This window comes from Pseudomonas fluorescens, from assembly GCF_001648775.1.
Classification (GTDB): Bacteria; Pseudomonadota; Gammaproteobacteria; order Pseudomonadales; family Pseudomonadaceae; genus Aquipseudomonas; species Aquipseudomonas fluorescens_M.
Map to the genome: position 1 here is coordinate 232,746 of NZ_LVEJ01000018.1, position 57,671 is coordinate 290,416.

Sequence of the window (57,671 nt, forward strand, 5' to 3'; positions counted from 1 at the left end):
GGATTTGTTTGAGCCGCAGAACGCTCCTGCGATCAACCTGACTTGCGATTTCGAGAGTCTGGAGTTTGTCGCTGCACTGATGTCGCCGGTGCCATCGGAAATCGTGGCGAGCGGCCAGGAGGTCGAGCTCTACGTGCCACTCATGGATAGATACACAAACCTTGGAAAAAATGAATGGGTGAACTGGACGGTTGAAGGGGGGCAGGAAGGCGAAAGCGCACTGATCCGCCCAAGTCGAGCGCTGACCAATCAGGAAGGGCTGGCGCGGACTTTTGTTTCCAGCGTGACGGGCGGCGAATTCACATTCATCGTGACCTGGGAGAGTACAAGTACCGATAAAAGTCTGTTGTTCGATGCCATTACGTTCAAGGGAAGTGGGACGCCGCAAAGGAACATCCCCTGACCAGCGTTTATTCCGCAATTTTTCCAAGGAGCACGGATCATGGCACTGAATGACATTGGCGGTCTGCTGGAAAAGCGGCGCACCGCATTGCTTGAATACTGCATCGGACAAACCAGTCAGACCCATTACGGCTTTGTGAAGACGCCGGCAGACTTGTTCGAACTGCTGCGTATGGATCCTCTGGACAGCTTCGCGGTGCAAAGCTCCAAGGTGGCCGAAGCGAGCAGTTGTGCGCAGCAATTCATCCACGCGGTGTACCGCAGGCTTGAGCCTGATTTTGCAAATCACCAATTCCCCGCCAGCGATCTCGCGCAATGGGAACTCTACAATAACTATCCCGATTGGGCGGCGGTGCAACTGATCCGGCTCTACCCGGAAAACTACATCAATCCGTTCGTACGCCAGCGCAAGAGCAGCCTCTTCAGGGACCTTGAAAACGACCTCAATCAGGCTCGCCTGAGCACTGACTCGGTGCAGACGGCATTGCAGAACTATCTGCAAGCGTTCGAGCAGACCTGTGATCTCGATGTCATCAGTTGCTACATGGACGGCATCTCACCAGAGCGAGCCGATTATTATTTTGTCGGCCGGCAACGCGTGCAGCCATTCCAGTATTTCTGGCGCAAGGCCGAGATTGAACTCACCCCCACCTGTACGGCGGTCAATCCGGCTGCCTGGAGTGAATGGCAGGCCGTGGATATTCAGCCCGCCAGCCGGGTGCTTGATATGCGCCCGGTGTTCTGGAACGGACGGTTGTGTCTGGTCTGGGCGGAGTGGAGTGACAGGGTAACCGGCAAAACACAGGATGATTTCATCCCTGACAAACTCAGTGTCAACCTGGCCTTCATGAAGCAAAACGGTCAATGGTCGGCGCCGCTGAGTGTGTATGGCGCGGAGGCAGATATCGCTCATGCCGAGAATTTTCGGCTGATTGCAACGGTGTGGACGGACGCTTTTTCTCCCAAAGGCAAGTTGGGGGTGTTGATCTCGGGCGGTAAAAACGAAGGGCCGACCAGACAAGCACTGCTAAAGGAGTACAGAGTTTATGACGTGCTGATGCGTCTGGATCCGACGGATGCCGGTGGCTGGCTGGACACCGCACGCAGTCGATTCGCCACGCCAGAAACAGTGCAGCACGCCTTCGGCACCCAAGTGACGATGACCGCCGAAGGTATTCCGAAGGGTCTCATGTCGGACTATCTGGATCTGCGAGCTTCGGCCCAGCGAGTAGGTAAGGACGATGTCCTGACCGTCAATGGTTTGTGCAGGCCCACGGGGTTGCCCGATGACCGTTCAATTCTTTATACCTTGACGCTGGTGCAATCCAGTGGGAGTGACCCAACTCCCGAAGCTGAACCCCGTTCGCAGGCGGGTGATTGGGTCACTAAATCCTATTCGTTCAGGCGTGCCGAGGGATCATGGCCGGCCCCCGCAACGTTTACTTTACTGACGTCATCTGCCGAACATGGCGGTAAAACATTCAAACTGACGATCAAGAATCTAGCGGATTTCACCCCGCCCACACTGGTGAAAAACAGCGTCGATGCGGCGCAGTTTCTGTCTTTCGAATTGCCGGGGACGTACCTCAAGTACACCCGCCTGAACTCATTGTTCGGTCCCGAACTGGTTCAGCGCTCCAATATTTCCGTCGATGCGGTACTGGACTGGGACACTCAGTTTATTGCCGAGCCACCGCCAACCCTGCAGGCCTTCGATGAGCCTAACGGGGCGTTCGATGGCGCCAACGGTCTGTTTTTCTGGGAGCTGTTTTTCCATTTGCCACATCTGGTCTTCACGCGTTTGCGTGATGAAGAGCGTTTCGCTGATGCTCAGAAATGGGCGCATTACGTCTTCGATCCGCAAGCCATTGCCGACCCTGCCAGCGCTGCACCTCAAGTGGCCTATTGGCGCTGCCGACCGTTGGCCCACGATGCTGGCAATGCCGGTTGCGAAGCACTGGCACCGGCAGACCCGGATGCCATCGGTTACGCGGCGCCCAAGCACTTCAGGATTCTGATGTTCTGCGATTACGTGAAAAATCTGATGGGCTGGGGCGACTGGTATTACCGTCAGTTGACGCGTGACAGCCTGGTAGCGGCCAAGCTGTGTTACGTGCAAGCCGGGTTTCTGATGGGCAAGGCGCCGCTGGCGCGCACGGTCAGCGGTTGGCAAGCCGACACCGTGGAAAACCTGCTGAAACTGAGCTCTACGCGTCCTGCACTGGAACAATTCGAGCAAACGCTGGACTTCAGCCTGGCGGACATCGCTGCCGGTTCCGAAACCACGGCAACCCTCGGCTTGTTGGCCAACGAGCCTTTCAAAGCGCCGATCAACCAGCCACTGCTTGACTTGTTTGCCGGGCCGGAACAACGCCTGTACACCCTGCGCCACAACATGACCCTTGATGGCAAGCCGCTGGATATCAGCTTGTTCAGTCCGCCGACGGATCCCAATCAGCTGTTACGCGATCTGGCCTCGGGTGGTGTCGGTGGGCCAAGGCCGATGGGCGGGCGGCTGGTGGTTAACGCGTTTCGCTGGCGTGTCACCTTCGAAGTTGCCTTGCGTGCGGTGCAGGCATTACAGGATTACGGCAGCCAAGTACTCAATTTGCTCGAACGCCGAGATCGCGCCGAGCAGGAGGAGTTGCAGCAAACTCACCTGCTGGAGTTGGGCACTTATGCCCAGACCCTGCAGGAGCAATCGATCGCTCAGCTGGAAGCGAACGTCACGGCGCTGCAGATGAGCCGGGTAGTGGCGCAGCAGCGGGCGGATGCCTACGCACAGCGCTACGACGAGAATATTTCGGCGGTTGAATATGAGGTCATGGCGAGCCTGAAACTGTCGAAGTATTTCGCTCTGAACGCAAAAGTCCTCAAACCCACCGGCGCGCTGATTGCGGCGCTGCCGAAAATCTATGGCACCGCCAATGGCGGCATGAAACCTGAAAATGCCATTGATGCGGTGGTTTTCGGTCTGGAAATAGCCTCGTCCATGGCGCAATCGGAAGCCGACAGTCAGGCCACGACCGAAGGCTATCGTCGACGCCGTGGTGAATGGGGTCTGCAACGTGATCAGGCGTTGGCCGAAGTTGACGCGATCAATGCGCAGATCGAGGCGCAAGGCCATGCGGTCACAGCGGCTCGCACAAACCTTGCACAAACCCTGCGGGCCAATGCTCAGGCGTTGACGGTTTATAACTTCCTGAAAAAACGCGCGAGCAATGCCGAGCTGTTCGGCTGGATGCTGGGGCAACTCAAGGCCTTGCACTATCAGGCTTATGATGCGGCGGTCAGTCTGTGCCTCAGCGCGCAGTCGTCGATGAATGCCGAAACCGGCGATTACGAAGCGCAGATCCCCTTGCCACAGGCATGGCTCGATCAACGTCATGGTTTGACCGCTGGCGAGCATTTGCGTGGGCATTTGCTGCGTATGGAACGCGAATACCTGCAGCGCTACGAGCGGCGGCAGGAGTTGGTGAAAACCGTTTCCCTGCGCAAGTTGTTCGACGACCAGGTTGAGCGCCAGATCGGTATCAGCAGTTGGGCTGCTGCACTTAAACAACTGCAAGACACCGGCACCCTGGAATTCCAGCTGACCCAGTTGCTGTTCGACCGTGATCATCCGGGGCACTACTGCCGGCAAATCAGTTCATTGGAAGGCGACCTGCCGTTGTTAGCCGGGCCATTCGAGAACGTGCGGGCTACTTTGCGGCAGATCGAAAGTAAAACGGCGACCCGTGCAACCACACAGTCGGTGCAGTACCTGCACAACCCGGTAGGCCAGGCGCCAGGCGATGTGTTGATCAACTTGCGCAGTGGCCAGCAAATTGTCCTGTCGGCAGGGATTGCCGACAACGGTTTGACCGCGATGAAGCCCGACGAAGGTTTGCTCAACAGCTTTGAAAACACAGGGGCGGTTTCCAAGTGGCAATTGAACTTCCCGTGGCCGTTGAAAGAGCCCCAGGCGGGTATGTTGCGATCAATGACTGACTTCATCTTACACATCCGCTTTACGGCCAAAGTGGGTGAGTCGACCTTTACCCGTAACGTCGAAGATCTGGTGACCAAGGCTGAAAAAAACGTACCCGCCGTCAAGCGCAAGGGAGTGGGCAATCATGAGTGAACCCGTCATTCAAGCGAACAAGAATCTGGTTCGCAACGGCGACTTCAGCCAGGCATTGAAGGAATGGACACGTAACGGCGTCGGCACGAGCGCGGTTACTCAGGAGGATTTCGACGGTGAACGCGTCAGGATTCTGGACCTCAGTAACGCGGGGGGCGTCAGCCAGGATATTGCGATCCCCAAGACGCCTGACGCCAGTGCACGTTACACGCTGAGTTTTCTCTGCCAGACCCTGCATGTCGAATCCGGTTGGCTGCGCATCTTCAAGGACGAACAAGCGTTGTGTGCGATTGAGCTCAAACCCGATCCCACGCGTCATCTGCAAGACGACCTGGCGCGATTGGCGGCCGGGCAACCGCTGGCCTTTGAACCGACGCCATACGAGCTGAATCTGGATGTGTTGGTGGTGGCCGAGGACACACTTCGCTTCGAAATCATCAGCCCGAAGAACGAGCCCGCCGATTATTACTCCAAAGTGCGTATCACCCGGCTCAACGTCCAGTTGCATCTGGACCCGTTGACGTTACAAACCGTGCAGCTCGATGAGCAATCCCTGTCGGCGGACAGCACGGTGTACCTCTGTCTGGGGGCAACGGACTCCCAGGCGCACAAGTTGATCTTCATGCCGCCGCCGGACAATGCCTGGGACGGCACGCAAGCGTCTTTGACGCTGGATGGCAATCCGCAGGAAGCGATCATTATTACCCCGAGTGAAGATATCGAACAGTTGCTGACAGAACACTGGATGCTCGATTGCCCGGTGTTGGGGGATGAGGATCGTTATTCGCTCACGCTGAACCTGCTTAACCGCTACGCCTCTGCCCCCTACAAGATTCCCGTGTCGCTGGGGCATCACCGTCTCAGGTTTCGCCAGACGCTCGAAGCCGCGTATTACCCGATACTGGAATATGAACAGCGCGTTCAATTGGGCGTACGCGTGGCGTCTTACTACACCGGGCAGGTACTGGCAGGGCTGACGGTCAACTGGTTGGTGCCGGGGCAAGGGGTAACAAGCGCTTCTGTTACCGATGACGAAGGCTGGGCCTATTACGACTTTTTACCAAAGGAGCCGGGGGAGATTGCCATCGAGGCGTCAGTCGAAAGCCGCTATTACAGCACCGGTGTGACCACTGAACAGTTCACGGTGCGGGTACTGGCCACCGATCCATGGCGGGACCTGCGGGCTGTCGTTGACGATGGCGAGACCGCCTGGGATGCGCAAGGCTATCCGAACCGGGGCAGCGATTATGAGCTGAAGGTACGCCTGCCGGCTGATAGTCCTTTGCTGGAAACCGAGTTGTCCTTGTACTGGACTGGCGACAGCCATGCGCAGTTGGAAGTCGAAGTCTTCCCGGAGCTTGAAAGTCCGGTGCCCGTCGACACTGTGCAAGTCGTCTGGACGCTGAGCAGTGAGGATACACTCGACGGCCGATTCGAGCTGTCGTTGGTCTGCTCGAAACTGCTGCGACCTTCGCCGGGTAAACCGATGTCGCTGGCGCGTAATCGGGTGAAAGTGGGTGAAGTACGCGAGGCCAACAAGTCTCCGGTGGTCGATGAGCACGAGAGCGTGTTACTGCGGTTGCAGGTGCTGCACGACACGACAGGCACTGAAAATGTGCCGGTCAGCAATGCGCTGGTCGACTGGCAAACGCGCGAGGGCCCGATGGCTGCCCGGTCCGGCGCCGATGGCTGGGCGAGTTTGCTCTACACGCCGGAAGCGTTCGGGGATCTGGAGGTCAAGGCCTGGGTCAAGGCGCACCCGGAGGCTGTGCCAGTCGAGCGAGTGTTTAAAGTTCACGCGATCGAAACCAGTCCCTGGAAAGATCAGGTCGAGATTCTGTTGGACGACGAACCTGTCGAGCTCAATACGTTGGGTCTGGTGTGTCAACCTGGGAAGTCATACACCTTATCCGTCAAACCCCGCACCGAAAGCCCGTGGATCAATCGGAACATCAGTCTGCACTGGCGCCAGAATGTGGACCCGAATATCGGGCTAGAGCCTTCCGATCTGGCAATACCGAAGCCATTGGCGACGGAGGGCGTGCAATGGACACTGGCGGTGACTGAGCAGGGCCTCAGCAGTCTGTTTGATCTGGAATTGCGCCTGGGGGGTCTGAGCGTTGTTCGCGCGTTGCCGGGGCGCTTGCTGCCTGCGGATCTGAACAAAGGAGTGAGCCTGTTGCTCGATCAGATCCGGATACAGATGAATGACCAGGCGCTTTATCCCTGTCTGGGCGCCATTCACCGCTTCAATGTCTTGCCCAACGGATTAAGTCCATTGGTGGGGCTGCACGCTGCGCTGATCTGGGAGCAAACCGAAGATCTGGGGGCAGAAGTTTGCCCGCCGCTGGACGCTCCACAAGTTTTGACCGACGGTGGTGCAGTCTGGGAGCTGAACTTTTCCAGGAGCGAACAGCCCGGCCGGTTTGCGTTGACGCTTCATTTGCCTCAACTGAATTTCAGGGCCATCCCCAAACCGATGGTGCTGCACCATAACAAAGTCAGAGTTCATGTCATGCGTGAGCCGGCGGTGGATCCGGTCGTCAATCAAGTACCGGCGCACTTGTGGGTGCAGATCCTCTCCCACTTCACCGGCAGACCGGTGGCAGATGTACCGGTGAAATGGTGGCTTGGCGCAATCGGGGATACCGTGCGCACCGATGACGAAGGCTGGAGCGGTTATGCCTTTGCGCCGGAAAAAGCAGATACGTATACGGTGATCGCGTTGGTAGAAAATTTTTTCGACGACTACGAGGACACTCGTTCGATCGATGTCACTGCGCTTACAGAGGATCCATGGGCCGGCTTGAAGGTCAGTTTTGATAATCAGCCAGAACAGCCGTGGGCTGAACGAACTTTTTTCCCGCGTCGCAAGGCTCAGCACCAGTTAAAGGTCACGGCTGCCGCCAACAGCGCTCTGTTGGGTAAAGGTCTGGCGCTGGGGATGGCGAGTGGGGCGGGGCCAGCGGAACTGGACATCAGTTTTGTTGGAACCTCGCTCGGTGAACCCGAACCTTTCAGCGAGGATGGATTGACCTACACCTTCAAGGTTGGCGACCTGAAGGACGGTGGCTTTGGCTTGTGCTTCGCCTCCGAACGGCTGGCGAGCCTTTCGCCGGTCAACGCAATGTCTGTAGGGGAAGGCGCGCCCGCGATGAAAATCGTCAGTGGCGAACGTGTCATGCAAACCCTGCTCTGGGAGGACGCGGTGTCGGAACAGATCACCGTGATCTCGGTGATCAACGGCAAGCCGATGGCGGGTGTAGCGGTGACGTGGTGGAGCCAGGATCTTGGCGAGGTCACGGCGCTCACCAATTTTTACGGGGTGGCGAAGGTGCGGTTCGTTCCGACCACGCCGGGGGCGTTTGAGCTGACGGCGCGGGTGGGCAATGCGTTGTATTCGGAGACGGTCTCGATGCCGTTATTCTTGCATGAACCACGGGAAATACAGGCGTTGGTCAACGTAGATCCGCCGGGCTACCCAGGTCAGGAAGTTCGTGTGCATGCAACTGTTATTTCCGCTTTGACAGGTGAACCCTTGCCGGATGTATGGGTGAATTGGTCCTTTGAGAGCGCTTCGATTGAGCCGAGCAAGACAAATGCCGAAGGGATTGCCGAGGTCACTCTGGTATTGCCGTTTATCAGGCAAGGGGTGCTGCAAGCCATTGTCGAAGGAGGGATTGCCGGATGGGATATGAAATCTCTGGTCGTTGCTGTAGACGTTCCTGAATTTAAGTCATTGATCGTACCGGGAGGGGACGTGATTCAGGTCGGCCAGCTAACACTCGTGTATGCCAACGTCATTGCTTCGCTCAGTAAAAGGCCTGTTGAAGGACAGGAGGTTGTTTGGGTGAAGAACGACATCGAACAAGCCTGGCGCACGACCACCAACGTACGCGGAGACACCCATGAAAACTTCACCGCAAGTACCGTGGGCAGTATGACCATTGAGGTCCAGATACGTGATCCACAACAAAAGGTTTTCGATCGCAAAGCATTTGTTTTCACCGTCGTTGCGCGGTCATAAATCTGCTGAGCAGGGTTACAGGATCCCTGCTTTTTTCCATTGCAGATAACGAGTCACCAACTCGACCCCCAACTCCCCAGGCCGAACATCCACCACCGGAACCCCATGAGCACTCAAGCGCTCATGGAGTTCTGCGCGCTCATTCAAATAACCCACCGTGCCGCAATAAGTCATCGCCTCGGACAAGGTTTGCACGGGGGTATCGCGCAGCGTGTCGAGCATTTCTTCACGCAGGCTCGCCACCATGACTCGATGTTGCGTGCTCAGGCGTTTAACCGCGTTCAGCAGTTCATCATCGTCTTCATCGCGCAGGTTGGTCACGAGAATGACCAGCGCGCGGCGCTTGTGCCGAAGTAGTAACTGATTGGCGGCGGCCTGATAGTCGGCAGGGCGTTGCGTGCTGTCGAGGTCGTAGACGCTGTTGAGCAAGACGTTGAGCTGGCCACTGCCTTTGACCGGCGCGAGATGGCGCGGGCGGTCGCAGGCGAACGTGCTCAGGCCTACCGCATCACCTTGGCGCAGTGCCACGTAACTGAGCAGCAGGCAGGCATTGAGTGCGTGGTCGAAATGCGAAAGTTCGGCGTCCTGGCTGCGCATGCGTCGGCCGCAGTCGAGCATGAAGATGATGTGCTGATCGCGCTCGTCCTGATACTCGCGGGCAATCGGCGTGCGCTGGCGAGCGGTGGCTTTCCAGTCGATCTGGCGCAGGCTGTCGCCTTCGCGAAATTCGCGCAATTGATGAAACTCCAGACCCTGACCACGGCGTTGGCGCTGACGCACACCGAGCTGGCTGAGCCAGTTGTCCACCGCCAGCAGTTCACCGCCATAGAGTCGGGCAAAATCCGGGTAGACGCGGGTGTGGTCGGGAACGTCGAGCAGGCGTTTGCCCGACCATAATCCCAGCGGACTCGGCAGGCTGATCTCGCAGTGGGCGAAGCTGAAGTGACCGCGCTTCAGCGGGCGCAGGCGATAGTTGATCAGGCTGCGCTGGCCGGGTTGCAGTTCGACCGCCAGCGGCAAGTGCTCGAAGCTCAAACCCTCGGGGACGTGATCGAACAATTCAACCTGCAACGTCTCGGTCAATTCATGCGCGACCTCCAGACGTACCTCGCTCCAGCGGCCGAGGGCCAGGCTGCCGGGGATCTGCCGACTGATGCACGGTGAGGGCAAGCGTTTGAGGCGTATCGCATCGAGCGCTGCCAAGGCCAGCAAGGCCAGCAGCAACCCCCAGTTGATCGCCAACAGGCTCGCCGGGACGTTGATCTCCAGTGCTTGCAAGGTGCCCAGCACGATGCCGATGGCCAGCAGGATCAGCAGCCAGACCAGCAGCAGGCGCGAGGGTTTCACAGGCGCGGCGCCGGGACTTGATCAAGCAATTGCTGCAACACCTGATCGACTTGCAGGCCTTCGATGTCCAGTTCCGGGGCGAGGCGCACACGGTGGCGCAGCACGGCCAGGGCGCAGCCCTTGATGTCATCGGGAATCACGAACTCACCGCCGCGCAACAACGCGCGGGCGCGGGCGCAACGGACCAGCGCAATCGAGGCGCGCGGCCCGGCGCCAAGGATCAGACCCGGCCAGCTGCGGGTGCTGCGCGCGAGCCTGACGGCGTAATCGAGCACCTGATCATCCAGCGGCAAGTCACTGGCGATGCGCTGCAAGGCTTGCACATCCTTGGCCTGCAACACCGTGCGCAGCGGTTGCACATCGAGCATGTCGGCGCGGGTCGAGCGGCTGACCTGACGGACCATGTTCAACTCTTGGTCGGCGTCGGGATAGTCCATGCGCACCTTGAGCATGAAACGGTCGAGTTCGGCTTCCGGCAACGGATAAGTGCCTTCCTGTTCGATCGGATTTTGCGTGGCCAGGACCATGAACGGTTGCGCGATCGGCAGGGCGCGGCCTTCGAGCGTGACCTGACGTTCCTGCATCGCTTCGAGCAATGCTGCCTGGGTTTTCGCCGGGGCGCGGTTGATCTCGTCGGCCAGTAACAGGTTGGTGAACAACGGCCCTTTGCGCAGCTTGAACTGCTCGGTATGCAGGTCGTACACGGCGTGGCCGGTGACGTCGCTGGGCATCAGGTCCGGGGTGAACTGGATGCGCGCGAACTCACCGCCAAAGCAACGCGCCAGTGCTCGCACCAGCAGGGTTTTGCCCAGCCCGGGCACGCCTTCGAGCAGCACGTGGCCACCAGCAATCAGCGCGGTCAGCACGTCGTCGATCACCGGGTTCTGGCCGATCAGGGCTTTCTGCAATTCGCCGCGAACCGCCTGCGCCAACTGGCTGGCACGCTGGCGTTGCTGGGCGGCGTGGCTGGCGCTGCCGGGCTCAATCTGTTCAGTCATTCGTTCTGGATCCTTCCTAACTGTTAAATTTGGTTTATTTTCCATAAATCAGTCACTTACCTAATCTAACTTTTTTTAAGTTTTTTACGTGGAGCATTACGTGGACTTCGCTCTGTCTGATCGCCGTCCACTGGCCTCCCTCACTACATTTTGTCAGAGGTGGAGGTTAGTCTATGAGGGGCAGAGGGCACACGACTTCCGAATCGATTAGGTAGCCAAAAGACCAGTTTTTGTGGGCGAGCTTTCGTTGGATCATTGCAGTAGTTGGATCTGCCGTTTGTTTCGAACATGGCCAGAGTGTTTAAAACCTCAAAAAAGCAAAGCCCTCAATAATGAAGGGCCTGGTTACGATGTGATAGCCATGTAGCCACTGCCGAAGGAGCAACCAGTCTCTCAAGACCAGACTTTAAAAAGTGAGCAGATATGACGGATGAAGAAAAGCGCAGGACCATCTTCATCTCCTATGCATGGGGAGATGGATTCGAGAACAAGGAATGGGTACGCCAGCACATTGTTTCCCATTTGGACTGGAACTATGACGTCTTCTGGGATCGAGACAACATCGGCTATGGTGAGTTGCCAGACGCTGCTATTTCCAAGCAGCTCGCCAAGCGGCCACTTACTGTTTTGTGCCTCTGTGATCAGGATTACCTGCGTTCAGCAAAAAAAGAAAATTCAGGCCTATCTCGCGAGCTGCAGATGCTGGCTCACATTGTTGATCAACCAGGCGTGAGGGTTATCCCGCTAATCCTTGAAGCAGATTGTGCCAAGGAGTTGCCCGCGCCTTTGACCAAACGCATCTACCTCGACCTACGGCCCTTATTGCAGCGGAATATCGATATTTGGGTGACGGTAGCATGCCTGGCTGAAGGTCGCAGTCAAGCAGCAGTGCAATCAGGTATCAATGAGCAGTTGGCCGGATTTGAGTTACGAGAGCGCGCCGAGAACTATTTGGGGCAGTTTCCCCTAATGATCTGGGGCAATGGACGCAATCACGAGGTCACGGTCTATTCTGATGAAGCTGCCCCCTACCTACTGAAGCCTCCTCAGTGGATGTGGGAAAGTGATCGTTGGAACTACATGCTCAATGATGACGGCCCGACCTTTTGCCCCACAAAAGGAGTTTGGCATTGGGAATATTGCGCGATCTCCCTAGACATAAGGCCGTTGAGCACAGCGGTAGTATCGACGTTCTTTCCGCAGCTGGTCAGTAAGGACGAACAGGGGTTACTGAATACAGCAGGCATGCTGCTGGCATCTAAGCTATTCAAGACCTTCAAGATCGATGAGGCGTTCAGGTTCGTTGCTGAGGATCTAATTAATTTCCTGATCACCCACGACGAAGGCTTCCAAGTCCTAAAGCGACTACTGGACGCTGCGGAGGCTCGTGCCACTGTCCCTGCCTGAATCCAATGGTGAGCGGCAGCGGACACCCACTGCCTTCAGTCATTTTTTATCACGGGATTAAAGGTAAATCACTAGGACTGCCGTAGCTGCATAATCGCATCAGTAATCGCCATTGCATTTGCGTCCAATGTTTCCATCGCCACGAGAGCGTTGACTGCAACGTTGCCTGCGCCATTTTCCGAAAGCCATTTGGTGATTTCTTCAATTGCCGCACTTAGTGCGTGCTGATTGTGCAGGAGCAACGTCAGGACATCTGCGGTGGCGATCTTGCAGTTTGAGTTATCAGGCATGGAGATCGTCCTTGAGGAGTGATTCAGGAAGCCTAGTTCATCTCGCCACTGACTAAGATGACAGATATAGCGCATAGCCAACGGGTCAACCCGATGCAATCGACGAGAGCGAATGCAAAGCGGATATTGGAAGGGAACAGTAATGAAGCTTTCGAAGCGCTGTTTTGATTGAAATATGTACCGGTGAGGTCTCGCGCATTCGGGATGTAGCCGTTCGCAGCTACACCTCGAATTTTTACACGCAGCCACGAAACACATCTTAAATGGAACGCTGATTCACCCTTTTGGACAGGTCTTCAGCCGACTCTTTGCGTTCCGAGTAACGGTCTACCAAGTAGTCCTGACGGTCACGCAATAGCAGGGTGAACTTCATCAACTCCTCCATCACGTCGACCAGGCGATCGTAGTAAGACGAAGGCTTCATACGCCCATTCTCGTCAAACTCGGTAAACGCTTTGGGCACTGAAGACTGATTGGGGATCGTCACCATGCGCATCCAGCGGCCCAGTACCCGCAACTGATTCACCACGTTGAAAGACTGAGAGCCGCCGCACACCTGCATAACGGCCAGAGTTTTACCTTGGGTCGGACGCACTGCGCCCATCGCCAATGGCACCCAGTCGATCTGAGCTTTAAAGACGGCGCTCATCGATCCATGACGCTCCGGAGAACACCACACCTGCCCTTCAGACCACTGCATTAGCTCGCGGAGTTCCGCGACTTTGGGGTGGGTATCCGGAGCATCATCAGGCAGTGGTAATCCTGATGGGTTGAAGATTCGTGTTTCCGCACCGAAGTGCTCCAGCAACCGAGCTGCTTCTTGGGTAACCAACCGGCTGAACGAACGCTCGCGGTTCGACCCGTAGATCAGAAGGATGCGCGGTTTATGCGTGGACGGCTCACGAGGAGTGAGTCGTTCCATGCTTGGGACGTCGATGAGATCTGCTTCGATGTTTGGGAAATGGTCTTTCATAGTGACTCCTGGCACCAGCGGGACATGGCCTACAACGTGCCGATGCGGGCTAGCTCAGTTTTAAGGTCGTCTGTGCTCAACGTAGCGATAGGCAACGAAATGAAGGCGTTTACCCGCTCTTGGATTTTGCTCAGGGTTTGCTGGAATGCCGCCTCGATTTGCGCTTCAGATCCCGTAGCTTCGGAGGGATCTGCCAGTCCCCAGTGAGCCTTGAGCGCCGGGCCGAAGAAAATCGGACAGGCTTCGCCGGCAGCCCGATCGCAGACCGTGATTACGATGTCTGGTGGCGACCCTTCAAAGGCGTCGGACGCTTTGCTGCTAAGGCCGTCAATAGGGATACCAGCAGCTTTGAGCGTTTGAATCGCCTGGGTGTTTACCCGGCCACTTGGGAAGCTTCCGGAACTGACGGCTTCCATTCCATCAGGAGCAAGGTGATTGAACACCGCTTCGGACAAAATGCTCCGGCAGCTGTTGTGGGTGCACATGAATAGGACTTTCATCGTGATCTCCTGGAATCAAAAGCTGAGGCGCAAAGCCAAGGCGCTCAGGGTGGCAATGAGGATTGGAAGCGTGAGCACCACACCGGTCTTGAAGTAGTAACCCCAACTGATGGTGATGTCCTTTTTAGCCAGCACGTGTAGCCAGAGCAGTGTGGCTAGGCTGCCGATTGGAGTGATTTTCGGACCAAGATCGCAGCCAATGATGTTCGCGTAGACCATGGTTTGATGAACTACGCCAGTCGCTTCCGTTGCATGGATCGAGAGCGCGCCGATGAGCACTGTTGGCATGTTGTTCATGATCGAAGAAAGCACGGCGGTCAGGAGTCCTGTACCCAGCGATGCCCCCCAAATGCCATATCCAGCGAATACGTTGAGCAATTGAGCAATTGAGCAATGTGGTCAGTCAGTCCGGCGTTCTTCAAGCCATACACCACCAGGTACATGCCCAGCGAGAAGATCACGACTTGCCACGGAGCACCCTTGAGCACCTTACTGGTGTTGATGGCGTGACCTTTGGCGGCGATGACGTAGAGCACCAATGCGCAGGCGGCGGCGATGGCACTGATTGGTATACCCAGTGGCTCGACAACGAAAAAACCGACCAGCAACGCGAGCAACACCCACCCTCCAGCCACAAACGTTGCGCGATCTCGAATCGCATCCTCTGGGGCATGTAGCTGTGCCAGGTCATAAGTCTTGGGTAAGTCTTTTCGGAAAAACCACAGGAGCATTCCCAGCGTTGCAGCGATGCTGACTAGGTTGACCGGCACCATGATTGCCGCGTACTCGCTGAAGCCAATGTTGAAGTAATCGGCCGAGACGATATTCACTAGGTTTGAAACCACCAGCGGCAGACTCGCGGTGTCGGCAATGAATCCTGCGGCCATCACAAACGCCAGAGTCGCTGCGGGTGAAAAGCGCAGGGCTAGCAACATGGCGATCACAATGGGAGTAAGGATCAGCGCCGCGCCGTCATTGGCGAACAGTGCTGACACAGCTGCTCCCAACAAGATGATGAAGGCAAACAACTTGCGGCTGCTGCCACCTCCCCAGCGAGCGACATGCAAGGCAGCCCACTCGAAGAAACCAGCCTCGTCGAGCAGCAGACTGATGATGATCACGGCGATGAACGTCGCCGTGGCGTTCCAAACGATATTCCATACCACTGGGATATCGCCAATGCTGACCACGCCGCTCAACAGAGCAAGGGCGGCACCCAATGAGGCACTCCAGCCGACACCCAGCCCCTTGGGCTGCCAGATGACCAGAACGATGGTGACGATGAAAATAAGTAGAGCGATAAGCATGCGAGCGGCTCGTTTCGAAAGGTTGGATCAGCCGCACACGGCCTGATTGACTGGACGATCGTTCATTTCACAGAGCCGCTTGGTTTCTGTGTCCAACCACTGCTGGTTGGCATCAACGACACCCTTAAGCACTTCGGTGACCCAGGTCGGCAGTTCGGGGTGGAGTCGGTAGTAAACCCATTGGCCCTGCCGGCGGTCCGCCAGTAACCCGGAGGATCTCAGCAGTGCGAGATGTCGAGATATCTTTGGTTGGCTCTGCTCAAGAGCGGCGGTCAGTTCGCATACACAGAGTTCTCCCTCGCGGGCGATGAGTAGCGTTATTTTGGTTCGAGTGTCATCTGCCAGGCTTTTGAACAAAACGGTAGGAGTGATTGGCTCGTTCATGAGGCCTCCAGGTGTTTGGTTTTAACCAATACAAATAATTTGATGCGTTCGTGGATATCGTGAAGGGCGTGTTTGAAGGCGTCCGGGTGAGAGCTGCTCACTGGATCCTCAAAGTCCCAGGCAAGCATTTCACCTGCCTTGGGCATCGCCAGACATTCACGCGCAGACTTGTCGCAGAGGGTAATTACGTAGTCGAAATGCTCGTCACGAAACTCTTCGACGGACTTGCTATGTAGGCCTTGGGCGTTAATTCCGACTTGAGCCAGTTCAGCAATGGTTCGAGGATCAACGTCAGTCGGTTCGGTACCTGCACTGAACGCTTCGAAACGCGCGTCGCTGTGTCTAAGCAGTGCTTCTGCCAGCTGAGATCGAGCGGAGTTAGCAACGCAGATAAAAAGCACTTTGATGGGGGCGCTCATGGACACACCTCACGCATATGGAAAATCGAATATACGATAGTTCGAATATGCGGTAAAGCGAATGTGTCATGAGACGCGCGCGCTACCATTCTGCGATTTTCACGAGAACCGCAGATTGGTTATTTCACTCGGAAACGGAACTGGGGAAGAGTCGTTGAAATCAGGGGAGGCGGCAGCCTTACCGCAGCGTCAGCAGCATTTGCTTGGCAAATACTCGTCACGGCTGAGGTCTTTCAGACCGCAGCGTTGTTCGGTGGCTTTGGCGAAGCGACGAAGCATTTCGATCGCCCCGTCACGTGCTTCTTTCGACAAATCGCAGGCCAGGTTGCGAGCTTCACCCACCAGATCCGACCGAATACTTTCATAAAGGGCCGTGCCTTCTGGCGTCACCGTGATCGCCAGGGCGCGGCCGTCAGTTGCGTCGGTTACACGGCGAACTAGCCCTTGTTTGGCAAGCGAATCGACCAGCCGGCTGGCGTTGCTCTTATCGAGAAAAAGCTCGCTGGCCAACGATTGAACGCGAACCGGCCCTGCCTTAATCACATGCTCAAGTGCGTAGCATTGAGTGACGGATAAGCCCTCGCAGCAGCTGCGATCTCTATCACGAAACTGGTACACGCGAACCAAATGACTCAGCGCTTCATAGAGCTGTTCGGCATCCTGGTCGATCTGATCAATTTTTGGCATAGCACTCGGCTCGCAATTCCGGGGAAAACGCTAATACCACCTTAGCAGTCGTAGCGACACATTTTTTTGGGCATAAGGGCCGACGAAATTGTTCCAAGATATTAGTTGCGGTGCGCAACGTATTTTGCGATTGTGAATTGGAGGTATGGCTTGCGGGCTTTTCAGAGGCGGCTGCGGTAACGCTTGGAGGTACAGGGATGTTGGTAGAAACGCTTAGGACGAAAACAGGCTCCCGGTTACGAAACCTATGGAGCAGTGTTTCCATTCCTCTACCTGTAGCGATGCTACTGGGCGCGATTCTGATCCCACTTCTTGCCGGCAGTAGCAGCGGGGACGTATTCCAGTCGCTGAGCAAAGGCTTCGGAAACAACCTCGGTTATTTCGCCATCGTCATCCTGAGCGCGTTTTTCATTGCCGGGTGGATCTCGGCGCAAGGAAGTGCGTCTTTCGGAAAATTCGGTATCTCTCTTTCACCTCTGCTGGGTGCTGGGATGGTTTGTCCCGATACGGCCTACGCCTCTCTTGCTCCCATTGCGGGGCAACACAGGAAGTACATCGCGATCGGATGCTACTCAGGGTTCAAGCTTCTGATGCCCGCTGGCCCGCTGATCATCGGGATTGGGCTGGGAGCCAACACTCATGACCCAAAGTTTCTGTATCTAGGATTGCTGCTTACCGTCGTCACGTGGATTACCGGGACGATCTGGACTTACTGGACGACCCGCTCGGACTTTTCATCCACCAGTGATCCGACTGATCCAACCGCTTCTCAGGATTCGGTTATCAAAGTAATTCTGCCTCTGGCTGTATTTTTTGCACTCCTGATCGCCGGGTACACCATCACCAAGAACCAGCATTCCGTAATCGAGTTCTTCACGACTCCCGCCGGTGCGCTGATCGCCACATCGTTATTGATCGCGATTAGCTGCAAACCTGGCGAGGTTCAAGATCTGCTGTCCAAAGCAATGCGTAGAACCAGCTCGCTATTGTTCACCATAGGTTGTGCGTCTGCGTTGGGCCAAGCCCTCGGTATGGTGCTTCCCAAGGATCTGATTCAGCAGGCATTCAGCGCGTCGGGCAGCACCACGCATATTTTGGTTGGGGTGTTCCTGCTGGCAGCGGTATTCAAAACACTGAATGGTTCTTCGCTTGCGACCTTTGCTGCCATCCCACCTGTTCTCTCGCCAATCTTGGCGTCGAGCGGAGTGGATTTGATGAGCATCACGTTCGCCGTATGCCTGGGATCCTTCGTCGCCATTCTCCCTAACGACAGCTATTACTGGTTGGTCAAAACCGACGCCTTTCCCGAATACAGCACCGGCAGGTACATGCGCCTAGTAACCGCCGGCTCAGTTCTACAAGCATTAATAGGCTTGGCAGTCCTTCTGCTGATCTCGCTTTAACTTCGAATTCCTACAAAACCATCAGTGACTCCAGTCACCGAATCGTCGTGCCTGAGCTCAAGGAGAAAGAGAATGAAGTACTTGGTCGCCAGTACATTCGAAGGGGGGTATCAACCGCTCAACGCGATATCTGCAACCACAGCTCTACTCGATGCAGATATCGAAGCGCAGTTGATCGATATCTACGTCGAGGGACTTGCCCTGGAGAGATTCAGTGACGCAGATTTGGTCTTCATCTGCGTACCGCTTTTTGACTCTCTGACTGCCGGAACGCAGCTGGCCAAGCAGCTTAAAGAAGCTAAGCCCTCCCAGAAAATTTGCTTCTTCGGTCAATACGCGACCATCAATGCAAAGAGCCTGGCCTCCAAATACGGAGACTATGCGATCGCCGGCGAGTGGGAAAAACCCATTGTCAGCTTGGCTAAACACCTGAGTGGCGAACAGGGACAAGATCTGCGCGGAGTGATCGATCGGACTCGCGGCCTTTCCAGTGAGATTGTTGTGCCTCAGTTGATACGTGACGGGTTCCGCTTGCCGCGCAGGGACCTGGCACCGCCTCTACACAAATATCCCCAACCTCAGCTGGAGAAGTTGCTCGGCGAAAAGAAAGTTGTGGGTGGGGTCGAAGGGTCGCGCGGATGTCACCATAAGTGTTCCTACTGTTCGGTGTATGCGGCCTATGACGGCAAGGTGCTTTTGGTCTCCGATGATCTCGTTGAGCGCGACGTGGCGAACCTCGTCGCACAGGGAATGACTCACCTCACCTTCACGGATGCCGATTTTTTCAATGCCAAGAAGCACGGTTTGAAAATCATCCGGACTCTGCATTCGCAATTCCCCGATCTCACGTACGACTTCACCACTCGCGTGGATCATATTCTGGAGAACAAAGACGCCATAAAGGAAATGGGGCAGCTCGGGCTTGCTTTCATCACCACCGCGTTGGAGTTCCCCAAGCAGGAAGTTCTCGATCAGGTCTTCAAGGAAATGAACGTGCCCATGATCGAGGAGGCGTTGGCGTTTCTGAAGGAGGCCGGCGTCAAGGTTAACCCGACCTTCATCACATTCAACCCTTGGGTGAGCCTTGAAGACATGGCCGAGCTGCACGATTTCATTGCTCGCAACGAGCTGGAGAACATCGTCGACCCCATCCAGTTTGAGACTCGGCTGCATCTCTATAAAGGCTCACCGCTGCTCAACAACGACACGGTGAAGGAGTTGCAGTTGGAGGAGCATGAATTTCACTTCGACTGGCAGCATTCGGACTCTCGCCTGGACAAGCTCTTCATGGACTCGGTCACACCGCCAGAAGAAGGTGTGTTCAAACGTTGCTGCCTGAAATGCTAAGGAGATAACAGATGTCGTCACTTACTTTGTTGCAGGCAGCTCTCAGGCTGGCCAACCAAACTGATGGTCTCCAAGTGCCGGGCCATATTGCTTGGCGTACGCATAATGAGGCGTTGAACAGGTCGCTGAAGGATGGCAAGGACACTCTTTTCATCTGCTCCGCGAGCCGCAATGACGAACTCACAGCCCAGTATGGGCAGGCTCAGGGTGTAGCGTTCAGTCCGAGTGCGGATGAAGCCAATCCCGCTGCGGCTGTGTTCGCGAACATTTACTGGGAAGGGTTCAATGCTGAGCCCGAGTTTGGCCGAATCGCGCAGTCGCTCTATGAGCGACTGCAACGTCATGGTCGCTTGGTATTCCCGGCGATTCTGTCTGACGAGGAAGTCGTATCGCTCCGAGCCTTCACTGTTGAGGGGTTGGAGTGCAATAACGCGCTCACGGAGCCCGCTGTTGCCGAGCAACTCTGCGAGGCGGGTTTCCATGGCATCACCTATGAGCTTGCATCCGAGGTGCCTGTCTCCATTCAGGACGGCATTGAGTTCCGCCTGTTCACCGTGAGCGCATACAAGGGTAAAGCCGGCGTGTGCCTCGACCAGGGACATGCCGTTATCTACAAAGGCCCCTGGAAACATACCGTCGACGACGACGGCCATACCTACCAACGCGGCATCCGTACAGCGGTGTGCGAGAAGACCTTCAATCTGCTGATGTCCGCGCCTTACCAAGGCCAATTCATCCCAGTGCGTTGCTATGTCGAGCCAGCCTTGGACAAGAGCGGCTACTTCGACTGCAACACGCCTTCAGTTCGAGATCCCAAGGTCACCAAAGGGCTTGTACCTATCGTAGGCTCTGCCGAGGAATCGTGCTGCGCTGATGGTACTTCGTGCTGCTAATCCGGAGATGTGAGTAATGACTTCTGCAATTGAAAACACAATCATCGCCGACTACACCGAGGCGTTGGGCAACGGTAACGTTGTCCTTGAATCTCAGCTGACTGAGAGCTGCTGCAGCGACGCTTATGGTGCCCAGTACCTGAAGAACATTCCAAAGCGAATCATCGAGGCCAACTTCGGGTGCGGTAACCCGACCAAGTATGTGCGCGAAGGTGATGTCGTCTTGGACTTGGGCTCAGGGGCCGGTCTGAATTGCTACGTCGCTGCCCAAATCGCCGGCCGGAACGGTGCTGTCTTTGGTATCGACATCAACCCAAGCATGTTGCAGATCGCTCGTGAAGAAGCGAAGGCGTTTCAGAAGGCAACGGATAGCGCACCTTTGCGTTTCTACAAGGCATCCGCGAGCAACCTGAAAGTCGATCAGGAGCTGGCCGAAGAACGCCTGCGTACAGAGCCTTGTGCTGATTGGGCATCATGGAAAAACTTCGAGCAGTTCATCAGCGATAGCTCCCAGTCCAAGCCTCTTATCGAACGCCAGTCTATCGATCTGGTGATTTCGAACTGCGTGATCAATCTGGTTGGTGAGACCGAAAAGCAGAATGTTTTCGCCGAAATTTATCGGGTACTGAAACCAGGTGGCCGTTTTGCAATTTCTGACAACGTCTCAGATATCGCCATTCCTGACGAATTGAAACGAGACACCAAGCTGTGGTCGGCCTGCTACTCAGGCGTGCTTCAGGAGCAGGAGTTCTACAAGCAGCTTCAGGAAGTCGGTCTCACGGGAATAAAGATTGAGGCCCGGAACGACGCCTCAACCAAGCGAATTGGCTCTGTCCGGTTCTACTCCGTCACTGTCACTGGTACCAAGCCTGAAGTTCAGAATGAGAAGTCCGTGACGGTGATCTACCGTGGGCCTGGGCTTGAACTAACCGGCGATAGCGGCAGGGTTTACAAGCGCGGTGTACCCACGGAAGTGGCCTCACAGGATGCCTACCTTTCCACAGACGATGCGCTGTATGTTGTGGAGGGAAGTCAGCCCGTCAAGCCAAAGTCCTGCTGCTCGTAACAGCGTCTGCGGCTACGAGCCAGCTCAGCAGCCGCTACCCCCTAAAATCTCTCCTCATAGAGCCTATCCAATGAGTACTTCACGGAAGATCTTGGCTGAGTTTCTCGGTACAGCAGTTCTGCTGTGCACCGTAGTTGGTTCTGGAATCATGGGTCAGCGCCTGGCGAACGGTAACGATGCGCTAGCGCTTCTTGCCAATGCGCTGGCAACTGGCGCGAGCTTGTATGTACTGATCGTGTGCTTCTCCACTTTTTCCGGTGCGCACTTCAATCCGGTGGTCTCTGTAATCGATTATTTGCGCGGAGGACTGAGCAGTAAGCAACTGGGCCCCTACGTGGCGGCTCAAACAACGGGTGCAATCTTCGGAGTATTCGCTGCGCATTTCATGTTCGAGCTGCCTGTGGTCGAGTTATCCCATCATGTTCGCACCGGGCCGTCGCAGTGGTTCAGTGAGTACCTGGCAACGTCGGGATTGGTGCTGACAATTCTGCTGTGCGATAAATATCACAAAGCAAAAGTGCCTCAGGTGGTTGCCGCGTATGTTGTCGCAGCCTACTGGTTCACGTCCTCTACGAGCTTTGCGAATCCGGCGGTGACGATTGCTCGCGGGTTCACCGACACGTTCTCGGGGATACGGATATCAGACGTAGCGCCGTTCATCATTGCGCAGTTTTTCGGTGGGCTAACGGCGCTGTTCCTGGCGAAGGTTCTCGGTGGCAAAGACGTCGTCGTAGATATCCCGCAGCCTGGTCTCCACGAGCAGAAGCTCCCAATTCAGTAAACGGTGCTCTCTGCGGTACGTGGATGCGGTGAGCCCGTTTGAAGGAAAGTTCACGGTTCTATCGCGACATTCTGAAGGGCTTAGCCTTGCATGGGGCAGCCCTTCAAACACAATTCTTCACAGGGGCAGCAAGGAAAGACATGAATTACAAAGTGAGGGTTGCCACACCCGCTGATGCCTCTGCCATCCAGGCTATCTACGCGCCAATGGTTTTGGACACGGTCATCTCGTTCGAGCTGATACCACCGACTGTTGATGAGATGGCCGCACGAATAGCCGCAACACTGCCGACGTATCCCTATCTGGTAGCCGAGGTGGAAGGCAAGGTCGTTGGATACGCTTACGCAAGCCAGCATCGAGCGAGAGAAGCCTATCGTTGGTCGGTGGATGTCACCGTGTACATCGATCCGGCTGTGCACCGAAAAGGGGTTGGTCGTGCGCTTTATCAGCAGCTTCTACCAGTCCTAGAGATGCAGGGGTTTCATGCCGCCTATGCCGGTATCGCCTTACCCAACGCGGGGAGCATCGGTATCCATGAGGCGCTCGGGTTCGCACACATCGGCACCTATCCGGAGGTTGGGTTCAAGCACGGCCAATGGCATAGCGTGGGTTATTGGCGCAAACCACTTCGTCCTGGTACTCCGCCAATAGAAATCATTCCGTTCAGTAACTTGAAGGACGGCGTAATTGTCTGAGCTTGGCCGTCCATCAACCCGTTAGGTAGTTAGTGCCGAAGACGACGTCCTCTAAAGTACTCACGCGAAGCCCACTGCACTAGCCCCCGTGATTGGGAGCAAGCGTTCCTACTCGGATCCAATCCGCATTGGCTTACGATCTGCAGCGTTTTGCAGGTGACAGTTTTTACACAAGGCCTGTAGTGTCGCGCTCTGATGTGCCTTAAGCGTGAAAGCGAGAGCGGGGTTGTCTGCAGGTAAGATGAAAGGGTTCTCGCTCCACCAATCAAAACCACGAAACGCTTTATGGAACTCAGAAGTCGTCATTAGCTGCATAGCCTGATGAACTATTGCTCGAAATTCGGGATTAACGTGATCCACCTCGGTAGAGGGAGAAATGCCACAGCGTTCACAAATGGGGAACGCGCGCCTTCGAGCGGTTAAGAATGGCGCGGAGGCCAAGCGCAGGGCAGATTGAATCCAGTCGTTTTGATCCCTTGGATCTAAGCACTGAGACCAAGACACTTTATGCCATCTATTTGAATCAAATAGACCATAAAAGTCATAGCCGCCTCCAGGTCGGTTGAGCATGCGGAATTGGCTTGGACGCAGGTCGTGAACAGCGCAATAGTAGTGTTTTTCAGCGATAAGATCGGAAATCAATTCATCCTGAAAGGCCACCTCTAACTCTCGCTCTTTCAGCCGCAATCGGATACAGGCGCGCAACTGAGCCTTGGTCATTCCTGCAAAAAAAACTGCACCTCGTGCCATGCTCTTGTCTCCCTGTACGTTGATCCATCTTCAGTCGCCATGCCACTTTGACGGCCGTATCTCACCTTATTGAAGATCTTTATCCCGTTACTTACTCGCGGTACCGGTGTGTGTGAATGCAAGCGTGCTCAGAAATGCATTTGCCTCATTCCGCAGTTCGCTGCGGAGGTCTACAGTCATGGGTGGTGAACCTGCCACATTTGTCGAGTTCGCCAAGTCGGCGTATACCTCGCGCCCCTATGCCACCTATTGCGGCGGATCAAAATGGACGATCACTTTACCTTTGCTCGGTTTTGGCGCTGTGCCCTACAAGTCAATCCCTTTAGTTATCAAGGTGCCTACCGTGGCTCTGATCACGGCTTTGATGAGGATCAGTACAACCACGCATTGCTTGAAAAGTGCCTGGCACATGACATCAAGGTTGTTGGGATCGCTGACCATGGCAGCGTAGTCAGTGTGCATAGCTTGAGAAAGGTGCTTGAACCGAATGGGATCGTTGTGTTTCCGGGTTTCGAGATCGCCGCAAATGACAAAACCCACTACGTATGCTTGTTCCCTGAAGATACGGGTACACAGCAGCTTGAACGTTACCTCGGCAATCTCGACTTGCTTGATCCTGCGGACGGCGTTAGACCTTCTGGCTTGAGCTCTGAACAGTTGATTGACAAAGTAGATCAACTTGGAGGCTTTATTTACGCCGCGCATTGCACTCAGGATAGCGGTTTGTTGAAGAACCGACTTAACCACGTGTGGAAGCTTCCAAAACTTCGGGCGGCCCAGATACCGGGGGCTTTGGAGGATTTGGCAGGAGTCGAAAGTGATTTCTACAGCCGAGTACTAAAAAATAAAGACGATGCCTACAAACGAAAGCGTCTGGTTGCCTTGATCAATGCCAAGGACATCTCCAAACCATCAGATTTGGAACATGCTGGGGCGACATGTCTGATCAAGATGACGCGTCCCACATTCGCGGCTTTTAAGGTGGCGTTCCTCGATCCCGCCTCCAGGATTCGGCTAAATTCTAAGTTGGCCAAGAGCCCAGTCGGCAGGGTTCTTAGCATGGCGGTCGCCGGTGGCTATCTGGATGGTTTGAAGGTTAATTTTTCTGACCATCTCAATACTGTCATTGGTGGACGCGGCACTGGTAAATCCACCCTCTTGGAATGTCTTCGTTTCGCATTGGACCTTGCGCCGAAAGGCAAGCAAGCTCAAAAACTGCATCAAGAAATTATCAAAGAAAATTTAGGAAGGGCGGCCGGTCGAGTGGAATTGGTCGTGGTCTCATCAGCGCAAAATGGTAAGCAATACACTGTGTCTCGCCGGTACGGTGAGCTGCCGGTGGTGCGTGACGTGAATGGTGACGTATCTACCATGCTGCCCAGAGAACTCCTACCTGGCTTGGATATATATGGACAGAACGAAATCTACGAGTTGGCCCAGGATGAAGCCAGCCGATTGCAGCTGCTCGACCGATTTCTGCCGCAGGACGATGATTATGAGAAAAAGCGATTTGATGCGCAGAAGCGTTTAAAGGAAAACCACCTCGAATTTGTGGATTCCCTGTCTGGGCTGGACGACATTGAGTTCGAACTCAACCGGCTCCCTAATCTTGAAGAACAATTGCGTGACTACGAGACGTTGGGTGTTGCTGAAAAATTGGCCACGACGTCTTTGCTAGCAAGGGAGCGAGTGCTAGTCGGTACCGCTAAAGAAAGTTTGAAAAGCTACGAAAATGCGCTGGTTTGCCTGAGACAAGCCTTTCCGGACCTGTCTTTTATGAATGACGAGGCGATCAACGGGGTGCCCGATAGGGACGTGCTTGTGGCAATGCGCAGAGTTTTAGAATCACTCAAGATGGATTTCGAAACCCATTTGACCGTAATGGAAGGGCTTGTTTCCATCGGTCAAACGCAGTTTTCGACTGAACACGATGCCTGGCTGCTCGCGGTCCAAGAACATGACAAGGACTTGGAAAAGGAACTCCGCAAGCTTCCTGAGACTGCCGGTAAGTCAGGGCAGGAAATTGGTGTTGCTTATCAAAAGCTGCAAGGAGATATCGAGCACATACGGCCATTAGGGGCAAAGCTACCTTTATATCGAAAGCAATGCGAAACGCAGGAGCTGGAGCGAAGAAATATATTGGCGGAGCTTTCAGGTTTGAGAAGTCTTCGCCTTGATGCCTTACAGAAGGGGGCTAAGAAGCTAACGCGTAAGCTGGATGGAAAATTAAGAATTGAAGTTGTGCCTGAAGCTGACCGTTCACCACTGATGGCGTACCTATTGGCTTGCAAGCTGGAAGGGATTGCTGAAAAGAGATTGGCGTGGATCGAAGAGGTAGAAACGATCAGTCCATCCCTGCTGGTAGCATCGATCCGGCAAGGGAGCATGATGCTGCAACTGGAATGGGGTTTGACACCTTTGGTCGCTGACGCATTGGCCAAGCTCCAACCGTCGCAGATAATGGAGCTTGAGGCGCTGGAATTGGAGCATCGCGTGGACATTTCTCTGAACGTTGCTCATGGAGATGCTGAGCCATTATTCCGTCCTTTGAATAAGCTTTCGACTGGTCAACAGTGCACGGCGATTCTGCACATGCTGCTTCTGGACAACATTGATCCGCTATTTATGGATCAACCGGAAGACAACCTTGATAACGCTTTCATCGCTGAGAGAATTGTAACCGAGTTGAGGGACGCCAAAACTAATCGGCAATTTCTCTTCGCCACTCACAATGCGAACATCCCTGTATTCGGCGACGCAGAGTGGATCGGGGTGTTCACTACTGAAGAGAACCGCGGTTGCCTTCCACCTGATGCGCAGGGTTCCATCGACGTCACCCTAATCCGAGACCAGGTGGCGAGAATCTTGGAGGGAGGCCGAGATGCCTTCATCCAGCGCATGGAAAAGTATGAGTTTTAGCAGTCTGGTTATCCATCGCAGCCACCACCTCCAGTGTTCGTTCACTGAGGTGATACTTCTTCAAAAATACATCGAAGCTGCCCAGCTCGCCCTCCTGGGTCATCTCAACGCCGGGAATTTTCGTAGCACGTAGCGTTTTTCTATGCCGCCAAATGCATCACGTCTCTGCTGGGCACGTATAGAAACTCGGTCTGCGGATCGATATAGCGAGTCTTCGCTACGTCCTAGAGCCTGTATGCTGAAAGTAAGAATCAAAGCCGTCGAAGGAGTCATCGATGAAAATAACCGGGAGAGTCGAAGTCGAGACCACTGACGTCTTATGCGATGTGTGTGGTTGCTCCACCCGCCTGGATACTGGTGGGCATCAGTTTGGCACCCTACAAGCACACTGGGGGTGTGGCACTACCCATGAAGGGGAGCGCTATGAACTGCACCTGTGTGAAGAATGTTTCTTCCTGTCGTTGGCTCACCTTAAGCAGGAACGGCGAATTCAACATCTATTCAGTGAGGACGGCCAAGATTTCACCGATAACTTCGGTCTTGTCGCGAAGGATGACTATTTTGGTGACGTTGGGAGTCGATAGATAATCTCCGACTGACTGGTTCAAAGCCGCAAGATAGGGGGGAGCGTCCAATTTGGGGGTATGAGGGCGCTGCTAACAAACAGGAGCTTGTCATAGCATCATCTGATGGCACTAATGTGATGAAGAATTCACAAAATCAAACGCCCTGACGGTCGGGGCGCTTAATCGAGCTTCATCAGGGTGGTGCACTGCTTTTGTCCGTGGGTGGAGACTCTCGCCTGCGTTTCCCTCGGCTAGCAATTCAATATAAAAATTTGCGCTCTTGATGTCAACGCTCAGCACGTTACCCCGCTAGCTATGTTGCGGGAACGCTTACGATGAATTGCAGCTCCCTGTTTATGCGTGCAAGGAAGGTCTCAACGTCAGTTTCGCCCTCCTTTCGCATGTAGCACGCCGATAGTAGGCTGACGGGGTGAACATCAAGCACTTGGCAAAGCTCGGCTAGTTTCTCTAGGGTCGGATTGGTGGCTCCACGTTCCAACAAACTGATGTTGGTGCGGCTGCTCACAATCGAGAAGTCTTCCTGCGTGAGGCCTTTTTGATGGCGTACGTGCCTCAAGGATGCTCCAAACGCGTCTTTCAGTTCCATTTTGCGATCTCACAAAAGGAACGATGGAGCGATATTGCACAATATATGACTACAACATATATTGGTCATTCGTGATTCAGGGGGGAGCTAGCGATGAGTAGAGACCACGAAGCGTCGGAAATTCTTACCGGCCTTTTTGATACCGACTTTCTCGCTCAACCCTTCATCCGTCAGGCAATGGCGTGCCCTTGGTTTTATCTAGAAGCACAGATCCGTGAGGGTAAAAATTTCGTCGGCGAAATGCTAATGATCTCTTCATTTGAGTCATTGAAATCTATTCTCTCACTCCGACATGAGTCCTTTCGGGTCCAGTCAATAAAATTCGTCACTCCCAGTTTCGTCAATCAAACTGGAGACTGGAAAATGGAGCCTCTTTTGGAGGCGATTGAGGCAACAGACCAAAACGGGGAGCTCATTTCTCTCTTCAGGGTTTCCGGCCAAACCTACTCGAACTTAGGAGATACCCCGGAAACAAACCTGCAAAATGTCAAAGTCTTATTCCCGCTACAGCATGAGGTTTGACCATCAGTGGCTAGGCTGTCTCATCGGCGCAATCGACTCAACTTGGATGATTTTTTGGGCGCACATTGAGCTGCCTCGGAAGAACATCCATCCACTGGAGTGAGCATGACGTTGGCAGATAAACGTAAAAGATCTCTCATTCATGCCAGGGATTTTTTGATTGATCTTTCCGGTGATCACACGGTTGCTGAACCCCTGCGCCTAAGGGCTTTTCATCTATTAAGGCACTATCCTGATCCGACTGAAATTCTGTCAGCCGAGTTTTCTGATGATCAATCACATTGCGTTGATTCACCCGCCCCTTAAGCGCCGTTACTTACGTTCTGTTCGCCACTAAGCTGACTATTGTGAAGTGCACGAGTCGACCCGGTTCAGCCCTTCGCCCCCAGCGGAAATTGCCGTTGCTGACTGATCGCAATGGGGCGATTCTGTTGAGCTTTAGGTCGGTGTTTACAGCAGAAAATTAAGCGTCTGATATTCAGATCCAACGGTGGCGCAGAAGTGAGCAGACGTACCACCACCGCACCCCGTCACTTCGCGGATCGAATCTGGTAAAGAGGATAGACTTTCAGTAGAGAAATTCGATCGAGTTGACGTCATTGTATAACCGCTTACTGTCCTGACATCGTAGTAGTATTAGCTGGCAGCGCGAAATCGTCGTTCTACCAGGCACTCTGACTCGCCTCGTAACTCTCGTGTCATGCTGATTGCATCAAGTCAGATTCGAGGGCAAAGGTACCTGTGAATGATCTTATGTCTGACGAGCATTAGCGACCTGGTCTTGGCGCGGATTGGAGTAACAATGCAGCATGAACTACGACTTCAGAAATCTCTCATCAGCGGACTTTGAGGATCTAGTCCGTGACCTCATCGGAAAAGAAGAGGGGGTTCGCTTTGAGGCATTCTGTGCAGGCCCAGATGGTGGTCTTGACGGTCGGCACGCGCACGCCAGCGGGAACGTTGTTCTACAGGCGAAGCATTATGAAGGTTCGCCGTTCAGCAAGTTAACCGCGGTCATGAAGCGTGAACGTTCTTCAATCGATAGACTGGCCCCCGGCCGCTACATACTCGCGACTTCCTGTAGGTTTACGCCGCTTGGCAAAAACAGGCTCTCCCCACTCATAGGGCCAAGTTTGAAATCAGAGGCGGATATTTTCGGTCCGGAGGATCTCAATGGTCTTCTCCGGAAGTACCCAGAAATTCTCAAGTCGCACATCAAACTCTGGCTCTCGGGTGCGGGGGTTCTGGAGCGCGTAGTACATGCGGCGGCCCACACCTTTGCAGCGCTAACCCTCGAAGATATTGAACAAAAAGTTCGTGTCTACGCCGCAAACCCTAGCTTCGACGAATCACTGGTCACGCTAGAAAAGCATCGGCTTCTGATCATATCCGGGCCGCCGGGCGTCGGAAAGACCACATTGGCCGAGATGCTTTGTTACACATTTTTAAGCGAGGAGTGGGAGCTTATTCCTATACGAAGCCTGGAAGACGGTTTCGCGGCCATTAAAGACAGCAAGAAGCAAATTTTTCTTTTCGATGACTTCCTTGGAAAAGTCGCCCTTGATCGACAAGCTTTGGCGCATAAAGACTCTGATCTTGCGCGCTTTATGAGCCGCATACGTCGCTCACCGAATGCCCGTTTCATTCTGACAACAAGGGGTTATATATTTGAAGAAGCCCGTAGAGTCTCTGAACATCTTGGTGATCAGCGCCTCGATGTGACGAAATATGTGCTTGATGTTGGCATTTACACTCGTCGAATCAAGGCGCGAATTCTCTACAATCATCTTTTCGTGTCAGAGACGCCGCAGTCGCATATCCGGGCGTTACTGGAGAGTAAGAGTCTCCCAGAAATCGTTGATCACAAAAATTATAACCCACGTGTCATCGAGGCAATGACCGATGCATTTCGCGTCGGTGACATTGAACCCGTCAACTATCCCGCTGCCTTTATCGGCGCCCTGAACAATCCGAGTCAGATTTGGGACACCGCGTTCCGAACGCACATTGACCATCGTTGTAGGCATCTACTGATGGCGATGTTTTTCCTCTCAGAATACGGTGTCTCAATTACGACTCTTCGCTCATCTTTCGATATCCTGCATACGTCGATGAGCACGACCTATGGTCTGCCGCACGGTCCTAAAGATTTCGAAGAAGCCCTTCGTATTCTGGAGGGTAGTTTCGTCAATGTCGTCATCTTCGACAGGCCAACGGTTTCTTTTCTTAACCCTTCGCTCAAAGACTATCTATCAACCTACCTGTTGGACACAGAACTCCTTATTCGCCTCGTTCCCACGGCGGTTTCAATCGACTGGTTGTCGAGCCTTTGGGACTTCGTGCATACGTCTGGGCTTAGCGAGGCCGACCAAGCAAAGATCGCTAATGCCTGCGCTGATAAGGTCGAGATGATCGAAGAGCGCCCAAACTGGCGGCCGCGAGCCGGTGACACTCGCTCGCTCGAATACAATGATGCCGCAAACTCCAGGCGACTCCGGATGCTGATGGATTGGTGGGAGATCACTGACGATCGACGGTTTGCAGATAGCATAATCAGGGTCGCGCGCAATCCACAGCAGGGCTTCAGTGCATGGTCAGATGGGGAGGCTCTGATTGAGTTCTTTTCCCTGCGAGGCGGGAGTGGTTATGACCGGCCGTTCATTTATGAAGCCGAATTTCTAGAGCTCATCGAAAAGGCACTCACCGACGTCATACGCTGGAGTTCAAGTGACATGCTCTCCACCCTTGTCGATGCAGTGGATGCTGCGAATGGACTGCCCGATAGCATCACCTGTGCCTTGCAGACGGCTGTGCTAGAGGAGTTCGAGGATAACGCTAGCCGCATTCGCGAGGACGATAGCGAGTCCTCCCTATCGGACCGGATCGATGCCTTAAAAAAGTTCGCGCCGCGGTTTGGTGTGCCGGAAACTGAGTTGAATAGCGCCGTCTCAGCCATCGAGAATCGAATGGACGAGATTGAAGACCGAAGCAGTCGCGCACCCTCTCCGAATATCCCTTTATCGATCAAGCGGGACGGGGAAAAATTTGACGACCGCGCTCTTCGAGACCTTTTTATCCCTCTCCTTGATCGCTAGGCCAGCTTCGCGGAATGGGTGCGTCTCCCTTGGTAACGTATTGGAGCTGTCTCTTGTCGTGTTCTCTGCATCCCGACCATCTGGTATTGATCCAGTCTGTGTGGAAACGACCAGTAGTGCTGCTTTAGTGATCCCATGATTGCGAAGCGTAGAGGCCAAGTCGAATGCAACGGGTGACCAAGTGGAGTGCTATTTCCCACGAGTCACGCGAACCTTCCATTAGGCAGAGCAGACGCAGGCAGAAAGCTTATCGGCAAATGATCTTCCAAAGCCGAGGTCATGGACTTGCTCCACTCCTCGAATGGCGGAGCAGATTACCCTTAAGGGTGATGCAAGATCTGCTGCCTGGCGATTGTTCCGTTTGCTATCTAAACCGGACACATTCATCAGTGATCAATAACGGGATCGAATGGCCAGGCAGACTCGGTTGCGTAGCTGTGACATAGACTTACACGCGTGGCTTCTTCAAAACCAGCGCAACTACCTTGTGATCGCTTATCTTTGCTTTGAGAACATGGTTCTCTTCCAATAACACCTCATTGACCGACGCGAGTTGAGAGACTTTGGCCCGCAGTTCCTCAATTTCCTTACGGTAGTCTGCTGACTTCTTGCGCTCGGCAATCAAGTCCTGTTGTTTCTTATCTCGCATGGCTCGACTGGCGCGTCCCTGAATCTCGCGGATCGCCTCGGCAAAGCTCGGATAATGATTGTGGATTAGCGCTGTCGATACGCCTGCCTCGCGGGCTACTGCGGCAATAGTTACCTTGGTCTCCCCGGTTCGGGCACGGCCTTTTTGGACGCGGTAGAGTGCGAGCTTCAGATCCTTCTCGCGATCCTCGGCTGGCTTGTAATTGGTTGTCTTGTCCTTGGGCTTCATGCGATCAGAGTCTCCGGAGCTACTCCCAGTTGGGCCAGTACGTCACGGCAACGCGTCAGGTCGCGCACAATACGTTGGTGGCCGCCCTCGCCAATATCCCGGCAACTCAGTAACTCTTTAAGATTATTGTAGAGTTGTTGGTAGATAGCCACATGGCCGCGCCCGATTACGGCATTGTTGCAGTTTCCGCATCGAGTGCGCTCAAGGGTATTGCCCACACATCCGTCATTGTCAGCTGTGCACCAGGCATGGCCATTGCTGCGAATCGCGGTGCTCTCGGAAATGGACCTCAGCATCGAGGCATGATCCTTGAAAATTAACAAGTTTTCCGGCTCTCGCCGCCACTGCGTTAGCGCGATGCCGTAGCCCCCTGCCAAGGGTTCGTCACCAAGCCAGCTATCCACGACGCCGAGTTTGACATCTTCCAACTCTCCCCGAATATCGGCATACAGCTCGAGGTCCAGATGCTGTCCCCAGCTATCGTCCATGGCATAGCTCAAGGTCATATCCAGTGCCCAGTGCGCGTAATGCTCCTTGAGGTAGCGAAGATCCCCATAGCGGCTGTGCGCGGCGTAGTTAGCGAATTTACGGCGGAACTGGTGGGTAGCAAGATTCCAATTCAGTCCGCAATCCTTGGCGAACTCCTTAAGGTATGTGTTTAAAGAGCAGTTGCTAAGGGTGCGCACTTTGGTATCTGCGCTAGGAAAGAGGCCGAGAAAAAGTGCGTGACGGTGTTTTTGCGCCTCGGCGATCTGCGGATCAAGCGGGTTGGCACGGCGGCGGCGCGCGATCTCTTCGGCGATCATGGCCTGATAGGGCAAACTCCAGCGCTCGATCAAGCGTAGAGCACGTACGGCTGCCGCGGGAATCATCCAATCGTGGGTACCGGTATCAGTTTTGTTAGATTGTGAACGCATCCAGTGGTAGATGGTGCCCTCGTCGTCTTGGGTACGGTGATGCGCGCCCGATTGCACATTAGCTAGCTCGTGGTTACGACATCCCGAAGTACTGGCTAGCACAATGTAGCAGGCTGTGCGCAGGTCTCTCAGCGCTCTATTAAATGCCCGCAGACCGCTTTCCCAGCCAAGGTTGCGCAGGTAAAAGCGTTTTTTCCTACTGATTGAATATGCAGGTAGCACATTTTGCTGAGCCGCAAGTGGCTGTAGGGCATCTTGCAGATCAAGCAATTGCTGGCCGCGCTCAATTTGCTGGTAGGCCCGCTCAAAAATAATGCAGAACACATCATCTGGGATCAGCGGCGTTTTGCCGCCGTGAATGCTGCCGATTAGCCCCGACATCTCGGTCGCGGAAGTCTCGGGCCAAGGGGCCTGAGGCATCCGCTCATTAGTGTACTGGCTCAACTCATGTAGCGCCTCAATGGCACGGAAGCGCTTAAGTAGCCATTCCTGTGACAGTGGCTTGCCCTCGGTTCGATGTGTCTGACGGTGAGCCTTACAAGCGGCCGCATACGACGTACAGATCAGCGGTGTAACCTCGGTTAGGTGATAGATATTCAATGCTTCGAGGTACTGCAGAAATGGCTTCACATCATTCAAAAGTATTCGCAGCGTCATGCCTTTTGGCCGACGTCCCACGCTTATCCCACGCCGCAGATAGCGGTACAGCGCCGCTTTCATTACTGCCCGAAACGACCCTGGCACTTTGCCGAAGTCTAGCCGTTTATGACTGGCCGGCACGTTGCTCGCGATGTCGACGAGTTGCCAGACGTTGTCGGCGTAGCGACTGAGGACTACCCATTGCTCGTCCACCTGAGTAGCGCTGATGATCAAGGCGTTGCGCTCGGATTCTGGGAGGCCACGCACGTCGCCTGGTTGAGTGTCAAATGGAGCCCAGAGTATCTCCGACATGGTGTTTACCCTCATGCAAAAAGCTCTAGGCTATCGATTAGATCTACCGACCAGAAAAGATGCGGCGTGCTCCTAGCGTGCTCACGGGCGGCCGCCACTGCCGGGGGCTTGAAGATGCCACGCCGTAGTCCTTCGGCAACGATATAGTGATCAATCAAACGGGGGATATGTGCGTATTCACGGGCCCAGCGATGCTTGCTCATGCGAGAGCGCTCGGCTAGCACGCGGAAGTAAAAGCTGAATAGCTTGTAAAGATCTTCAGCAGTTATCGCGTAATGCTTGCAGCGCAGGCAGTTTAGGAAATTCATGCACGTAGCTCCCTCGCGCTGTGGTGCGTATTGGCCGTTCACCGGGTCCGCGCAGCGGCCCATGGGAGTTTCCTTGTAGGTCGTACCGATTGTCCGGGTCAGCAACTCCTGGACTAGTACCTCGCCCATAAATTGCCAATTGCGCCGAATGTTATCGTCAGATGCCAGATAGTTTCGGTCGGTTACCTGTGGTGTACTACCGAGCGCCGCAGCGGTGGTCGTCAGATCGCCGTCGGTTAGCTCAAAAATGCGGTTGGCGAAGGTCTTTCGTATGCGCGATACGTTGATTCGTAATGGTCTTCCGTCGCTGTCGCGTAGACCATAGTTGGTTACTAGGCAACTTATCATCCGAGCTAATGTTTCTGCGCTTAATGCTTTGACTCGTCCGTCACCGTTAGTGTCGTGAGAACGATAAAGCCAAACGCGATTTTTTAGATCATCCGGAGCCTCTGCCTGTAGCGGCTCAGTCAGAACCATTACGCGGCGAATCAGGCGCTCCACGTTGATTCTCACGGTAGGTGTTGATTCTAATAGGCGCTCGGCCTCCGAAACGGCACGCAGGGCCACTTTGCTAGAATTGTACCCACGCCGTTTCCACAGCACCATGAACACCGTGTTCTCTTTGGGGTGTGGGCGCAAGCAGTCACGGTTCATTTCCAGCAGTGGTGTGGTATTGCGTCCGGTATATAGCGCCACTATCAGAAAGGCGTAGGACGCCAGTTCGCTAGTTACAAACGCGTTTTCAAACCAGATCGGCTTGATGGCCTGCTGCAGAGCCACTATTAAAGATTGCCGCTCACGCTTAGACAGACCCGTCTCACCCTTGGCATTGCGGTTGCTGTTCGGAAAGGGATTGCGCGGGAATGTGGCCTCATCACCCGAGACGACTATGCGAATCAGCCCACGCCGACCCAAGGCAAGCAGCACAGACTTGATATGCACGAATCGATTCTTCCGAGTATTGATCGCCCAGCCCATTCCAGCCAGTTGACCTAGATAACCATCGATCAGATTTCGATTAAGATCGGTCAAGGTCAGGCCTCGTCCCAAACTGGTTGCCAGCAGCGAGCAGTAATCGAGAAAAAAGCGAAGCCCGTTTAGACAGTGGCCAGCTATGGTACTTATGGCGATCGCACCTTCTTGGCCTGCGAGAAAACGTTCAATTTGGCGCTGGCAGGCGTAGGTGATAGGGTCGATGCCAGCACCGTACCAACAAGCAAAATCGAACGTTCGGGAGTGCGAGGCATTCCGCTCGAACTTGACCACACTGTTTGCCGGTGGGATCGCCTCGGGCAGAATAGCTACGTTGCCTGAGATATCGGTGGTGTGCTCGACTTGCGGGACGCTCAGATCAGCCTTAGCAAATACCTTGCGCTTGCCCATCAGGCCACCTCCGACAGAGCGTTCAATTCATCGTCATAGGCTAGCACCGCCTCGTCGGCCCTTTCGTTGACCAAGTGCAGGTACACCATGGTTGTCTGAATCGAACTGTGGCCAAGTTGCCGCTGAAGAAACACCAAGGGGTCCAACCCGCTCGCGGGATTACGCTGAAGACTGACCAAGGTATGGGTGGCATAGGAATGCCTGAGCATGTGCGTGTGAACCTTGACGCCGGCCCGCTTGCCTATCTTGCTGATGATCCGGTTGAGGCTCTTGCCATCGTCGCCATAGGGGACCCCGGACTGATTCAGGAGCAGTGTTTGTTGCTGAGTCTTGCTCAGAGAGGCGCGCTCGCCTCGCACTTTCGTCACATAGCGCCAGAGCTCAGTCATGAACTTGCGACTGACATAAATATCTCGCGGCTTGCTGCCTTTGGTCACCATGCCGCTGCCGTCGAATGGATTGAGACGAATGCGGAGATTGCGTTCGGTTCGTGCCGCAGTGTCTGGATCGAAGACATAAACGAGAGGGAAGGCAGCGATTTCTTCTCGGCGCAGACCTGTATGTAGCGCCAGGCGCATCATCATTCGGTGATGGGGGTTCTCCACTGCGGCCAAGAGCGACCTGATCTCAGCCATGCTCAGAAACTTGGGCAGAGCCTTTTGGCTTCGCGGCATCACATCTTTTGCCATTGCTATGCCGCCGCTGGCATCCAAATGGGAGAGGAAGCATGTTTCCCGTTTGACGATGCGCTCCTCATAGGCGAAGGGCAGACGCTTCACCCACCCCTCCTTCAAGGCGTACTCGTAGAACTTGCATATGTATGTTAGGCGCTGGCGAGTGGTGTTCGGTGCCAATTTGCACGTCACCAGACAGTAGTCCCGATAGGCCGCTACAAGGCTCTTTGCCTCGCCACGATCTACGTCGCGCCAGTCAATCTCATGTGTTTGTAGAAAACTGAAGAAATCGTACAGTGCGCGTCCGGTACTGGGCCAAGAACGCTCAGAACCGATGACTCCGCGAAGAAGGTAATGACGAAAAAACTGATTGGCTGGGATGCAACTCTCCATTGAGTCCCATAGCAGAATGGGAAACCCTCGATAAGGTTGCCCAGCGATCACTAAATCCGCTGTAGACCATACAAGCTCCATATGCCGTCCTCCGTGCTAATCAGACCAGAACACTTTGTCTGCTCTGACCAAATCAGGAGATTAGATCGGCCGTAAAAATTATGAGCTTTAAGTGTCGATTTCTAATATCACAGCAATCTAACGCTTGCCCAGTACCGGATCATAGCGTGTTCCTCAAGGTTTGCAGGTGGGCGACCCGGCGGCAGAACTCGGCGCTGGACAGGCGCTTGTCCGGCACCGGGCTCAAGGCCTGGCTGATGGCGCGGGTGGGTTGCCGGGTCAGTCGCGACAACGCCAGCCACTGTTCGGCAACGTTCAGTTGGTCAAAGCCTGGATAGCGGCGTCGGGCGCGGCGCAGCACGTCTTGTTGCAGCGCTTGCAGCAAGGTCTGCTGACCGTTGTGGCGCAACACGAAGTCGCTGCTGGCGCGCAGGTGATCCTGCAATTGTCGACGTCCACTTGGCGCGGGTAACTGAAGCGGGCCGTGGCGTACACCGACGTGCCACAGCCACAGCCCGAGCAAGGCGAGCAGGGCGACGATGGCTTGCGGGAAATAACGCCAGAGCAACGTCAGCAGGCCATCGTGGCGGGTGTTGTAGATCAGCGTGACGTCGGTGTCGGCGCTCAGGTACCAGAGCAACCAGGCGTTGTCGTACTGGGCGATGCTGGTGCTTTTCCACAGCTCGGCGTCGGTGACCACGGTGATCGAACCGAGGCCGTGTGCCAGTTGCATCATGTGCGTCGCCTTGGCGCTGTTGGCCCAGGCTTGCGCAAGGTTCTTCGGGTCGTCGAGGTGGAAGTCGGTGTCGAAGCCGGCATAGGCCGGTGCGTCTTCATCTTCAAGATAGAGCTTGGTCAGTTTCGGCAAGCGGCCCTGCTCCAGATCCTCGGGGGGATCCTTGAGGTCCTTGCTCAGGGACTGATGCAATTGCACCCGATCCAGCAACAGGTCGTTGCTTTGTTTGCTCTGCTCATCCCACAGCGATTCGGCGACAAACACCAGCCGGCCACCGGCGCGTGCCCAGTTCAACACTTGTTCGACCTGACGCTGGGTCATCCTGGAACGATCGTTGAACAGCAGCAGCGTGTGCCGGCGCGGGTCGATATCGGGCAGCACGGCAAGGCTTTCGGCATGGCTGACATGCAGGCCGCGCTCGCGCAAAAACAGTTCGGCTGCCAGATAGGGATTAGCCTGTGCGGCAGGTGACGGGCCGTGATCCACCACTTCCTGATAAGGCCTGGCCTTGATGAACAGAAAAACGCTCAACGCGCCCAGCAGTGCGATGAGCACTGCACCGACGCACGCCATGGTACGGCGACTCAACGCGCCGCTCCGGGGCCGAACAAGGCGCGCCAGCCGTCGCACAATTCCTGTCGCAGATGCGCGGGCGGTGCGCGATGCCCATAAGCGATGTTCTGCCAGTGCGCGGTCAGACTCCGACTGAACGCCACCAGTTCAGGGCGCTGCAATTGCTCGACGTGCGCCAACACCTGGTTCTCGGTGTCGGCAGGTTTCAGGGTCAGAGCAAAATCGTTGAGCAGATGGCTGAGCAGGCCGCGATACAGCAGGCTCAGCGCCGCGCGTGGCTGGGTGTGCCAGAGGTTCTCGGCAGTGGCGGCGATGTCCTCGGGCAATGTTTCCGGGTTCAAGTCCAGACCGAAAGCTTGCTGTGGTGGCGTTGGTTTTGGCTTGTCGGGCAATCTCGGACGCCGACTGACGAACGCCTGCAGAAACTCGCGATAGCGCCAGACCAGCCAGCCAAGCGCTGCGATGACGAGGCCCCACAGCAGCACCTCGATCACGTTGGCCAAGGTATTGAGGTGCTGGCCGTTGAGCCAGCCGAGCAGGGTTTTCAACCATTGCGGCGTTGCAGTGGTTGGCTGTTTTTTGTCTGAAGTGGCCGGATCTTCGCCAAAGCGGTAGCGCGTGACGCTTTCCTTGTTCTTGAACGGCGGCTGTTCCAGCAAGGCCTCGATGCTGTCGTGCGAGGCCTGACTGGTCAGCGGCTGATTCAACAAGCGCGGGGCGTCCGGGCTGCTGTCGGGCTCGCCCGCCCAGGCCGAAGGCAGATTCGGCAGCAACAGACAGACCGCCAGCAATAAACCCAACGCACTGCTGTTCAGGCGCTGGCGCAAGCGGCGGAACACCAGTTCGATGTCCCAGGCTTCCAGTTGGGTGCGCCGGTTTAGATAAAGGCTGAAGCCGCAGGCGACGTAGATCGGCTCCCACACCACCAGCACCAGTGCATAAAAAGCGTTGGTCAGGTGTTCGAGCCAGCGCCAGTCGTGATCCGCCGCAAGGATCAGCGCTTGCCAGTCCCAATCGGTTTCGATCTGCTGCGGCAGCAACATATAGAACAACACCATCAGGCCGATCCACAGTGCGGTTTCCAGATGCACGCCGATGAGGGTCAGCCATTGCGCGGCCCCGGCGTTGCGTTGCAACAGCACGTGCAGGCGTTGTTGCCGGGCGCTGCCGTCGAGGCCTTCGAGTTGCATTACCGGCAGCAGGAAGCTGCGGCTGAAACTCAGTCGGCGCCACGTCAGGCTGGCCAGCAGTTGTGGCTTGAGCAGGCGTGGCCATGCGCGCAAGGCTTGCTTGAGTGTCGGCGTTTCCCCGAAGAGCGCCTTCGAGAGGATGTACAGCGGCAGGCGTTCGTAGGCCGGTTTCAGCCACCAGAAGATAAACACTGCCAGTGACGGCGAATCCCACAGTAACAGGCTGAGCAGGGCAAACAGCGGCAGGGTGACGATCGCCCAACTGGTCATCAACAGGCGTCGATGCTGTTGGCTCATGAGCACGCCGAGGTCCATGGCTTCCCACGTCGTGCGTGGCCGGATCACCACCGTGGCGTCACTCAGGCGCATGGCGGGTCCTTCCGGCAAACAACAGATAGCTCGCGACAAATACCCACAGGCCGGCACCCACCAGGTATTTGGTGTGTGGGGCGATGCTGGTTTTCGACGACCAATACGCCTCAATGAATGCCGCGATCAGCAGGAACAACATCACCCCGCAGATCAGTAGTACGCTTTTGCGCGCCGCGCGTTTCAATGCTTCGGCGCGGGTCAGCCGTCGCGGTGCGATCAGGGCCCAGCCGAGTTGCAGGCCTGCCGCGCCGGCGAGGGCAATCGCGGTGAGCTCAAAGGCGCCATGGGCGATGACGAAGGACCAGAAGGTCTGGCCGAAGCCGATTTCGCTCAGATGCCCGGCCACCGCGCCGATGACCAGACCGTTGTAGACCAGAAAGAACGCACTGCCTACGCCCAGCAACAAACCGCTGGCGAAGGTCTGGAAGGCGATGCCGATGTTGTGCATCACGTAGTAGCCGAACATCACCCAGTCTTCACTGGCCGCGCGTTCGGCGGTGCGCCCGAGGTGGCCGGCGACCGGATCGTACATGCCTTGCATTTCGCGCACCTGATCGGCGGGGAGCAGGTTGTAGACCAGTTCCGGAAACCCATACACCAACACGCCAACACCGATCAGGCTGCCGAAAAACAGCAGGGCAGCGACCAGCACAAAAGGCCATTCGGCGCGGACCAGACGTGGAAAATCAGCGAGGATGAAACTCAGCAGGTTGGCGCCGAGCCGACTGCGATGCCGGTAGAGTTGTTGATGCCCGCGCCATACCTGGCGCTGCAGCGAGTCGATCAGAAAACTGCTGTAACCACGTTCCTGGGCCAACGCCAGATGCTGGCAAAGTCGGCGATAGGCTTTGGGGAAACCGGCGACCTGCGAGGTGTTCTTGCCGTGTTCAAGGCGTTCGAGGGCGAGGGTAAAACGCTCCCATTCGGCCTTGTGGCGACTTTCGAAAAGGCTCTGCTTCATGTCGGGCCCAACAAGCCGCGGGCGATGCCGTTGAGTTCGGTGACCGCTTTGGGCGCGCTAATGTGCAATGGTCCCGCCAGCAGGCCTGCCAGTTCATTGACCCGCGCCGGCGTTAACTGCGCCTGGCGTTCGGCAAATCCGAGTACGGCGCGTTGTTCGCTGAGCGTCAGGGCGACGGGCGAGCGACGGGGTTCGGCCTCTGGCAATTGCGGGCGAGTCAGCGGGCGTTCGCTGTAGATCACCAGCGTGCCGGCAGCCATGTCGCCAAGGCGTTTGAAGGTCGGATGTTGCAGGCAACTGATCGCGCCCAGGAAGTAGCCAAACGGCAGCAGATCGACGAAGCGCAGCAGATTGCGCAGCAGCGAGGCTGACCAGCCGACCGGTGTGCCGTCCTCATGCACCACGCGCAGGCCCATCCACTGCTTGCCCGGCGAACGGCCCTGGCGCAGCACCTCGAACAGCACCATGTACCACCAACTGATCGCAAACAGCAGCAGCGAGCCGAGGCCCATGCCGAGCTTGCCGAGAAACGCCAGCGCGATGAACAACACCGACAGGATCGCCCCGCGAATGCCCAGATCGATGGCGAAGGCCACCGCCCGCACCATCAGCCCGGCGGGCCGCAACGGCAGGTCGATGCCTTCCGGCGTTTCGACCTGATGCCGCGTATCCAGCGGCGGGGCCAGCGATGCTTTCCTTGGCGTTGCTGTGGGCTCGAGCATGGGCTACCTGATGTTCGCCTGTCTGAGTGCAAGTGCATCCGATGCTAGCAGCCTCTCGGGGTGAAACGACATAACTATGTATTGCACAGCGTATGACACGAGGTATTTGAATGTTTCAAGGCTGGCCGCGACCGCGCTTGAGCGCCTAGACTTCGCCGATCTTCAGTTCAGGAACCGCCCGTGACTTCTATCTTCTGGTACGACTACGAAACCACTGGCATCAATCCCCGCAGCGATCGGCCGTTGCAGGTGGCCGGGATTCGCACCGACCACGCGCTCAACGAAATCGATGCGCCGGTCAACCTCTACTGCCAGCCCAGCGAAGACATCCTGCCGCATCCGGCAGCGTGCGCCATTACCGGCATCACGCCGAGCCAGCTCGCCGAGCACGGCTTGAGCGAAGCCGATTTCATGACCCGGGTGCATGCACAACTGGCGGCACCGGGCACCTGTGGCGCCGGTTACAACACCTTGCGTTTCGACGACGAGATGACGCGTTACAGCTTGTATCGCAATTTTTTCGATCCTTATGCCCGTGAGTGGCAGGGCGGCAACAGCCGTTGGGATCTGATCGATGTGGTCCGGGCTGCCTACGCGCTGCGCCCCGATGGTCTGGTCTGGCCGACCGACGATGAGGGCCGGGTCACGCTCAAACTCGAACGCCTGACCGCGGCCAACAACATTGATCATGGGCATGCCCACGAAGCGTTGTCCGATGTGCGCGCAACCATCGCGCTGGCGCGTTTGATCCGCGAGAAACAGCCGAAACTGTATGACTGGCTGTTTCAATTGCGCAGCAAACAGAAAGTCATGGATCAGATTCGCCTGTTGCAGCCGTTGGTGCACATCTCCGGGCGTTTCTCGGCGGCGCGCAGTTACGTCGGTGTGGTCCTGCCGCTGGCCTGGCACCCGAAAAACCGCAACGCGTTGATCGTCTGCGACTTGCATCTGGACCCACAGGGTTTGCTCGATCTGGACGCGCAAACCCTGCGTCAGCACTTGTACACACGCCGCGACGACTTGCCTGAAGGCCAATTACCGGTGCCGCTCAAGCTGATTCACATCAATCGTTGCCCGGTGGTTGCGCCGCTGGCGGTATTGCGCCCCGACGATCAACAGCGGTTGGGTCTGGACATGGCGCTTTATCAGGCGAGGGCGCTGCGACTAACTGACGCACAACAAGTTTGGAAAGATAAAGTTGCGGCGATTTATGCCAGTGAAGATTTCACCCCCAGCGAGGATCCGGAACAACAGTTGTACGACGGATTTATCGGTGACCGCGACCGGCGTCTATGTGAGCAAGTGAGGACGGCTGATCCTGCTCAATTAGCGCAAGAGCAATGGCCGTTCGATGACGAACGTTTGCCCGAATTACTCTTTCGATATCGAGCGCGTAACTTTCCGGACACGTTGAATTCTGAAGAGCAAGAACGTTGGAGACTATTTTCTCAGGCGCGTTTGTCCGCACCTGAATGGGGCGCTCCGAATACCTTGCAATCTTTTACAGAGGCCGCCGCGCAATGGATGCTTAGTGCGACACCGATGCAGAGAGATGTGCTCATCGAATGGCAGAATTATGTCGAGGCATTACGCAAACGTTTGAATCTTTGAAAACGAACATTGCCGGCAGTGAAATGCCGGGCATAAAAAAACGCCAGCATTCGCTGGCGTTGTTTTTTCGCGGATCGCTCTGCGAAGGCGTTGCGGCTTAGCCCAGCAGGGTAGCCCAGCCTTCAACCACGTCACCGCCCCACTTGGCTTTCCACTCTTTCAGAGTCTTGTGGTTGCCACCTTTGGTTTCGATGACTTCGCCGTTGTGCGGGTTTTTGTATTGTTTAACTTTGCGAGCACGCTTGGTGCCAGTAGTTTTTACTGCGCCGCCGCGAACTGCTTTGGTTTTTGCTTCCGGGTCCAGCAGCGCGATGATGTCACGCAGGGATTTGGAGTATTCACCCATCAGGGTGCGCAGTTTGCCTTCGAATTCCAGCTCGGCTTGCAGTTTGTCGTCTTGCGACAGATTCTTCAAACGGGCTTGCAGCTCTTTGATAGCTTCTTCGGTGGCGCGATATTCGTTGATCAAGGACATGATTACTACCTTAGTAGAGTGCTGAATGGCAGGGGACAGTGGCGCAATAATAGTCAGGCTGTTTCATCAAGTAAACATTTAACCGGACTTTTTATTTAAATTAGTTACGAGAATTAGCGGCAGATTGAATGTTCAGTTAAATAGTGTGATGCAGTCATCACAGATATTCACAGTTGTCTGATCGAAGCCGCCAGCCTCCTGACGATTGGCCCGCGCCCCAAAGGCGTACGCCGAGGCATCTGCCAGGGCAACGGTCATCAATACTGCAGTTTTCCTGCGCAGTCGCTAGAATGGCGGCCTTTGCGAAGTTCTGGAGTTTCCCCCTCATGCGCACTTTTCGGCTGGTGATCTCTTGCCCCGACCGCGTTGGCATCGTTGCCAAAGTCAGTAACTTTCTGGCGTCCCACAACGGCTGGATCACCGAAGCGAGCCACCATTCGGACAATCAGAATGGCTGGTTCTTCATGCGTCACGAAATTCGTGCCGACTCGCTGCCTTTCGGTATTGAAGTATTGCGCGAGAAGTTTGCGCCGATCGCCGAAGAGTTCTCGATGGACTGGCGCATCACCGACACCGAGCAGAAGAAACGCGTTGTGCTGATGGCCAGCCGCGAATCGCACTGCCTGGCTGATCTGCTGCACCGCTGGCACAGCGACGAACTGGATTGCGAAATCTCCTGCGTGATTTCCAACCACGACGATCTGCGCAGCATGGTCGAGTGGCACGGCATTCCTTATTACCATGTCCCGGTCAACCCGCAGGACAAGCAACCGGCGTTCGCCGAAGTGTCGCGTCTGGTCAAACAGCACGACGCCGAAGTCGTGGTGCTGGCGCGTTACATGCAGATCCTGCCGCCGGAACTGTGCCGCGAATACGCGCACAAGGTGATCAACATTCACCACAGCTTCCTGCCGTCGTTCGTTGGCGCCAAGCCGTACCACCAGGCATCCCTGCGTGGCGTGAAACTGATTGGTGCGACCTGCCACTACGTCACCGAAGAGCTGGACGCCGGTCCGATCATCGAGCAGGACGTGGTACGCGTCAGCCACAGCGACAGCATCGATGACATGGTGCGTTTCGGCCGTGACGTCGAGAAGATGGTGCTGGCTCGTGGCCTGCGTTATCACCTCGAAGATCGCGTGCTGGTGCACGGCAACAAGACGGTGGTGTTCTGATCGAACCCACGCAGGCTTGAAAAACCAAGGGTCTGGGCGTTCAATCGCTCAGACCCTTTTTCATTCAAGCCCCGAGGAAACCTTCATGAGTGATCCACTGGACAAAGCCACTTCCAAAGCGCCGGCGACATTGGGCGAGGGGTGTTTGAGTCGATACGATCCCGAGGACATGAGCCCGGAGGATGGCACCGAGTTTCCCGGCGCTGCCGAGTTGTGGGAACAACTCCAGGAAGAGCGTCAGGACGACGTCAAGAAGCCTGTCTGACGTTCATCAACTTCTTCAACAGCGGCCTACCCAACATCAACAGAAACACCGGGCCACCGACCAACAGATAAAAGTAATACGTCACCACCCGCCAGATCAGAATCGCCGCTGCGGCGGTGGATTTCCCTACCATCGGCGCCAACAGTGCCGCCGAGGTCAGCTCCGCCGCCCCCGCACCGCCCGGCAGCAAGCTGAACTGGCCAGCGCCCAGCGAAAGCATCTGCACCAGAAAACTCCACGCCCACTGCAAGTCCGCGCCCAGGCCGCGCAACGCCAGATACAGCACGCTGTAACGCAGCAACCAATGCACGCAGGTCAGGGCGAATACTTTGCTCAATGTTTGCCAGGGCAACTTCAATGTATCGGTGAACGCCGCGAGAAAGTGCAGCAACTTGCGCGCCCAACGACGACGCGTGCCGGCTTTGACGTTGATCCTCGCCAGCAGGCGACCGCTCAGGCGAATCAAGCGGCGGTGATAACGCGCCAACAGCACACAACTGAACAAACCGCCGAACAGCGAAATCGCACTGACGGTCAGCAGCCACTCGAGGCGATCGCTGAGGTGCTGGAACAGCGCGTAAATCAGAATCCCGCTGAGAGCGCAGAGAAAGAACAGCAGATCGCTGAGCTGATCCATGGCAAACACTGCGCTGCCGCGAGCCGGGCGCACACCGGAGCGGGCCAGCAGGGCCATGATCGTCAACGGCCCGCCGCTGCCGCCGGGCGTCGCGCAGTAGGCGAACTCGGCGGCCATCACCACGCCAAGGCTTTGCAGCGGCGTGACGCGCTCGCGCTGATCGCCGAGCAGCAAGCGCAGGCGCAAGGTATTGATGCCCCAGCACAACAAAATCATGCCGAACATGATCAGCAGCCAGTGTAACGGGAAGCTTTGCAGCCGCGCCCAGGTGTCGCCGCCGCCCAGTACAACCGGGATCAACACTGCTGCGAACAGGCCGATCAGCAAGAGAATACCGCGACTCATGCGGCGCATCCCTGTTGACCGCGCTGTTGGGCGAGCCAGTGGATTTTGCTCATCGGTACGCGTCCTTCATTCAGTAGTCGTTCGAGGGTGTGCAGCCAGTAATGACGGGAAAAATCGTGGCGCATGTCCACTGGGTGCAAGCCTAGCCGAATCACCGGCGCCTCGCGCCAGCGCTGTTGACGCTGCTCGCTGACAATCTTCGACAGGCCACGGCGCCAGGCATTGCGGGCGCTCCAGACCAGACCCGGCGCATCAATGGCGGTGAACTCCGGCAAACGATAAAGATGCTGCGGATCACTGGTATAGCGCAACGGCAGCTCGCGCAGGGCCTGGCGGGTGCCGTCGCTCATCAGCCACGCCGGGGCAACGAAACCGTGCAGCGGCCAGTCGTGGCGCTGGAACATGTCGATGCCGGCGCGCAGGCGGGCGAGGGCGGTTTCACGGGACAAACGATAAAACTCGCCCTCATGGGTGTAAACGCGGCGCATGAACCAATCGCGCGGTGTCGTCGGGCCGGGCTCCTGGTCATCGTGGAAGTAACCATGCAACGCCAGCTCATCGCCACGGGCGACGCGCGCATCGAGCATTCGACAAAATGCCGGGTGATCGTCGAGGGCGTTGTGCCGGTGGAAGTCCGGTACGAGCAACCACGTCATTGGCACGTTGCCCATCGCGTCGACGGCCTCGACAAACGGTTGGTAATCCGCCCAAGTCGACGGGGCCACGTCGTGCAGCACCAACAACAGGGCGCGGCGATTCAGCGACTCAGCCATTGGCCACCCGTGGCAGCGTATGCCCGAGCACGGCGTGATAGTGGCCCAGCAGGCTGTCGACCACTGTGTCCCACGCATAGTGGGTTTCGACATGCTGGCGTGCCTGGGCGCCGAGTTTGGTACAGCCGCGACTGAACAATTCGCGCACGGCATTGGCCATCGCCTGCGGGTTGTTCGGTGCGCAAAGCAGGCCGCAGGTCTGCGTGACGATCTCTTCGAACGCTCCGGCGGCCACGGCTACCACCGGAATGCCGCAGGCCATGGCTTCGAGGATCACCAGACCGAAGGTTTCCTGATCGCCGGCATGCAGCAATACATCCGCACTGGCCATCAACTGCGCGACGCGTGGCGCCGGGCAGAACTCATCGATCACGCTGACATTGTCCGGTACGGCGGCGGGCATTGACGAGCCGACCAGCAGCAAGTGATAGCGCGGGCCGAGGCGTTGCATGCATTTGAGCAGCACCGGCAGATTTTTCTCTTTCGAACCGCGCCCGGCAAAAATCAGCAACCGGGCGTCTTCGGCGATGCCCAGTTCTGTACGCAGTTGCGGGTCGCGGGCATTGGGGTGAAAAGTCTGCAGATCAACGCCCAGTGGTTGCACGTAGACATTGCGTACGCCGAGGCTGCGGAGCTTGTTGGCCATGACCTGGCTTGGCGCCAATACCCGGTCGAAGTTGCCGTAAAGCCTGGTGACATACGCCTCGATATTCGGCATGACCCAATGGCCCATGCGATTGCCGACCAGCAGGGGTAGATCCGAGTGATAAAAGCCGATCACCGGCACATCCAGTTGTCGCCGCGCATCCAGTGCGGCCCAGGCGGTCAGGTAGGGATCGCCGACCTCGATCAGCTCGGGCTGCAAATCGTGCAGCACGTTGCGCCAGGGGGCGAGGCGCAGGGGGAATCGATAACCTTTGCCGAAAGGCAGGGCGGGGGCGGGAACCGTATAAATGCCATCGTGTTCGCTGAACTGCGCGCCGGGGATCAACAGGCTGTGGCGAATGCCGGGCTTGACGCTCAACCGGCGGTGTTTGGCATCCAGATAGGTGCGCACGCCGCCGCTGGCCGGGGCGTAGAACATGGTGATGTCGGCGATATGCACGGTGATCAACCCTCCGCTGCGTGGTTCTCCCTTGGTTGACCTTTATCAAGAATAGATGTTCGGTCGGGATTGCGCGGTGGGGCTGAACAGCTGAAAAGCCCCTCACCCTAGCCCTCTCCCGGAGGGAGAGGGGACTGACCGAGGTGTTTGGGCTTTATGCATCGACCTGAAAGTCTTCAGTCGAACTCAGGTTTGAACAGCCCGAAGATCAGCTCCCTTTCCCCCTCGAGGGGACTGACCGAGGTGTTGGGCTTAATGCATCGACCTGAAAGTCTTCAGTCGAACTCAGGTTTGAACAGCCCGAAGATCAGCTCCCTTTCCCCCTCGATGGGACTGACCGAGGTGTTTGGGCTTTATGCATCGACCTGAAAGTCTTCAGTCGAACTCAGGTTTGAACAGCCCGAAGATCGGCTCCCTTTCCCCCTCGGGGGGACTGACCGAGGTGTTGGGCTTAATGCATCGACCTGAAAGTCTTCAGTCGAACTCAGGTTTGAACAGCCCGAAGATCGGCTCCCTTTCCCCCTCGCCCCCTTGGGGGAGAGGGCTGGGGTGAGGGGGTAGGCCTTTGATCTTAAATGCGGAAGCTGCCAACCAGTTGTTTCAGCCGCGAAGCCTGCTGCTCCAGGTCCGAACACGCCCGCAACGTCGCTTGCAAGTTCTCCACACCTTCCTGGTTCAGCGTGTTGATCTCGGTGATGTCGACGTTGATCGACTCGACAACAGCGGTCTGCTCCTCGGTCGCCGTGGCCACCGACTGGTTCATCCCGTCGATCTCGCCAATGCGCTGCGTCACGCTGTTCAAGCGCTCACCGGCGAGGTTGGCAATCTCGACGCTGTCCTGACTGTGACGCTGGCTGTCGCTCATGGTGCTCACCGATTCACGGGCGCCGACTTGCAGCTCCTCGATCATGGTCTGCACCTGTTGCGCCGATTCCTGGGTGCGATGGGCCAGATTACGCACTTCATCCGCCACCACGGCAAAACCACGGCCGGCCTCACCGGCACGTGCCGCTTCAATCGCCGCGTTGAGCGCCAGCAGATTGGTTTGCTGGGAAATGCTGGTGATCACTTCGAGAATCTGCCCGATGTTCACGGTCTTGCTGTTCAGCGACTCGATGTTGCTGCTCGACGCGCTGAGCATGCTCGACAGTTGATTCATCGCTTTAATGCTGCGATCCACCACTTGCTGGCCGTCTTCAGCCAGGCCGCGTGCGTCACTGGCCTGATTCGAGGCCTGCGCGGCGTTGCGGGCGATTTCCTGTGCGGCGGCGCCGAGTTGGTTGATCGCTGCCGCCACGCTGCTGGTGCGCGAGGCTTGCTGGTCAGAGTTATACATCGACGAATTCGACGCAGCGACCACGCGCAGGGCGACTTCGTTAACCTGACCGGTTGCCGAAGACACTTCGCGGATCGAACCGTGAATACGCTCGACAAAACGGTTGAACGCCGTACCGAGCACACCAAATTCATCGTTATTGACGATGGTCAGGCGTTTGGTCAGGTCGCCTTCACCGTCGGCGATGTCTTCCATGGCGCGAGTCATCACGTGCAACGGCTGGATCAGAATGCGGATCAGCATGCCGAGCAACGCGATGATAATCGCCACCGCGATCACGGTGGCAATCACCGCCGAGGTACGGAACTGGCTGAGCATGGCGAATGCCTGGTCTTTATCCACCGACAGACCGATGTACCAGTTCACCGACGGCAGGCCTTTGATCGGCGCGAAGGTGACGATGCGGGTCTTGCCATCGACAGTGACTTCGCTGAAGTCGCTGCTGATGCGCGGGGTGTCCTGTGGATAGGCTTCTTTCAGTGATTTCATCACCAAGGCCTTGTCCGGATGCACGAGGATCTTGCCGTCGGCGCTGACCAGGAACACATAACCCATGCCGTCGAAATCGCGGGCGGCGAGGGTGTCGACCAGCGATTGCAGGCTCAAATCGCCGCCGACCACGCCGACGCTCTGGCCGGCCTTTTTCGAGGCGGTGGCGATGGAGATGATCAATTGGCCGGTGGCCGCGTCGATGTACGGTTCGGTCAGGGTCGAGGTGCTGCTGCCCTCGGCGCCTTTGTACCAAGGGCGCACGCGCGGATCGAAACCGTCGGGCATTTTCGTGTCCGGACGGATGGTGAAGTGCCCGGTGGCATCGCCCAGATAGGTGGCCATGAACGTCGAGGTCAGGGTTTTCTGTTCCAGCAGACTGGCGACGTTGGCGGGCTCGGGGTTGATGGCGATGTTCTGGGCGGCGTTCTCGACCAGCAGAATGCGGCCGCTGAGCCAGGTCTGGATATTGCCGGCGGTAACCTCGCCCATCTCGTTGAGATAGTTGTTCAGGTCATCGCGGATCGCATTGCGCTGCAACCAGTCGTTGTACAGCGTAAACGAGGCGAAGGCGGCGATGACGATGAGGGCGGCGGCAAGCAAAATTTTATGGCTGAAGCGCAGATTTTTGTTCATGGCTTGGGGTTCCGCTAAGGTCTTAATGTCCAGGGCGTGCTTTTATAGAGGCGCGCAAAATGGGCAAGGGTGAAAACAAGCTGATATTTCCGTCTCTCCTTAGGGAAATGTCCGGCATGACTTGTGGTCGGGGTCTCTCACTCCTCTTTATCGGCCATGCAGAATCAAAGATTAACCATTAGGTGACAAAATGCCTGACTCCTCGCAACTCGTAATCGGCGCTGATCTCGCAGGCCAACAGATTGCTCAGGCGATGCGCCTGGCCAACCGCCACGGCCTGGTCGCCGGCGCCACCGGTACCGGAAAAACCGTCACCTTGCAGCGTTTGGCCGAGGCGTTCAGCGACGCTGGCGTGGCGGTATTTGCCGCGGACATCAAGGGCGATCTGTGTGGCCTCGGCGCTGCCGGCAACCCGCAGGGCAAGGTTGCCGAGCGTATCGCCGGGATGCCGTGGCTCAACTACAAGCCGCAGGCGTATCCGGTGACGTTGTGGGACATCCACGGTGAATCCGGTCATCCATTGCGCACCACGTTGAGTGAAATGGGCCCGCTGCTGATCGGCAGCTTGCTGGAGCTGACCGACAGTCAGCAGTCGGCGCTCTACGCAGCCTTCAAGGTCGCCGACCGCGAAGGCCTGTTGCTGCTGGATCTGAAAGACCTGAAAGCGCTGCTCAATCACCTCAAGGACAATCCGCAACTGCTCGGTGAAGACGCGGCGCTGATGACCACCGGTTCCAGTCAGGCGCTGTTGCGCCGTCTGGCGACGCTGGAACAGCAGGGTGCCGAAGCGTTGTTCGGCGAGCCGGCGCTACAACTCGAAGACATTCTGCAACCGACCGCCGATGGCCGCGGGCGCATTCATTTGCTCGATGCCAGCCGGCTGGTGCATGAAGCCCCGAAGGTCTATGCGACGTTCCTGTTGTGGCTGCTGGCAGAGCTGTTCGAGCAGTTGCCGGAACGTGGCGATGCCGACAAACCGCTGCTGGCGCTGTTTTTCGATGAGGCGCATTTGTTGTTCGGTGATACGCCGAAGGCCTTGCAGGAACGCCTGGAACAGGTGGTGCGCTTGATCCGTTCGAAAGGCGTTGGCGTTTATTTCGTCACGCAATCGCCGGCGGATTTGCCGGATGACGTGCTGGCGCAGCTGGGTTTGCGCATCCAGCACGGCCTGCGCGCGTTCACCGCCAAAGAGCAGAAATCCCTGCGCGCTGTGGCGGACGGCTTCCGGCCGAATCCGGCGTTCGACAGTTTGTCGGTGTTGACGGAGCTGGGGATTGGTGAGGCGCTGGTGGGGACGCTGACCGAAAAAGGCACGCCGGAAATGGTCCAGCGCGTACTGGTTGCGCCGCCGCAATCGCGGATCGGGCCGTTGACCGAGACCGAACGCACCGTGCTGATCGCCGGTTCACCGTTCAAGGGGCGTTATGACAAGCCAATCGATCGGGAATCGGCGTATGAAATTCTGATGGGACGCAAAGGGCTGGCGCCTGAGGCTGAAGCGCCAGCGGCTTCGCAAGAGCCGAGTCTGGCGGACAGGGCTGGAGAGTTCCTGGGTACGGCAGCAGGGCAGGCCTTGAAGTCAGCCATGCGTCAGGCTGCCAATAACCTCGGCAAACAACTGGTGCGCGGCCTGATGGGGTCGCTGCTCGGCGGCAGCAAACGCCGCTGAAACCTGTGGGAGCGAGCTTGCTCGCGAAGGCGCCGTGTCAGGCAACACATAGGTTGAATGACAGTCCGCATTCGCGAGCAAGCTCGCTCCCACAGGGAATTTGTCAGGTCTTGTCTTTGGCGTGCGCCGCCAGTCGCTCCAGCGCCGCGCGCAACCCCGGATCACTGATCCCGTCCGCCGTCGCCTGAATCGTCGCCGCGGCATCCGTCGACAAATCCATCGTGTGCCCGACCGCTCCACGCTGCACCGTCGGCGGCTGCACCTTGAACAGAATCCGCGTCAAACTGGTGAACTCGTCAAACATCTGCAATTGCCGCTGCAAGCGTTTTTGCTGGTAGCGCAGACGCGTGGCCCAATGACCATCAGTGACAATCAACAACAAACTGCCCTCACGCCACGAGGCCACATGGCAGTGTTCACGGGCGGCGGGTTGCAGTTGGCTTTCGAGCAGGCGTTGCAAATGACCCAGTCGTTGGGCATGGCCGAGGATGGCTTTGAGCGGCTTGGCTTCGCGTAATAGAACGGCGGGTGCTCTGGCCGTAAGAGGGCGAAATGCCATGATCGAACACCTGAAGTAACAGAAACGCCATGGTAGCAGAAAGGGCCCGTTTCACTCGCCCATTGCTTTTGCCCCCGCTTTACCCATTAAATCAACAACTAACTTCTGCCTTGTATGACTTGAAGTTGAGCAAAACGCCCCTATTTTAAGTGAGCCCCGTCAAAGCGCAGTGCCAGCATCGTGGAACATCGCCACTTTCCTCACTTCCGTTTCCGGGTAGAATGCTCGTTCGCATGCGGCCATGAGGGCTGCACGGGCGACGCTCACGGGGCCGCCCTCCATCCCTTTAGTGTGGAAGATCCTGCCGATATGTTTGCGCCTTTGTTAAAGAAACTTTTTGGAAGCAAGAACGAGCGTGAAGTCAAACGCATGCTCAAGACGGTGCAGCTCGTCAATGCCTTCGAAGAGCAAATGGTGGCCCTTTCGGACGATCAATTGCGCGCCAAGACCGCTGAGTTCAAGGCCCGCATCGCCAAAGGGGAAACCCTCGACAAGCTGTTGCCAGAAGCCTTTGCGGTCGCCCGCGAAGCCGGCAAGCGCATCATGGGTATGCGCCACTTCGACGTACAGCTCGTCGGTGGCATGACCTTGCACGAAGGCAAGATCGCCGAAATGCGCACCGGTGAGGGTAAAACCCTCGTAGCGACCCTGGGTGTTTACCTCAACGCATTGTCCGGCAAGGGCGTGCACGTTGTGACGGTGAACGACTACCTGGCGCGTCGTGACGCCAACTGGATGCGCCCGCTGTATGAATTCCTCGGCCTGACCGTCGGCGTCGTGACGCCGTTCCAGCCACCGGAAGAGAAACGTCTGGCCTACGCCGCCGACATCACCTACGGCACCAACAACGAATTCGGTTTCGACTACCTGCGCGACAACATGGCGTTCAGCATGGAAGAAAAATTCCAGCGCGAACTCAACTTTGCCGTGATCGACGAAGTCGACTCCATCCTCATCGACGAAGCGCGTACCCCGCTGATCATCTCCGGTCAGGCCGAGGACAGCTCCAAGCTGTACATGGAGATCAATAAACTGATCCCGCAGCTGGAACTGCACGTTGAAGAAGTCGAAGGCGAAGTCACCAAGGCTGGCCACTACACCGTTGACGAGAAGACCCGTCAGGTCGAACTCAACGAAGCCGGTCACCAGTTCATCGAAGACATGCTCACCCGCGTCGGCCTGCTGGCTGAAGGCGAGAGCCTGTACTCGGCGCACAACCTCGGCCTGCTGACCCACGTGTATGCCGGTCTGCGTGCGCACAAGCTGTTTAACCGCAACATCGAATACATCGTGCAGGACGGTCAGGTCGTACTGGTCGACGAACACACCGGCCGTACCATGCCGGGCCGTCGTCTGTCCGAAGGCCTGCACCAGGCCATCGAAGCCAAAGAAGGCCTGAACATCCAGGCCGAGAGCCAGACCCTGGCCTCGACTACGTTCCAGAACTACTTCCGTCTGTACACCAAGCTGTCCGGCATGACCGGTACCGCCGACACCGAAGCGTTCGAATTCCACCAGATCTATGGTCTGGAGGTCATGGTCATTCCGCCGAACAAACCGTTGGCGCGTAAAGACTTCAACGACCTGGTGTTCCTCACCGCCGAAGAGAAATACGCGGCGATCGTTGCGGACATCAAGGAAAGCATGGCTGCCGGTCGTCCGGTGCTGGTGGGTACTGCGACCATCGAAACCTCCGAGCACATGTCCGCATTGCTCGTGAAGGAAGGCATCGAACACAAGGTTCTCAACGCCAAGTTCCACGAAAAAGAAGCCGAGATCATCGCGCAGGCCGGTCGTCCGGGCGCACTGACCATCGCCACCAACATGGCCGGTCGTGGTACCGACATTCTGTTGGGCGGTAACTGGGAAGTTGAAGTCGCGTCGCTGGAAGACCCGACCCCTGAGCAGATTGCCCAGATCAAGGCCGACTGGCAGAAGCGTCACCAGCAAGTGCTGGAATCGGGCGGCTTGCAGGTGATTGCTTCCGAGCGTCACGAATCCCGTCGTATCGACAACCAGCTGCGTGGCCGTGCCGGTCGTCAGGGCGATGCCGGTTCGAGCCGCTTCTACCTGTCGCTGGAAGACAGCCTGATGCGCATCTTCGCCTCTGATCGGGTGAAGAACTTCATGAAAGCCCTGGGCATGCAGCCGGGCGAAGCGATCGAGCACCGCATGGTGACCAACGCGATCGAGAAGGCGCAGCGCAAGGTTGAGGGCCGCAACTTCGACATTCGCAAGCAACTGCTCGAGTTCGACGACGTCAACAACGAACAGCGTAAAGTGATCTATCACATGCGCAACACGTTGCTGGCCGCTGACAACATCGGCGAAACCATCGCCGACTTCCGTCAGGACGTGCTCAACGCCACCGTCAGCGCGCATATTCCGCCGCAATCGCTGCCAGAGCAGTGGGACGTGGCCGGTCTGGAAGCCTCGATTGCCAGCGACTTCGGCGTGACACTGCCGATCCAGCAATGGCTCGACGAAGACGATCACCTGTACGAAGAAACCCTGCGCGAGAAGCTCATGACCGAGCTGATGGCGGCGTACAACGAGAAAGAAGATCAGGCCGGTGCCGACGCACTGCGCTCGTTCGAGAAACAAATCGTGCTGCGCGTACTGGATGACCTGTGGAAAGACCACCTGTCGACCATGGATCACCTGCGTCACGGTATCCACCTGCGTGGCTACGCTCAGAAGAACCCGAAGCAGGAATACAAGCGCGAGTCGTTCACGCTGTTCTCCGAACTGCTCGATTCGATCAAGCGCGACTCGATCCGTGTGCTGTCGCACGTTCAGGTGCGCCGCGAAGATCCCGAAGCCGAGGAGCAACGTCTGCGTCAGGAAGCCGAAGCACTGGCGGCCCGCATGCAGTTCGAACACGCCGAAGCGCCAGGTCTGGAGCAACCGGAAGTATTGGGTGAAGAGGTTGATGTAGCCCTCGCCACCGCCCCGGTTCGCAACGATCAGAAGCTGGGCCGCAACGAACTGTGCTACTGCGGTTCGGGCAAGAAATTCAAGCATTGCCACGGGCAGATCCAGTAAAACCCGTTTCAATCGCTGAAATACCCGCGCCGCGACCGGCTCCTGCCGTCGCGGCGTTTTGCCATTTAAATCACCGCCGCATCGATTGGCGGTGCTGACATCATTGAGTAAGGAGCGCATTCATGGCTGTTGGTCTTGGTCCTTTGCCAACGTTGCACCCGGTTGCCGGTTTTGAACTCGGTATCGCCTCGGCCGGCATCAAGCGCCCCGGGCGCAAAGATGTCGTTGTGATGCGCTGCGCTGAAGGCTCGACCGTGGCCGGTGTCTTCACGTTGAACGCCTTTTGCGCGGCGCCGGTGATTCTGGCGAAAAAACGCGTACAGAATGACGTGCGTTATCTGCTGACCAATACTGGCAACGCCAACGCGGGCACCGGTGAGCCGGGTCTGGCCGCCGCTGAGCGCACCACCGCCAAACTGGCTGAGCTGACCGGCGTCGATGCCAGCCAGATCCTGCCGTACTCCACCGGCGTGATCGGCGAACCGCTGCCGGTCGAGAAGATTGAAGGCGCATTGCAAGCCGCGCTCGACGATCTGTCGGAAAACAACTGGGAAGCCGCTGCCACCGGCATCATGACCACCGATACCCTGCCGAAGGGCGCCAGCCGTCAGTTCGAGCATGACGGCGTGACGATCACCGTCACCGGCATCAGCAAAGGCGCGGGCATGATCCGTCCGAACATGGCGACCATGCTCGGTTACATCGCCACCGACGCCAAAGTCTCCCGCGACGTCCTGCACAATCTGATGCTCGACGGCGCCAACAAGTCGTTCAACCGCATCACCATCGATGGCGACACCTCGACCAACGATTGCTGCATGCTGATCGCCACGGGTAAAGCCGCACTGCCGGAAATCACCCGTGCCGAAGGCGAACTGTTCGCCAAGTTGAAGCAAGCGGTATTCGAAGTGTGCATGGACGTGGCTCAGGCCATCGTGCGTGACGGCGAAGGCGCGACCAAGTTTGTCACTGTTGAAGTGAATGGCGGCGGCAATCATCAGGAATGCCTCGACGTCGGTTACACCGTGGCGCACTCGCCGCTGATCAAGACCGCGCTGTTCGCCTCCGACCCGAACTGGGGCCGCATTCTGGCTGCCGTCGGTCGTGCCGGCGTGCCGGATCTGGACGTGAGCAAGATCGACGTGTTCCTCGGTGACGTGTGCATCGCCAGCCGTGGCGCCCGCGCTGCCACCTACACTGAAGCGCAGGGTTCGGCGGTGATGCAGCAGGAAGAAATCACCATCCGTATCGAACTGGGTCGCGGCGATTGCAGCGAAACCATCTGGACCACCGACCTGTCGCATGAATACGTGAAGATCAACGCTGAATACCGTACTTGATCCAAAATGTGGGAGCGGGCTGCCGGCCTCTTCGCGAGCAAGCTCGCTCCCACAGTGGTTTCGGCCGTTCATACATGTTGTGTACATCCAAGATCCTGTGGGAGCGAGCTTGCTCGCGAAGGCGATGGTTCAGACACGACAAGTTTAGAAGCTTTCCTCTGACGAAAAGGCGCCACACCCATGTCCCTGCACCTGATCATCGGCGACAAACTGCTGTCCTCCTGGTCCCTGCGTGCCGCCCTGGCCGTTGAACTGACCGGCGCTCCTTACACCGAAGAACTGATCAAACTCGGCAAGCCCGACACCCGCGAACGGCTGCTCAAGCATTCGCCGACCGCCAAAGTGCCGCTGCTGCAAACCTCGCGTGGCACGGTTGCCGATTCGCTGGCCATCGCCGAATACCTCGCCGAGCAGTTCCCGTCCGAGCAACTCTGGCCAAGCGATATCTTCGCCCGTGCTCAGGCCCGATCCGCTTGCGCACAGATGCACAGCGGCTTCTTCGCCATGCGTAATCACATGCCATTCAACCTCAGCCATGACGCGCCGCTGAACCCGGTGCCGCCAGAAGTGAAGGTCGACATCGAAC

The 57,671-nt window shown here is 56.5% G+C and carries 45 protein-coding genes and 2 pseudogenes (2 of these 47 cut by a window edge); 21 read left to right on the forward strand and 26 right to left on the reverse strand.

Going from position 1 to position 57,671, the window contains the following annotated elements:
* The 3 genes in view from A8O26_RS17235 to A8O26_RS17245 are tightly spaced (at most 39 nt apart) and all read left to right on the forward strand, a layout consistent with a single transcriptional unit that may run on beyond the window.
* Positions 1–403, forward strand: the end of a protein-coding gene (locus tag A8O26_RS17235) for a Tc toxin subunit A (protein WP_064119055.1). It extends 3,275 nt beyond the left edge of the window; only the last 403 of its 3,678 coding nucleotides appear in the window; its start codon lies beyond the left edge, outside the window; it ends in the stop codon at positions 401–403.
* 39 nt (positions 404–442) lie between these two features.
* A complete protein-coding gene (locus A8O26_RS17240; RefSeq protein WP_064119056.1) occupies positions 443–4,525 on the forward strand; it encodes a neuraminidase-like domain-containing protein in 4,083 nt (1,360 codons plus the stop codon).
* On the forward strand, positions 4,518–8,552 hold the full coding sequence (locus A8O26_RS17245) for a hypothetical protein (protein ID WP_064119057.1): 4,035 nt from the start codon (positions 4,518–4,520) through the stop codon (positions 8,550–8,552). Before A8O26_RS17240 ends, A8O26_RS17245 begins: the two co-directional genes overlap by 8 nt.
* Positions 8,553–8,567: 15 nt before the next feature.
* Here A8O26_RS17245 and A8O26_RS17250 read toward each other — a convergent pair whose 3' ends face one another.
* Together A8O26_RS17250 and A8O26_RS17255 are read right to left on the reverse strand one after the other, a co-directional pair.
* On the reverse strand, positions 8,568–9,899 hold the full coding sequence (locus A8O26_RS17250) for a DUF58 domain-containing protein (RefSeq protein WP_064119058.1): 1,332 nt from the start codon (positions 9,897–9,899) through the stop codon (positions 8,568–8,570).
* Positions 9,896–10,897, reverse strand: coding sequence for an AAA family ATPase (locus A8O26_RS17255; RefSeq protein ID WP_064119059.1), 1,002 nt, complete (start codon positions 10,895–10,897; stop codon positions 9,896–9,898). Before A8O26_RS17255 ends, A8O26_RS17250 begins: the two co-directional genes overlap by 4 nt.
* Before the next feature lie 423 nt (positions 10,898–11,320).
* On the opposite strand from A8O26_RS17255, the gene A8O26_RS17260 reads away from it, so the two are divergent.
* A complete protein-coding gene (locus A8O26_RS17260; protein ID WP_064119060.1) occupies positions 11,321–12,304 on the forward strand; it encodes a toll/interleukin-1 receptor domain-containing protein in 984 nt (327 codons plus the stop codon).
* Positions 12,305–12,375: 71 nt separating this feature from the next.
* Here A8O26_RS17260 and A8O26_RS17265 read toward each other — a convergent pair whose 3' ends face one another.
* The 7 genes and pseudogenes from A8O26_RS17265 to A8O26_RS17295 all read right to left on the reverse strand — a co-directional run bounded on the left by A8O26_RS17265 (position 12,376) and on the right by A8O26_RS17295 (position 16,864).
* Positions 12,376–12,594 carry a hypothetical protein gene (locus A8O26_RS17265; protein ID WP_064119061.1) on the reverse strand — a complete coding sequence of 73 codons (219 nt, stop codon included), beginning with the start codon at positions 12,592–12,594 and terminating at the stop codon, positions 12,376–12,378.
* A 259-nt stretch (positions 12,595–12,853) separates the two neighbouring features.
* Positions 12,854–13,567 (reverse strand): arsenical resistance protein ArsH, encoded by a 714-nt coding sequence (arsH, locus tag A8O26_RS17270; protein WP_064119062.1) that lies wholly within the window; start codon positions 13,565–13,567, stop codon positions 12,854–12,856.
* Between the two features lie 29 nt (positions 13,568–13,596).
* Positions 13,597–14,067 carry an arsenate reductase ArsC gene (locus A8O26_RS17275; protein WP_064119063.1) on the reverse strand — a complete coding sequence of 157 codons (471 nt, stop codon included), beginning with the start codon at positions 14,065–14,067 and terminating at the stop codon, positions 13,597–13,599.
* Between the two features lie 15 nt (positions 14,068–14,082).
* Positions 14,083–15,374: pseudogene (locus A8O26_RS17280) on the reverse strand (arsenic transporter).
* Positions 15,375–15,401: 27 nt separating this feature from the next.
* Entirely contained in the window at positions 15,402–15,758 is a 357-nt protein-coding gene (locus A8O26_RS17285; RefSeq protein ID WP_064119064.1) for a metalloregulator ArsR/SmtB family transcription factor, read from the reverse strand.
* Positions 15,755–16,177, reverse strand: a complete 423-nt coding sequence (locus tag A8O26_RS17290; protein ID WP_064119065.1) for an arsenate reductase ArsC — start codon at positions 16,175–16,177, stop codon at positions 15,755–15,757. Before A8O26_RS17290 ends, A8O26_RS17285 begins: the two co-directional genes overlap by 4 nt.
* 189 nt (positions 16,178–16,366) lie before the next feature.
* Positions 16,367–16,864 carry a MarR family winged helix-turn-helix transcriptional regulator gene (locus A8O26_RS17295; protein WP_064119066.1) on the reverse strand — a complete coding sequence of 166 codons (498 nt, stop codon included), beginning with the start codon at positions 16,862–16,864 and terminating at the stop codon, positions 16,367–16,369.
* A 197-nt stretch (positions 16,865–17,061) separates the two neighbouring features.
* Between A8O26_RS17295 and arsQ the strand changes: the two genes are divergently transcribed.
* From arsQ to A8O26_RS17325, 6 genes are all read left to right on the forward strand, one after another.
* Positions 17,062–18,267, forward strand: a complete 1,206-nt coding sequence (gene arsQ, locus A8O26_RS17300) for an arsinothricin export permease ArsQ (protein WP_064119067.1) — start codon at positions 17,062–17,064, stop codon at positions 18,265–18,267.
* Between the two features lie 72 nt (positions 18,268–18,339).
* Positions 18,340–19,614 (forward strand): arsinothricin biosynthesis radical SAM protein ArsL, encoded by a 1,275-nt coding sequence (gene arsL / locus A8O26_RS17305; RefSeq protein ID WP_064119068.1) that lies wholly within the window; start codon positions 18,340–18,342, stop codon positions 19,612–19,614.
* Positions 19,615–19,625: 11 nt separating this feature from the next.
* A complete protein-coding gene (locus A8O26_RS17310; protein ID WP_064119069.1) occupies positions 19,626–20,507 on the forward strand; it encodes a hypothetical protein in 882 nt (293 codons plus the stop codon).
* A 16-nt stretch (positions 20,508–20,523) separates the two neighbouring features.
* Positions 20,524–21,573 carry an arsinothricin biosynthesis methyltransferase ArsM gene (gene arsM, locus A8O26_RS17315; protein ID WP_064119070.1) on the forward strand — a complete coding sequence of 350 codons (1,050 nt, stop codon included), beginning with the start codon at positions 20,524–20,526 and terminating at the stop codon, positions 21,571–21,573.
* 70 nt (positions 21,574–21,643) lie between these two features.
* Positions 21,644–22,354, forward strand: coding sequence for an aquaporin (locus tag A8O26_RS17320; protein ID WP_064119071.1), 711 nt, complete (start codon positions 21,644–21,646; stop codon positions 22,352–22,354).
* A 140-nt stretch (positions 22,355–22,494) separates the two neighbouring features.
* Positions 22,495–23,049 carry an arsinothricin resistance N-acetyltransferase ArsN1 family B gene (locus A8O26_RS17325; RefSeq protein WP_064119072.1) on the forward strand — a complete coding sequence of 185 codons (555 nt, stop codon included), beginning with the start codon at positions 22,495–22,497 and terminating at the stop codon, positions 23,047–23,049.
* Between the two features lie 108 nt (positions 23,050–23,157).
* Here the strand turns inward: A8O26_RS17325 and A8O26_RS17330 are convergent, their stop codons facing one another.
* A complete protein-coding gene (locus tag A8O26_RS17330; protein WP_064119073.1) occupies positions 23,158–23,799 on the reverse strand; it encodes a hypothetical protein in 642 nt (213 codons plus the stop codon).
* A 264-nt stretch (positions 23,800–24,063) separates the two neighbouring features.
* Here A8O26_RS17330 and A8O26_RS17335 point away from each other — a divergent pair, with 264 nt between their 5' ends.
* The gene (locus tag A8O26_RS17335) at positions 24,064–26,718 is read left to right on the forward strand and encodes a TrlF family AAA-like ATPase (RefSeq protein WP_064119074.1); all 2,655 of its coding nucleotides are present in this window, start codon (positions 24,064–24,066) and stop codon (positions 26,716–26,718) included.
* An 879-nt stretch (positions 26,719–27,597) separates the two neighbouring features.
* Here the strand turns inward: A8O26_RS17335 and A8O26_RS17345 are convergent.
* Positions 27,598–27,891 carry a helix-turn-helix domain-containing protein gene (locus A8O26_RS17345; protein ID WP_064119076.1) on the reverse strand — a complete coding sequence of 98 codons (294 nt, stop codon included), beginning with the start codon at positions 27,889–27,891 and terminating at the stop codon, positions 27,598–27,600.
* A 93-nt stretch (positions 27,892–27,984) separates the two neighbouring features.
* Between A8O26_RS17345 and A8O26_RS17350 the strand changes: the two genes are divergently transcribed.
* The 3 genes from A8O26_RS17350 (at position 27,985) to A8O26_RS17355 (ending at position 31,508) form a co-directional block, all read left to right on the forward strand.
* Positions 27,985–28,413, forward strand: coding sequence for a hypothetical protein (locus A8O26_RS17350; RefSeq protein ID WP_064119077.1), 429 nt, complete (start codon positions 27,985–27,987; stop codon positions 28,411–28,413).
* A 105-nt stretch (positions 28,414–28,518) separates the two neighbouring features.
* Positions 28,519–28,719 (forward strand): BPSL0761 family protein, encoded by a 201-nt coding sequence (locus A8O26_RS29805; RefSeq protein ID WP_155740669.1) that lies wholly within the window; start codon positions 28,519–28,521, stop codon positions 28,717–28,719.
* A 503-nt stretch (positions 28,720–29,222) separates the two neighbouring features.
* Positions 29,223–31,508 (forward strand): restriction endonuclease, encoded by a 2,286-nt coding sequence (locus A8O26_RS17355; RefSeq protein WP_064119078.1) that lies wholly within the window; start codon positions 29,223–29,225, stop codon positions 31,506–31,508.
* A gap of 448 nt (positions 31,509–31,956) precedes the next feature.
* On the opposite strand, the gene A8O26_RS17360 is transcribed toward A8O26_RS17355, so the two are convergent.
* The 8 genes from A8O26_RS17360 to A8O26_RS17395 form a co-directional block, all read right to left on the reverse strand.
* Entirely contained in the window at positions 31,957–32,385 is a 429-nt protein-coding gene (locus tag A8O26_RS17360; RefSeq protein ID WP_064119079.1) for a TetR family transcriptional regulator, read from the reverse strand.
* On the reverse strand, positions 32,382–34,253 hold the full coding sequence (locus tag A8O26_RS17365; protein ID WP_253756907.1) for an integrase: 1,872 nt from the start codon (positions 34,251–34,253) through the stop codon (positions 32,382–32,384). Before A8O26_RS17365 ends, A8O26_RS17360 begins: the two co-directional genes overlap by 4 nt.
* 11 nt (positions 34,254–34,264) lie before the next feature.
* Positions 34,265–35,944, reverse strand: a complete 1,680-nt coding sequence (locus A8O26_RS17370) for a hypothetical protein (protein ID WP_064119081.1) — start codon at positions 35,942–35,944, stop codon at positions 34,265–34,267.
* Positions 35,944–37,092: a site-specific integrase gene (locus A8O26_RS17375; RefSeq protein WP_064119082.1), complete on the reverse strand. Its 1,149-nt coding sequence runs from the start codon at positions 37,090–37,092 to the stop codon at positions 35,944–35,946. The genes A8O26_RS17370 and A8O26_RS17375 overlap by 1 nt, the downstream gene beginning before the upstream one ends.
* 139 nt (positions 37,093–37,231) lie before the next feature.
* Positions 37,232–38,380, reverse strand: coding sequence for a DUF4350 domain-containing protein (locus A8O26_RS17380; protein WP_172828176.1), 1,149 nt, complete (start codon positions 38,378–38,380; stop codon positions 37,232–37,234).
* An 11-nt stretch (positions 38,381–38,391) separates the two neighbouring features.
* Positions 38,392–39,939: a DUF4129 domain-containing protein gene (locus tag A8O26_RS17385; protein WP_064119084.1), complete on the reverse strand. Its 1,548-nt coding sequence runs from the start codon at positions 39,937–39,939 to the stop codon at positions 38,392–38,394.
* Entirely contained in the window at positions 39,926–40,903 is a 978-nt protein-coding gene (locus A8O26_RS17390; protein WP_064119085.1) for a stage II sporulation protein M, read from the reverse strand. The genes A8O26_RS17385 and A8O26_RS17390 overlap by 14 nt, the downstream gene beginning before the upstream one ends.
* Positions 40,900–41,625: an RDD family protein gene (locus tag A8O26_RS17395; protein ID WP_064119086.1), complete on the reverse strand. Its 726-nt coding sequence runs from the start codon at positions 41,623–41,625 to the stop codon at positions 40,900–40,902. The genes A8O26_RS17390 and A8O26_RS17395 overlap by 4 nt, the downstream gene beginning before the upstream one ends.
* A gap of 180 nt (positions 41,626–41,805) precedes the next feature.
* Here A8O26_RS17395 and sbcB point away from each other — a divergent pair, with 180 nt between their 5' ends.
* On the forward strand, positions 41,806–43,236 hold the full coding sequence (gene sbcB / locus A8O26_RS17400) for an exodeoxyribonuclease I (RefSeq protein WP_064119087.1): 1,431 nt from the start codon (positions 41,806–41,808) through the stop codon (positions 43,234–43,236).
* A 97-nt stretch (positions 43,237–43,333) separates the two neighbouring features.
* Here sbcB and mvaT read toward each other — a convergent pair whose 3' ends face one another.
* Positions 43,334–43,711 (reverse strand): histone-like nucleoid-structuring protein MvaT, encoded by a 378-nt coding sequence (gene mvaT / locus A8O26_RS17405; protein WP_007912775.1) that lies wholly within the window; start codon positions 43,709–43,711, stop codon positions 43,334–43,336.
* A 326-nt stretch (positions 43,712–44,037) separates the two neighbouring features.
* On the opposite strand from mvaT, the gene purU reads away from it, so the two are divergent.
* Together purU and A8O26_RS17415 are read left to right on the forward strand one after the other, a co-directional pair.
* Positions 44,038–44,886, forward strand: coding sequence for a formyltetrahydrofolate deformylase (gene purU, locus A8O26_RS17410; protein WP_064119088.1), 849 nt, complete (start codon positions 44,038–44,040; stop codon positions 44,884–44,886).
* An 85-nt stretch (positions 44,887–44,971) separates the two neighbouring features.
* Positions 44,972–45,151, forward strand: a complete 180-nt coding sequence (locus A8O26_RS17415; protein ID WP_038366703.1) for a hypothetical protein — start codon at positions 44,972–44,974, stop codon at positions 45,149–45,151.
* Here the strand turns inward: A8O26_RS17415 and A8O26_RS17420 are convergent.
* The 5 genes and pseudogenes from A8O26_RS17420 to A8O26_RS30645 form a co-directional block, all read right to left on the reverse strand.
* Positions 45,135–46,133 (reverse strand): lysylphosphatidylglycerol synthase transmembrane domain-containing protein, encoded by a 999-nt coding sequence (locus tag A8O26_RS17420; protein WP_064119089.1) that lies wholly within the window; start codon positions 46,131–46,133, stop codon positions 45,135–45,137. The two genes, A8O26_RS17415 and A8O26_RS17420, sit on opposite strands and share 17 nt — an antisense overlap.
* Positions 46,130–46,906, reverse strand: coding sequence for a DUF2334 domain-containing protein (locus A8O26_RS17425; RefSeq protein WP_064119090.1), 777 nt, complete (start codon positions 46,904–46,906; stop codon positions 46,130–46,132). The genes A8O26_RS17420 and A8O26_RS17425 overlap by 4 nt, the downstream gene beginning before the upstream one ends.
* Complete coding sequence (locus A8O26_RS17430; protein WP_172828177.1) at positions 46,899–47,990, reverse strand: glycosyltransferase family 4 protein; 1,092 nt, start codon at positions 47,988–47,990, stop codon at positions 46,899–46,901. The genes A8O26_RS17425 and A8O26_RS17430 overlap by 8 nt, the downstream gene beginning before the upstream one ends.
* Before the next feature lie 592 nt (positions 47,991–48,582).
* Complete coding sequence (locus A8O26_RS30640; protein ID WP_371043227.1) at positions 48,583–49,347, reverse strand: methyl-accepting chemotaxis protein; 765 nt, start codon at positions 49,345–49,347, stop codon at positions 48,583–48,585.
* Positions 49,348–49,440: 93 nt separating this feature from the next.
* Positions 49,441–50,472 (reverse strand): annotated as a pseudogene (locus A8O26_RS30645) (HAMP domain-containing protein); the annotation flags it as partial.
* A gap of 190 nt (positions 50,473–50,662) precedes the next feature.
* On the opposite strand from A8O26_RS30645, the gene A8O26_RS17440 reads away from it, so the two are divergent.
* Positions 50,663–52,141, forward strand: a complete 1,479-nt coding sequence (locus A8O26_RS17440) for a helicase HerA-like domain-containing protein (protein ID WP_064119092.1) — start codon at positions 50,663–50,665, stop codon at positions 52,139–52,141.
* Positions 52,142–52,244: 103 nt separating this feature from the next.
* Here the strand turns inward: A8O26_RS17440 and A8O26_RS17445 are convergent, their stop codons facing one another.
* Complete coding sequence (locus A8O26_RS17445; RefSeq protein WP_064119093.1) at positions 52,245–52,700, reverse strand: DUF721 domain-containing protein; 456 nt, start codon at positions 52,698–52,700, stop codon at positions 52,245–52,247.
* Between the two features lie 309 nt (positions 52,701–53,009).
* On the opposite strand from A8O26_RS17445, the gene secA reads away from it, so the two are divergent.
* The 3 genes from secA to A8O26_RS17460 all read left to right on the forward strand — a co-directional run.
* Positions 53,010–55,745 carry a preprotein translocase subunit SecA gene (gene secA / locus A8O26_RS17450; protein WP_064119094.1) on the forward strand — a complete coding sequence of 912 codons (2,736 nt, stop codon included), beginning with the start codon at positions 53,010–53,012 and terminating at the stop codon, positions 55,743–55,745.
* Positions 55,746–55,867: 122 nt separating this feature from the next.
* Positions 55,868–57,085, forward strand: coding sequence for a bifunctional glutamate N-acetyltransferase/amino-acid acetyltransferase ArgJ (argJ, locus tag A8O26_RS17455; RefSeq protein WP_064119095.1), 1,218 nt, complete (start codon positions 55,868–55,870; stop codon positions 57,083–57,085).
* Between the two features lie 180 nt (positions 57,086–57,265).
* A protein-coding gene (locus A8O26_RS17460; RefSeq protein WP_064119096.1) for a glutathione S-transferase family protein crosses the window boundary here: on the forward strand, positions 57,266–57,671 show its 5' portion. The gene runs 227 nt beyond the window's last position; the window shows 406 of its 633 coding nt (coding positions 1–406); its start codon is at positions 57,266–57,268; its stop codon lies beyond the right edge, outside the window.

What these genes read in the sequence shown, in the direction of transcription:
- A8O26_RS17240 (WP_064119056.1), top strand. Translation starts at nt 443, where the DNA reads ATGGCACTGAATGACATTGGCGGTCTGCTGGAAAAGCGGCGCACCGCA.
- A8O26_RS17245 (WP_064119057.1), top strand. Translation starts at nt 4,518, where the DNA reads ATGAGTGAACCCGTCATTCAAGCGAACAAGAATCTGGTTCGCAACGGC.
- A8O26_RS17255 (WP_064119059.1), bottom strand. Translation starts at nt 10,897, where the DNA reads ATGACTGAACAGATTGAGCCCGGCAGCGCCAGCCACGCCGCCCAGCAA.
- A8O26_RS17260 (WP_064119060.1), top strand. Translation starts at nt 11,321, where the DNA reads ATGACGGATGAAGAAAAGCGCAGGACCATCTTCATCTCCTATGCATGG.
- A8O26_RS17265 (WP_064119061.1), bottom strand. Translation starts at nt 12,594, where the DNA reads ATGCCTGATAACTCAAACTGCAAGATCGCCACCGCAGATGTCCTGACG.
- arsH (WP_064119062.1), bottom strand. Translation starts at nt 13,567, where the DNA reads ATGAAAGACCATTTCCCAAACATCGAAGCAGATCTCATCGACGTCCCA.
- A8O26_RS17275 (WP_064119063.1), bottom strand. Translation starts at nt 14,067, where the DNA reads ATGAAAGTCCTATTCATGTGCACCCACAACAGCTGCCGGAGCATTTTG.
- A8O26_RS17285 (WP_064119064.1), bottom strand. Translation starts at nt 15,758, where the DNA reads ATGAACGAGCCAATCACTCCTACCGTTTTGTTCAAAAGCCTGGCAGAT.
- A8O26_RS17290 (WP_064119065.1), bottom strand. Translation starts at nt 16,177, where the DNA reads ATGAGCGCCCCCATCAAAGTGCTTTTTATCTGCGTTGCTAACTCCGCT.
- A8O26_RS17295 (WP_064119066.1), bottom strand. Translation starts at nt 16,864, where the DNA reads ATGCCAAAAATTGATCAGATCGACCAGGATGCCGAACAGCTCTATGAA.
- arsQ (WP_064119067.1), top strand. Translation starts at nt 17,062, where the DNA reads ATGTTGGTAGAAACGCTTAGGACGAAAACAGGCTCCCGGTTACGAAAC.
- arsL (WP_064119068.1), top strand. Translation starts at nt 18,340, where the DNA reads ATGAAGTACTTGGTCGCCAGTACATTCGAAGGGGGGTATCAACCGCTC.
- A8O26_RS17310 (WP_064119069.1), top strand. Translation starts at nt 19,626, where the DNA reads ATGTCGTCACTTACTTTGTTGCAGGCAGCTCTCAGGCTGGCCAACCAA.
- arsM (WP_064119070.1), top strand. Translation starts at nt 20,524, where the DNA reads ATGACTTCTGCAATTGAAAACACAATCATCGCCGACTACACCGAGGCG.
- A8O26_RS17320 (WP_064119071.1), top strand. Translation starts at nt 21,644, where the DNA reads ATGAGTACTTCACGGAAGATCTTGGCTGAGTTTCTCGGTACAGCAGTT.
- A8O26_RS17325 (WP_064119072.1), top strand. Translation starts at nt 22,495, where the DNA reads ATGAATTACAAAGTGAGGGTTGCCACACCCGCTGATGCCTCTGCCATC.
- A8O26_RS17330 (WP_064119073.1), bottom strand. Translation starts at nt 23,799, where the DNA reads ATGGCACGAGGTGCAGTTTTTTTTGCAGGAATGACCAAGGCTCAGTTG.
- A8O26_RS17335 (WP_064119074.1), top strand. Translation starts at nt 24,064, where the DNA reads ATGGACGATCACTTTACCTTTGCTCGGTTTTGGCGCTGTGCCCTACAA.
- A8O26_RS17345 (WP_064119076.1), bottom strand. Translation starts at nt 27,891, where the DNA reads ATGGAACTGAAAGACGCGTTTGGAGCATCCTTGAGGCACGTACGCCAT.
- A8O26_RS17350 (WP_064119077.1), top strand. Translation starts at nt 27,985, where the DNA reads ATGAGTAGAGACCACGAAGCGTCGGAAATTCTTACCGGCCTTTTTGAT.
- A8O26_RS29805 (WP_155740669.1), top strand. Translation starts at nt 28,519, where the DNA reads ATGACGTTGGCAGATAAACGTAAAAGATCTCTCATTCATGCCAGGGAT.
- A8O26_RS17355 (WP_064119078.1), top strand. Translation starts at nt 29,223, where the DNA reads ATGAACTACGACTTCAGAAATCTCTCATCAGCGGACTTTGAGGATCTA.
- A8O26_RS17360 (WP_064119079.1), bottom strand. Translation starts at nt 32,385, where the DNA reads ATGAAGCCCAAGGACAAGACAACCAATTACAAGCCAGCCGAGGATCGC.
- A8O26_RS17365 (WP_253756907.1), bottom strand. Translation starts at nt 34,253, where the DNA reads ATGTCGGAGATACTCTGGGCTCCATTTGACACTCAACCAGGCGACGTG.
- A8O26_RS17370 (WP_064119081.1), bottom strand. Translation starts at nt 35,944, where the DNA reads ATGGGCAAGCGCAAGGTATTTGCTAAGGCTGATCTGAGCGTCCCGCAA.
- A8O26_RS17375 (WP_064119082.1), bottom strand. Translation starts at nt 37,092, where the DNA reads ATGGAGCTTGTATGGTCTACAGCGGATTTAGTGATCGCTGGGCAACCT.
- A8O26_RS17380 (WP_172828176.1), bottom strand. Translation starts at nt 38,380, where the DNA reads ATGGCGTGCGTCGGTGCAGTGCTCATCGCACTGCTGGGCGCGTTGAGC.
- A8O26_RS17385 (WP_064119084.1), bottom strand. Translation starts at nt 39,939, where the DNA reads ATGCGCCTGAGTGACGCCACGGTGGTGATCCGGCCACGCACGACGTGG.
- A8O26_RS17390 (WP_064119085.1), bottom strand. Translation starts at nt 40,903, where the DNA reads ATGAAGCAGAGCCTTTTCGAAAGTCGCCACAAGGCCGAATGGGAGCGT.
- A8O26_RS17395 (WP_064119086.1), bottom strand. Translation starts at nt 41,625, where the DNA reads ATGCTCGAGCCCACAGCAACGCCAAGGAAAGCATCGCTGGCCCCGCCG.
- mvaT (WP_007912775.1), bottom strand. Translation starts at nt 43,711, where the DNA reads ATGTCCTTGATCAACGAATATCGCGCCACCGAAGAAGCTATCAAAGAG.
- purU (WP_064119088.1), top strand. Translation starts at nt 44,038, where the DNA reads ATGCGCACTTTTCGGCTGGTGATCTCTTGCCCCGACCGCGTTGGCATC.
- A8O26_RS17415 (WP_038366703.1), top strand. Translation starts at nt 44,972, where the DNA reads ATGAGTGATCCACTGGACAAAGCCACTTCCAAAGCGCCGGCGACATTG.
- A8O26_RS17420 (WP_064119089.1), bottom strand. Translation starts at nt 46,133, where the DNA reads ATGAGTCGCGGTATTCTCTTGCTGATCGGCCTGTTCGCAGCAGTGTTG.
- A8O26_RS17425 (WP_064119090.1), bottom strand. Translation starts at nt 46,906, where the DNA reads ATGGCTGAGTCGCTGAATCGCCGCGCCCTGTTGTTGGTGCTGCACGAC.
- A8O26_RS17430 (WP_172828177.1), bottom strand. Translation starts at nt 47,990, where the DNA reads ATGTTCTACGCCCCGGCCAGCGGCGGCGTGCGCACCTATCTGGATGCC.
- A8O26_RS30640 (WP_371043227.1), bottom strand. Translation starts at nt 49,347, where the DNA reads ATGTATAACTCTGACCAGCAAGCCTCGCGCACCAGCAGCGTGGCGGCA.
- A8O26_RS17440 (WP_064119092.1), top strand. Translation starts at nt 50,663, where the DNA reads ATGCCTGACTCCTCGCAACTCGTAATCGGCGCTGATCTCGCAGGCCAA.
- A8O26_RS17445 (WP_064119093.1), bottom strand. Translation starts at nt 52,700, where the DNA reads ATGGCATTTCGCCCTCTTACGGCCAGAGCACCCGCCGTTCTATTACGC.
- secA (WP_064119094.1), top strand. Translation starts at nt 53,010, where the DNA reads ATGTTTGCGCCTTTGTTAAAGAAACTTTTTGGAAGCAAGAACGAGCGT.
- argJ (WP_064119095.1), top strand. Translation starts at nt 55,868, where the DNA reads ATGGCTGTTGGTCTTGGTCCTTTGCCAACGTTGCACCCGGTTGCCGGT.